At 67.9% G+C, this 55901-nt stretch carries 53 protein-coding genes and 2 tRNA genes (1 of these 55 running past the window's edge); 12 read left to right on the top strand and 43 right to left on the bottom strand.

Annotation, left to right across the window (positions count from 1 at the left end; genetic code table 11):
- Nucleotides 1–1233, top strand: a 1233-nt coding sequence (locus tag ACTIFJ_RS02310; protein ID WP_439532469.1) for an SLC13 family permease, incomplete at its 5' end; no start/stop codon positions are given.
- 3 nt (nucleotides 1234–1236) lie between these two features.
- Here the strand turns inward: ACTIFJ_RS02310 and ACTIFJ_RS02315 are convergent.
- Both ACTIFJ_RS02315 and ACTIFJ_RS02320 read right to left on the bottom strand, forming a co-directional pair.
- Nucleotides 1237–1701, bottom strand: a complete 465-nt coding sequence (locus ACTIFJ_RS02315) for a hypothetical protein (RefSeq protein ID WP_439532470.1) — start codon at nucleotides 1699–1701, stop codon at nucleotides 1237–1239.
- 80 nt (nucleotides 1702–1781) lie between these two features.
- The gene (locus tag ACTIFJ_RS02320; RefSeq protein WP_439532471.1) at nucleotides 1782–2270 is read right to left on the bottom strand and encodes a DUF427 domain-containing protein; all 489 of its coding nucleotides are present in this window, start codon (nucleotides 2268–2270) and stop codon (nucleotides 1782–1784) included.
- Between the two features lie 202 nt (nucleotides 2271–2472).
- Here ACTIFJ_RS02320 and ACTIFJ_RS02325 point away from each other — a divergent pair, with 202 nt between their 5' ends.
- Nucleotides 2473–3174 carry a prepilin peptidase gene (locus tag ACTIFJ_RS02325; RefSeq protein WP_439532472.1) on the top strand — a complete coding sequence of 234 codons (702 nt, stop codon included), beginning with the start codon at nucleotides 2473–2475 and terminating at the stop codon, nucleotides 3172–3174.
- 30 nt (nucleotides 3175–3204) lie between these two features.
- Complete coding sequence (locus ACTIFJ_RS02330; protein ID WP_439532473.1) at nucleotides 3205–3810, top strand: prolyl hydroxylase family protein; 606 nt, start codon at nucleotides 3205–3207, stop codon at nucleotides 3808–3810.
- Between the two features lie 172 nt (nucleotides 3811–3982).
- On the opposite strand, the gene ACTIFJ_RS02335 is transcribed toward ACTIFJ_RS02330, so the two are convergent.
- The 16 genes from ACTIFJ_RS02335 to ACTIFJ_RS02410 all read right to left on the bottom strand — a co-directional run bounded on the left by ACTIFJ_RS02335 (nucleotide 3983) and on the right by ACTIFJ_RS02410 (nucleotide 20184).
- Nucleotides 3983–6703: a TonB-dependent receptor domain-containing protein gene (locus tag ACTIFJ_RS02335; RefSeq protein WP_439532474.1), complete on the bottom strand. Its 2721-nt coding sequence runs from the start codon at nucleotides 6701–6703 to the stop codon at nucleotides 3983–3985.
- A 130-nt stretch (nucleotides 6704–6833) separates the two neighbouring features.
- Entirely contained in the window at nucleotides 6834–8387 is a 1554-nt protein-coding gene (locus tag ACTIFJ_RS02340; protein WP_439532475.1) for a hypothetical protein, read from the bottom strand.
- A gap of 183 nt (nucleotides 8388–8570) precedes the next feature.
- Complete coding sequence (locus ACTIFJ_RS02345) at nucleotides 8571–9296, bottom strand: hypothetical protein (protein WP_439532476.1); 726 nt, start codon at nucleotides 9294–9296, stop codon at nucleotides 8571–8573.
- The gene (locus tag ACTIFJ_RS02350; RefSeq protein WP_439532477.1) at nucleotides 9289–9687 is read right to left on the bottom strand and encodes a hypothetical protein; all 399 of its coding nucleotides are present in this window, start codon (nucleotides 9685–9687) and stop codon (nucleotides 9289–9291) included. Before ACTIFJ_RS02350 ends, ACTIFJ_RS02345 begins: the two co-directional genes overlap by 8 nt.
- Complete coding sequence (gene gspN / locus ACTIFJ_RS02355) at nucleotides 9684–10211, bottom strand: type II secretion system protein N (protein WP_439532478.1); 528 nt, start codon at nucleotides 10209–10211, stop codon at nucleotides 9684–9686. The genes ACTIFJ_RS02350 and gspN overlap by 4 nt, the downstream gene beginning before the upstream one ends.
- Nucleotides 10208–10690 (bottom strand): type II secretion system protein GspM, encoded by a 483-nt coding sequence (gene gspM, locus ACTIFJ_RS02360; protein ID WP_439532479.1) that lies wholly within the window; start codon nucleotides 10688–10690, stop codon nucleotides 10208–10210. The genes gspN and gspM overlap by 4 nt, the downstream gene beginning before the upstream one ends.
- Nucleotides 10687–11751, bottom strand: a complete 1065-nt coding sequence (gene gspL / locus ACTIFJ_RS02365) for a type II secretion system protein GspL (protein WP_439532480.1) — start codon at nucleotides 11749–11751, stop codon at nucleotides 10687–10689. The genes gspM and gspL overlap by 4 nt, the downstream gene beginning before the upstream one ends.
- Nucleotides 11751–12737 carry a type II secretion system minor pseudopilin GspK gene (gspK, locus tag ACTIFJ_RS02370; RefSeq protein ID WP_439532481.1) on the bottom strand — a complete coding sequence of 329 codons (987 nt, stop codon included), beginning with the start codon at nucleotides 12735–12737 and terminating at the stop codon, nucleotides 11751–11753. The genes gspL and gspK overlap by 1 nt, the downstream gene beginning before the upstream one ends.
- Complete coding sequence (gspJ, locus tag ACTIFJ_RS02375; protein ID WP_439532482.1) at nucleotides 12734–13333, bottom strand: type II secretion system minor pseudopilin GspJ; 600 nt, start codon at nucleotides 13331–13333, stop codon at nucleotides 12734–12736. The genes gspK and gspJ overlap by 4 nt, the downstream gene beginning before the upstream one ends.
- Nucleotides 13330–13698, bottom strand: a complete 369-nt coding sequence (gspI, locus tag ACTIFJ_RS02380) for a type II secretion system minor pseudopilin GspI (protein ID WP_439532483.1) — start codon at nucleotides 13696–13698, stop codon at nucleotides 13330–13332. The genes gspJ and gspI overlap by 4 nt, the downstream gene beginning before the upstream one ends.
- The gene (locus tag ACTIFJ_RS02385) at nucleotides 13688–14227 is read right to left on the bottom strand and encodes a GspH/FimT family pseudopilin (RefSeq protein ID WP_439532484.1); all 540 of its coding nucleotides are present in this window, start codon (nucleotides 14225–14227) and stop codon (nucleotides 13688–13690) included. Before ACTIFJ_RS02385 ends, gspI begins: the two co-directional genes overlap by 11 nt.
- Nucleotides 14124–14567 carry a type II secretion system major pseudopilin GspG gene (gspG, locus tag ACTIFJ_RS02390; protein ID WP_439532485.1) on the bottom strand — a complete coding sequence of 148 codons (444 nt, stop codon included), beginning with the start codon at nucleotides 14565–14567 and terminating at the stop codon, nucleotides 14124–14126. Before gspG ends, ACTIFJ_RS02385 begins: the two co-directional genes overlap by 104 nt.
- Nucleotides 14564–15778: a type II secretion system inner membrane protein GspF gene (gspF, locus tag ACTIFJ_RS02395; RefSeq protein WP_439532486.1), complete on the bottom strand. Its 1215-nt coding sequence runs from the start codon at nucleotides 15776–15778 to the stop codon at nucleotides 14564–14566. The genes gspG and gspF overlap by 4 nt, the downstream gene beginning before the upstream one ends.
- Nucleotides 15771–17249 carry a GspE/PulE family protein gene (locus ACTIFJ_RS02400; protein ID WP_439532487.1) on the bottom strand — a complete coding sequence of 493 codons (1479 nt, stop codon included), beginning with the start codon at nucleotides 17247–17249 and terminating at the stop codon, nucleotides 15771–15773. The genes gspF and ACTIFJ_RS02400 overlap by 8 nt, the downstream gene beginning before the upstream one ends.
- Nucleotides 17246–19366, bottom strand: a complete 2121-nt coding sequence (gene gspD / locus ACTIFJ_RS02405; RefSeq protein WP_439532488.1) for a type II secretion system secretin GspD — start codon at nucleotides 19364–19366, stop codon at nucleotides 17246–17248. Before gspD ends, ACTIFJ_RS02400 begins: the two co-directional genes overlap by 4 nt.
- A complete protein-coding gene (locus ACTIFJ_RS02410) occupies nucleotides 19363–20184 on the bottom strand; it encodes a type II secretion system protein N (protein WP_439532489.1) in 822 nt (273 codons plus the stop codon). The genes gspD and ACTIFJ_RS02410 overlap by 4 nt, the downstream gene beginning before the upstream one ends.
- 486 nt (nucleotides 20185–20670) lie before the next feature.
- On the opposite strand from ACTIFJ_RS02410, the gene ACTIFJ_RS02415 reads away from it, so the two are divergent.
- The gene (locus ACTIFJ_RS02415; protein WP_439532490.1) at nucleotides 20671–22128 is read left to right on the top strand and encodes a DEAD/DEAH box helicase; all 1458 of its coding nucleotides are present in this window, start codon (nucleotides 20671–20673) and stop codon (nucleotides 22126–22128) included.
- A 9-nt stretch (nucleotides 22129–22137) separates the two neighbouring features.
- Here ACTIFJ_RS02415 and ACTIFJ_RS02420 read toward each other — a convergent pair whose 3' ends face one another.
- The 10 genes from ACTIFJ_RS02420 to cmk form a co-directional block, all read right to left on the bottom strand.
- Nucleotides 22138–22593, bottom strand: coding sequence for a peptidylprolyl isomerase (locus tag ACTIFJ_RS02420; RefSeq protein ID WP_439532491.1), 456 nt, complete (start codon nucleotides 22591–22593; stop codon nucleotides 22138–22140).
- Nucleotides 22590–23042: an acyl-CoA thioesterase gene (locus ACTIFJ_RS02425; RefSeq protein WP_439532492.1), complete on the bottom strand. Its 453-nt coding sequence runs from the start codon at nucleotides 23040–23042 to the stop codon at nucleotides 22590–22592. Before ACTIFJ_RS02425 ends, ACTIFJ_RS02420 begins: the two co-directional genes overlap by 4 nt.
- Nucleotides 23039–23572, bottom strand: coding sequence for a Smr/MutS family protein (locus ACTIFJ_RS02430; protein WP_439532493.1), 534 nt, complete (start codon nucleotides 23570–23572; stop codon nucleotides 23039–23041). The genes ACTIFJ_RS02425 and ACTIFJ_RS02430 overlap by 4 nt, the downstream gene beginning before the upstream one ends.
- A gap of 24 nt (nucleotides 23573–23596) precedes the next feature.
- Complete coding sequence (gene mltA, locus ACTIFJ_RS02435) at nucleotides 23597–24760, bottom strand: murein transglycosylase A (protein WP_439532494.1); 1164 nt, start codon at nucleotides 24758–24760, stop codon at nucleotides 23597–23599.
- Between the two features lie 11 nt (nucleotides 24761–24771).
- On the bottom strand, nucleotides 24772–25404 hold the full coding sequence (locus tag ACTIFJ_RS02440; protein WP_439532495.1) for a Tim44/TimA family putative adaptor protein: 633 nt from the start codon (nucleotides 25402–25404) through the stop codon (nucleotides 24772–24774).
- Nucleotides 25405–25551: 147 nt separating this feature from the next.
- The gene (locus ACTIFJ_RS02445) at nucleotides 25552–25950 is read right to left on the bottom strand and encodes a hypothetical protein (protein ID WP_439532496.1); all 399 of its coding nucleotides are present in this window, start codon (nucleotides 25948–25950) and stop codon (nucleotides 25552–25554) included.
- A gap of 16 nt (nucleotides 25951–25966) precedes the next feature.
- Nucleotides 25967–26054, bottom strand: a tRNA-Leu gene (locus tag ACTIFJ_RS02450).
- A 61-nt stretch (nucleotides 26055–26115) separates the two neighbouring features.
- The gene (gene ihfB, locus ACTIFJ_RS02455) at nucleotides 26116–26403 is read right to left on the bottom strand and encodes an integration host factor subunit beta (RefSeq protein WP_439532497.1); all 288 of its coding nucleotides are present in this window, start codon (nucleotides 26401–26403) and stop codon (nucleotides 26116–26118) included.
- A 231-nt stretch (nucleotides 26404–26634) separates the two neighbouring features.
- Entirely contained in the window at nucleotides 26635–28356 is a 1722-nt protein-coding gene (rpsA, locus tag ACTIFJ_RS02460; RefSeq protein ID WP_439532498.1) for a 30S ribosomal protein S1, read from the bottom strand.
- A 167-nt stretch (nucleotides 28357–28523) separates the two neighbouring features.
- Complete coding sequence (gene cmk / locus ACTIFJ_RS02465; RefSeq protein WP_439532522.1) at nucleotides 28524–29168, bottom strand: (d)CMP kinase; 645 nt, start codon at nucleotides 29166–29168, stop codon at nucleotides 28524–28526.
- A gap of 105 nt (nucleotides 29169–29273) precedes the next feature.
- Here cmk and wecB point away from each other — a divergent pair, with 105 nt between their 5' ends.
- Both wecB and ACTIFJ_RS02475 read left to right on the top strand, forming a co-directional pair.
- Complete coding sequence (gene wecB, locus ACTIFJ_RS02470; RefSeq protein WP_439532499.1) at nucleotides 29274–30419, top strand: non-hydrolyzing UDP-N-acetylglucosamine 2-epimerase; 1146 nt, start codon at nucleotides 29274–29276, stop codon at nucleotides 30417–30419.
- Nucleotides 30420–30515: 96 nt separating this feature from the next.
- Nucleotides 30516–31112: a DedA family protein gene (locus ACTIFJ_RS02475; RefSeq protein WP_439532500.1), complete on the top strand. Its 597-nt coding sequence runs from the start codon at nucleotides 30516–30518 to the stop codon at nucleotides 31110–31112.
- 2 nt (nucleotides 31113–31114) lie between these two features.
- On the opposite strand, the gene aroA is transcribed toward ACTIFJ_RS02475, so the two are convergent.
- Nucleotides 31115–32449, bottom strand: coding sequence for a 3-phosphoshikimate 1-carboxyvinyltransferase (aroA, locus tag ACTIFJ_RS02480; protein ID WP_439532501.1), 1335 nt, complete (start codon nucleotides 32447–32449; stop codon nucleotides 31115–31117).
- A gap of 92 nt (nucleotides 32450–32541) precedes the next feature.
- On the opposite strand from aroA, the gene ACTIFJ_RS02485 reads away from it, so the two are divergent.
- From ACTIFJ_RS02485 to ACTIFJ_RS02495, 3 genes are all read left to right on the top strand, one after another.
- Nucleotides 32542–32856, top strand: a complete 315-nt coding sequence (locus tag ACTIFJ_RS02485) for an FYDLN acid domain-containing protein (protein ID WP_439532502.1) — start codon at nucleotides 32542–32544, stop codon at nucleotides 32854–32856.
- A 91-nt stretch (nucleotides 32857–32947) separates the two neighbouring features.
- Nucleotides 32948–33023, top strand: a tRNA-Ala gene (locus tag ACTIFJ_RS02490).
- Between the two features lie 88 nt (nucleotides 33024–33111).
- Nucleotides 33112–34278: a CapA family protein gene (locus ACTIFJ_RS02495; RefSeq protein WP_439532503.1), complete on the top strand. Its 1167-nt coding sequence runs from the start codon at nucleotides 33112–33114 to the stop codon at nucleotides 34276–34278.
- 63 nt (nucleotides 34279–34341) lie between these two features.
- Here ACTIFJ_RS02495 and ACTIFJ_RS02500 read toward each other — a convergent pair whose 3' ends face one another.
- The 10 genes from ACTIFJ_RS02500 to ACTIFJ_RS02545 all read right to left on the bottom strand — a co-directional run bounded on the left by ACTIFJ_RS02500 (nucleotide 34342) and on the right by ACTIFJ_RS02545 (nucleotide 47603).
- On the bottom strand, nucleotides 34342–35244 hold the full coding sequence (locus ACTIFJ_RS02500) for a LysR substrate-binding domain-containing protein (RefSeq protein WP_439532504.1): 903 nt from the start codon (nucleotides 35242–35244) through the stop codon (nucleotides 34342–34344).
- A complete protein-coding gene (locus ACTIFJ_RS02505) occupies nucleotides 35241–37058 on the bottom strand; it encodes a CocE/NonD family hydrolase (protein WP_439532505.1) in 1818 nt (605 codons plus the stop codon). The genes ACTIFJ_RS02500 and ACTIFJ_RS02505 overlap by 4 nt, the downstream gene beginning before the upstream one ends.
- The gene (locus tag ACTIFJ_RS02510; RefSeq protein WP_439532506.1) at nucleotides 37055–38620 is read right to left on the bottom strand and encodes an AbgT family transporter; all 1566 of its coding nucleotides are present in this window, start codon (nucleotides 38618–38620) and stop codon (nucleotides 37055–37057) included. The genes ACTIFJ_RS02505 and ACTIFJ_RS02510 overlap by 4 nt, the downstream gene beginning before the upstream one ends.
- Nucleotides 38621–38627: 7 nt before the next feature.
- Nucleotides 38628–41456: a TonB-dependent receptor gene (locus ACTIFJ_RS02515; RefSeq protein ID WP_439532507.1), complete on the bottom strand. Its 2829-nt coding sequence runs from the start codon at nucleotides 41454–41456 to the stop codon at nucleotides 38628–38630.
- A gap of 137 nt (nucleotides 41457–41593) precedes the next feature.
- A complete protein-coding gene (locus ACTIFJ_RS02520) occupies nucleotides 41594–42310 on the bottom strand; it encodes an FkbM family methyltransferase (protein WP_439532508.1) in 717 nt (238 codons plus the stop codon).
- 18 nt (nucleotides 42311–42328) lie between these two features.
- Nucleotides 42329–43477, bottom strand: coding sequence for a glycosyltransferase (locus ACTIFJ_RS02525; RefSeq protein ID WP_439532509.1), 1149 nt, complete (start codon nucleotides 43475–43477; stop codon nucleotides 42329–42331).
- Complete coding sequence (locus tag ACTIFJ_RS02530) at nucleotides 43474–44895, bottom strand: O-antigen ligase family protein (RefSeq protein WP_439532510.1); 1422 nt, start codon at nucleotides 44893–44895, stop codon at nucleotides 43474–43476. The genes ACTIFJ_RS02525 and ACTIFJ_RS02530 overlap by 4 nt, the downstream gene beginning before the upstream one ends.
- Before the next feature lie 6 nt (nucleotides 44896–44901).
- Nucleotides 44902–45732, bottom strand: coding sequence for a glycosyltransferase (locus ACTIFJ_RS02535; protein WP_439532511.1), 831 nt, complete (start codon nucleotides 45730–45732; stop codon nucleotides 44902–44904).
- Entirely contained in the window at nucleotides 45729–46688 is a 960-nt protein-coding gene (locus ACTIFJ_RS02540) for a hypothetical protein (protein WP_439532512.1), read from the bottom strand. Before ACTIFJ_RS02540 ends, ACTIFJ_RS02535 begins: the two co-directional genes overlap by 4 nt.
- A gap of 27 nt (nucleotides 46689–46715) precedes the next feature.
- A complete protein-coding gene (locus ACTIFJ_RS02545) occupies nucleotides 46716–47603 on the bottom strand; it encodes a hypothetical protein (RefSeq protein ID WP_439532513.1) in 888 nt (295 codons plus the stop codon).
- 175 nt (nucleotides 47604–47778) lie between these two features.
- Here ACTIFJ_RS02545 and ACTIFJ_RS02550 point away from each other — a divergent pair, with 175 nt between their 5' ends.
- From ACTIFJ_RS02550 to guaA, 3 genes are read left to right on the top strand one after another with little or no spacing between them, the layout of a single operon-like run.
- On the top strand, nucleotides 47779–49377 hold the full coding sequence (locus ACTIFJ_RS02550; protein ID WP_439532514.1) for an O-antigen ligase family protein: 1599 nt from the start codon (nucleotides 47779–47781) through the stop codon (nucleotides 49375–49377).
- A gap of 4 nt (nucleotides 49378–49381) precedes the next feature.
- Entirely contained in the window at nucleotides 49382–49840 is a 459-nt protein-coding gene (locus tag ACTIFJ_RS02555; protein WP_439532515.1) for an acyl-CoA thioesterase, read from the top strand.
- A gap of 9 nt (nucleotides 49841–49849) precedes the next feature.
- Nucleotides 49850–51418, top strand: coding sequence for a glutamine-hydrolyzing GMP synthase (gene guaA / locus ACTIFJ_RS02560; RefSeq protein WP_439532516.1), 1569 nt, complete (start codon nucleotides 49850–49852; stop codon nucleotides 51416–51418).
- 70 nt (nucleotides 51419–51488) lie between these two features.
- Here guaA and ACTIFJ_RS02565 read toward each other — a convergent pair whose 3' ends face one another.
- The 4 genes from ACTIFJ_RS02565 to ACTIFJ_RS02580 all read right to left on the bottom strand — a co-directional run.
- Nucleotides 51489–51956 carry a hypothetical protein gene (locus ACTIFJ_RS02565; RefSeq protein WP_439532517.1) on the bottom strand — a complete coding sequence of 156 codons (468 nt, stop codon included), beginning with the start codon at nucleotides 51954–51956 and terminating at the stop codon, nucleotides 51489–51491.
- Between the two features lie 103 nt (nucleotides 51957–52059).
- Nucleotides 52060–53745 (bottom strand): CYTH and CHAD domain-containing protein, encoded by a 1686-nt coding sequence (locus ACTIFJ_RS02570; protein ID WP_439532523.1) that lies wholly within the window; start codon nucleotides 53743–53745, stop codon nucleotides 52060–52062.
- Complete coding sequence (locus ACTIFJ_RS02575) at nucleotides 53669–54781, bottom strand: endonuclease/exonuclease/phosphatase family protein (protein WP_439532518.1); 1113 nt, start codon at nucleotides 54779–54781, stop codon at nucleotides 53669–53671. Before ACTIFJ_RS02575 ends, ACTIFJ_RS02570 begins: the two co-directional genes overlap by 77 nt.
- Nucleotides 54782–55165: 384 nt before the next feature.
- A protein-coding gene (locus tag ACTIFJ_RS02580) for an alpha/beta fold hydrolase (RefSeq protein ID WP_439532524.1) crosses the window boundary here: on the bottom strand, nucleotides 55166–55901 show its 3' portion. 101 nt of this gene lie beyond the right edge of the window; 736 of the gene's 837 nt are visible here — the last part of the coding sequence; its start codon lies off the right edge, out of view — the gene reads right to left on this strand; it ends in the stop codon at nucleotides 55166–55168.

The raw sequence follows: 55901 nt of genomic DNA on the forward strand, positions 1-55901 counted from the left end.
CTGGCCACCGCGCTGGCCGGCACGCTTGCCCTGATCGTGCTCGGGCCGAAGCTGCTGCCCAGCCGTGCGGCGGCGGGGCCTGAGGACGACCGCGAGCGGGTGTGCCTGTCAGAGCTGCTGGTGCTCCCGAAATCGGACATGATCGGCCGCCGGATCGGTGACGTCGGCGCGCTGAAATCTGACCGCGCCAAATTGCTCGGGTTGATCCGCGAGCGCGAGACGCTGCGCAGCGGGCTTGCCGACATGATGCTGCGCGCCGGCGACCGGCTGATCATAGCCGCGTCGCCGCATGAACTGGCCGCCTATGCGGCCGGGACCAACTTCGAGGTCGGCATGCGCGGGCTGGCGGGCGGGGTGAAGCTGTCGACCAAGGCAAAGCCGGCCGATGTGACGCTGTATGAAGCCGTGGTCGGGCCGACGCACCCCAATATCGGCCGCAGCCTGTTCGAGATCCCGATGCTGTCGCGGCACAATATCCGCATCCTCGGGCTGTCGCGGGGCCGCCATGTTGCCGGGCCGGACCTGCGCTCGGCGCGGCTACGGGCGTCGGATACGCTGCTGATCGCCGCCGCGCCGGCCGAGGCGGACGCGCTGCAGGACAATGTCCATCTCACCGGCATGACCCAGGCCGACGCCACGCCCTTCCGGCGCTCGCGCGCGCCGATCGCCATGCTGGCGCTGCTCGGCACGGTGATCGGCGCCGCGATGGGGATCATGCCGATCGAGGGGCTGGCGATCATCGCGGTGGCGCTGGTGCTGGTGACGCGGACGATCGACCCGGGGGAGGCCTGGCAGTCGATCGATGGCAGCCTGCTGGTGCTGATCTATGCGATGCTGGCGATCGGGGCCGGGTTCCAGCAGGCTGGCAGCGTCGACCTGATTGTCAAGGTGGTGTCCCCCGTGCTCACCCACGCGCCGCTGCTGGTGCTGATCTTCGCGGTCTATGGGCTGACATCGGTGCTGACCGAGGTGGTCACCAATAATGCCGTCGCCGTGTTGCTGACGCCGATCGTCATCGGCCTGGCGCAGCAGCTCGGCATCGACCCGCGGCCGCTGATCGTGGCGGTGATGTTCGGGGCGTCGGCGAGCTTCGCCACGCCGATCGGCTATCAGACCAACACATTGGTCTATGGTGCCGCCGACTATCGCTTTGCCGATTTCATCCGGATCGGCGTGCCGATGAACGTCATCGTCGGCATCGCCGCGTCGCTGGCGATCTGGCTGCTGTTCTGATCGTCAACCCGGCAAGCTGTAGGTCAGGCTGACGGTGACACCGTCCTCGCCCTTGGAGATGGTGGTGAGCAGGCGCCTGGTTTCGTCCTTGTCGGCGCCGCCGAAGGTCAGGCTGTCCTGCGCGGCCATCTCGGTGGAGATGGCGATGCCGGCTTTTTCGGCCGATTGGCGGTGGAAGGCGACGACATCGGCCAGCGGCGCGTCGACCGAATAGCTGAACAGGCCGCCTTTGTTGCCGCCATCGGCGGTCTTCATGTTCATCACCGGCGTGCCGCCCTCGTACATCTCGACAAAGTCCGGCAGGTCGGCGGTGCTGACCATGCCGGTGGCGGCGCCGGCCACCGCCGAGGCGACGGCGCCGGCCCGCTCGGTATCGCTGCTGCTGGCATCGACGGCCTTTTCCTCGCTGCTGCCGCAGGCGGCGAGCCCGAGAAGCGCTGAAATCATCAGCATTTGCAGTCTGGCCATCGTTGGTCGGTCCTCCCTTTCAGGCGAAACTGCCTCAGCGCGCTGATACGCGCAAGCCGGGTCTTTGGTTTCAGGAAACGCTACCAGAACTGGCTGCCGGGGATGCCCTTGAACGGGCCGGCGACATGGCTGGTGATCCAGCCGCCATAGAAACCACCGGGCTGCGGCACCACCTGTTCGCCATCGACCGTGCAGCTATCGAAGGGCGCGGCATAAAAGGCGACATGGCCGACGAGACCGGCAAATTCCGGCGTCGGCCGGTCATAGCACCAGGCCATGGCGGGCAGCCGCGCCTTGCTGACCAGCACATCGAAATAGCGCGCCTGGCCCTTCCATTCGCACAGGCTGCGCCGGGCCAGCGGCCGCAGCGCGCCAGCAGCGATATCGGACACCGGGAAGTAATAGCTCGGCGGGTGGCTGGTCTCTAGCGTCTCCAGCCCGCGCGTGGTGTCGGCGAGGACGACGCCGGCATGAACGATGCGCAGGTGACGGGTGCTCGGCCGCATGATCGCCGGGCGGGGATAGTCCCAGACGCTCTCCTGGCCGGGCGCGACGGCATCGGGAATCATCGCCGGCCATTGATGATTGCGCCTTGCTGACGCAAGGACGCGGGGAGAGGGATCAGGCAATGGGTCATGGCATCATCACAGCGGGGAGGACGGGGGTCCTATTCTTGCACAGCCTCGCAGCGATGTCAGCGGCGACGCACGCGGCCTTGTGCTGAGCGCTCCCTTGCTGAATTGGGTGCCATGGCTTGGCGCCGGGGCCGGAATGATCCTCGGCAGCTTCATTGCGGCGCTGACCTGGCGCTGGCCGCGCGGCGAGTCGATTGCCCATGGCCGGTCGCGTTGCGACAGCTGCGACGCGACGCTCGGCGCGGCCGAACTGGTTCCCGTGCTCAGCTTCGTGCTCGGCAAGGGCCGTTGCCGGCATTGCGATGCCCCGATCCCGCGCCGCCACCTCGCCATCGAGCTGGCGGCGGCGGCGATGGTGTTTCTCGCCCTGCTGGTCGCGCCCGGGCTGGCGGGGGTGGCGCTGGCCGGCTTCGGGCTGGCGCTGCTGACCTTGGCCATCCTCGATGTCGAACATTTCTGGTTGCCGGACAGGCTGACATTGCCGCTGATCGCCGCTGGCCTCGGATTGGGGGCGTGGATGCCGCCGTCGCTGGCCGAGCGACTGATCGGCACGGTCGCCGGCTTTGCCTGCCTCGCGCTGATCGCCATAGCCTATCGTCTGGTGCGGGGCCGCGAGGGGCTGGGCGGCGGTGACGCGAAGCTGCTGGCGGCGATCGGCGCCTGGCTGGGCTGGGTGCCGCTGCCGTTCGTGCTGCTCGGCGCCAGCCTGCTCGGGCTGGTGCTGGCGCTGCTGGCGCGATTGCGCGGCCGCTCGGTGGTGGCGGATACGGCGTTGCCCCTGGGAGCGTTGCTGGCCGCGGCGGCGTGGCCGCTGGCGCTCCTGCAATTTGCCAGTTGAGCGGCCCGGTGACCGGGGTTAGCGTGGGCCATGACAAGATTTGAGGGCGCCCAGCGACTGCCGAACCGGCAGATCGAGCTATATCAGAAGCGCGATTTCCTCGATGCCGCCGAATGCGCGCGGCTGGTGGCGGAGATCGACCGTCGCCGCCGCCCGTCGACGATCTCCGACCCGAATGGCGATGACCGTTTCCGCACCTCCGAGACCTGCGACCTCGACGGCGAGGACCCCTGGGTGGCGGCGCTGACCGCTCGCATCGCCGATTATCTCGGGCTCGATATCAGCCACTGCGAGCCGCTGCAGGGCCAGCGCTACGGCGAGGGCCAGGAGTTCAAGGCCCATTCCGACACGTTCGATCCGGGCGGGCTCGGCTATCTCGAGCATTGCACGATCAGCGGCCAGCGGACCTGGACGGGCATGATCTACCTGAACGAGCCACAGGCCGGCGGCGGCACGCGCTTCAAGAAGCTCGACAAGACCTTCCAGCCCGAGACCGGCAAGCTGCTGGCCTGGAACAATCTGCTGCCCAATGGCTGGCCCAATGCGATGACGCTGCACCAAGGCATGCCGGTCCGCGCCGGCACCAAGTACATCATCACAGCCTGGTTTCGCGAACGGCCGTGGGCCTGGGCCTAGGCGATCGGAGAAAAATGCCTCCGGCGGCTGGGCCGCAGGCCCCAAACCCCGAATTATCGGGTTGATCCATTTGGACCTATCGCCGTCACCTGCGGAGGCCAGATTATCGGGGTCTGGGGCCTGAGGCCCCAGCCGCCGGAGGCCCACTTCCGATAAAGGGGGTACCTACCTTCTAGAAGTTAAGCGAGGCCCCCAGCTGGAAGGTCCGGCCGAGCGCATAGGTGTTATAGTCGATGCGGGTTGACCCCAGGGCCTGGAATTCCTGGTAGCGGGTGTTGGTCAGGTTACGCGCCTCGAACTTCAGGTCGAAGTTGAGGCCGGCGACGACGATCCCCTCGCGCCAAACGAAATCGAGCCGGACGCCCGGCCGCTCGATCAGGTCAGGCAGCAGCGAGGCACCGCGCTGCGAGACGCGGTCCGAAGCGAAGTTGAACAGGATCGTCTGTTCCGAGAGCCGATCCTGGTTCTGCAGGCTGATCTGGAAGTTGACGAGGTGATCGGACTGGCCGGTCAACCGCGCGCCGTCGCGGAACAGGTTGCTGGCTTCGGTTTCCTGGAACGTCGGATCGATGGTGCGGTCGCCTGGCCGCACCTTCAGCTTCGACTTGCTGTAGGTGTAGTTGACACCCAGCATCACCCGCCGCGCCTGGAAGAAGTCCGCATCGGACACGCGGTCGAGGCTGAAGATCTTCTGCGCATCGAGCTCGGCGCCATAGAGGCTGGCGCGCGGTGCGTTGCCGAAGGTCGTGGTGATCGTCGCCGACGAGATGAAGGCGATGATCTCGATGGGTTTGTTGATGTTCTTCCAGAAGCCGCCGATGGTAATCCGCTCGTCGCGGCCGAAATACCATTCGTAGCGGCCTTCGAGATTGGTCAGCTGGCTGTCGACGAGCAGCGGGTTACCGAAGCTACCGCGGTCATTTTCGGTATCGAAGTAGAACTGGTTGGCCAGCTCGCGGAACTGCGGCCGCGCCACGGTCTTGGACGCGGACAGGCGCACCTGCATGTCCTCGGCGAAATTCCATGTCAACGTGGCCGCCGGCAGCCAGTATTCACGATCGATCTGCGTTTCGGGAATGGCGACATTGCCCGAGCTGTAGAGATCGACCGGGATGACCCGCTGCTCGCCCTTTTCGTAACGCACGCCGGCAACGAGCTGGACGCCGTCGGCCGGCTCGAGCTCGACCTGGCCATAGGCGCCGTGCACCTTCAGCGACGCTTCATAGCGCGCCGCGCCAGGCAGCGTGTTGGTCTGGGTCAGGAAGATGCCATAGGTCTGGACGTTGAAGTCCGACAGCAGGAAGTCCGGCCGCTGCTGGATGACACCGATCGGCAGGGCATCGCTGGGCTGGAACCGATACTGGAAGAAGTCGGATTCACGCTGGTTGTCATTATAAGCGTAGCCGGCAACGATCCGTACCGGGAACGGCAGCGTCTCGAACTTGTAGCCGAGGTCGACGGCGGCGCCGTAGACATTTTCGTTGAGGCGGCTGAAGGCGATGGTGGCGCTCTGCCCCGGGCCCTGCAGGGCGTTGACGAAATCGTTGATCCCGTCCTGCTCGGTGAAGGCGTAGCGGAACTCGCGCTCATAGGGCGACAGGCGCTTGGAGTTGGCATAGGTGCCACGCACATCGAGACTGACATTGCCGAAGCGGAACTCGGCGACACCCTGGGTATCGATCAGCTGACGCTCGAAGAAGGCGGTGGCGGTGCGATTGAGCAGGGCGCCGTCGAAGTCGGCGGGATTGACGCCGATCTGCTGCCGGGCTTCCTTGATGGTGTCCTTCACGTAAAGATTGGTGATGCGGATCTTGTGGTTGTCGAATTCGGCGCCGAGGCCAAGCAGCCCGTTGACCTTGATGTGATGCTCGGTCGACAGGAAATCGAAATCCTGGTTGATCAGCATGCCCGGCTCGCCACCGACATTGCCGATACCGAGCGAATTCTGCTGCTTGCCGGCCTTGGTCTGCCACTCATTCTCCCAGCCCGCCGTGGCGGTGATGCCGAAGCTGACGGCGCCGATATCGAAGCGGGTGCCGGCGCTGGCGCTGAGGCCCATGTCGGCCGGGATGTTGTTGTTGCGCTGGATCACCGAGGTGCTGGCATTGCTGAAGCTGCGCGCCACATCCTGCAGCTCGCCGAGCGTGAAATTGCCGAGGCTGAGCGCCTGGCCCGTGGCCTGTGCCGCCTTGAGCGGACCGGGAACCGAACGGGTGCCATCATCAAAGCCGAGCACGTCACGCTTGCCACCCTGATAGGTATAGCCGAGCTCGCCGGTCGTGACCGAATTGCCGCCGATCTTCCCGCCAAAGGTCAGGAACGGCTCGTCGGGGATCGACTTGGTGGTGAGGTTGATGACGCCGCCGCCGAACTCGCCAGGGTAATTGGCCGAATAGCTTTTCTGCACGAGCGACGAGGCGAGGACGCTGGTCGGGAAGATATCGAGCGGCACGACGCGCCGCAGCGGATCGGGAGACGGGATGGGCAGCCCGTTGAGCAGCGCCAGCGAATAGCGTTCGCCGAGCCCGCGCACATAAACATATTTGCCGCCGACGACCGACAGGCCGGTCACGCGCTTGAGGGCGCCGGCGATATCGCCTTCGCCCGAGCGTTCGATCTCGGCCTGGGAAAGCACCGACACGACTTCGCGGGTGGTGCGCAGCGTATTGGGGATCCGGGTGCCGATGACGACGATCTCGCCCATCCCGCCGCCGCCGGGAACCGAAATGTCGACGTCCTCTTCACCCTCGTCCGCGACAGGATCAGCGGGCTGGGCAGGCGCGGCCGGCGGCGCCGACTGTGCGTGCGCCGACGCGCTCGCCAGCATCGTGGAGGCGAGCAAAAGCCCGGTCAGCAGGCTGATCGGGCGAAGTGTGTTGATGTCAGTGCGCATCTGCTGTCCCCCGGGGCTTGCATCCTGTTCCCGCTCTGGCTCGCCGACTTGCGGCGAGGGTCACCGGCACCCCGGACCGGCGACCCTGGCGGTTGCCGGAACGCTGAAAGCCAGCGTTCCGGCGTCATCATCAGTTGCCGTTGTCGGCCGGGATCGCTTCGCAGGCGATCTGGCCGACGAGGCCGCAGGTCCAGCCGTCGAACCACCGGTCCGTGGCGTTCTGGAAGGCGCCAACATAGTTGGCGAAGGTCAGCGGCCCACCAAGGAAGGTGGGGTCGGTGGCCACGGCCGCGGTTTCGGTGGCACCCGGCAGGATCGTGTCGGTCAGGGTCGGCACATAGTTGAGCACATTGTTGTTGCCGGTGATCAGCGGCGTGATCAGCGAGGCCGGCACATCGGCTTCGTCACGAGCGGCCGTAGCGCAGCCGAACAGCACCGAGCGGAAGACCGGCGGGCCATTGTCGCGCAGCGCCAGGTCGGAGCTGGTGCCGGAGGCTGCCGCCACCGTCTGGTCGCCGTCGATATCAAGGCAGACCGAGGCGGTCGCCGAGATCAGGCCATTGACGAAGGCATAGTCAGTGCCACCGCGCAGCAGGATCGGATCGGGCGAACGCCGACCGACGAACGTGAAGTTGACAAAGCGCGGGAAGGAGCGGGGCGTCAGCAGCTCGAAGCCGGCCGTTTCGGCTTCGATGACGCGGTCACCGCCGGCCGAACGCTGCACGACCACGACGAACTGCAGGAAGCCGCGGTAGCCGAAATCGGTATCGAGCGAATCATCGTCGGCGCCGGTGACGACCAGATAGCGATGGTTGATGCGGCCACCAAACCACTCGATGCCGTCATCCGAGCTGTTGTGGACCTGGATGTTCTCGGCGAATGTGCCCGAACCGACGCCGCCGAAGGTGATGCCGTTCAGCTCGTTGCCCGGCGCCACTTCAAAGCCCGGATAGCGAACCTGCAGGTACCGCAGGCGACCGCTGCTGTCGATGGCGCGAGCGCCGCCGTAGAAGGTGTTGCTCAGGCCCTCGATGCGATTCTGGCAATCGACGGTGCCCGGCGTGGCCGTTCCGATGCACTGATGGATCGGGGCACGGCCGAGGATGACGAGACCGCCCCAAAGGCTGATCGAGTTGGCGTTGGTGGTGCTCGATGTACCGGCGGCATTGGCTTCAAAGTTCGCGCGCGCGGACATGATGATCGGGTTGTTCGCCGTGCCTTCGGCGAAGATCTGCGAACCGCGGTTGATCACCAGCGAGTCGGCGCCGGAGTTGCCGAAGATCTTGACGCCCGGGTCGATGGTCAGCGTGCCAGACGCGGCGCCGGCGACCGGAGCGTCGGGATTGGCACCCAGATCCTGACCGATGTTCACCTGGCCGCTCAACGAATAGATGACGCCGCGCAGATTCTGCAGGCGGAGCGAGCCGGTGTAGGTGCCGGAGAGCTGGCAGATCAGACGCCCGGCAATGGTGCCGGCCGGGGTCAGCGTGCCCGGGCAATTGGTGGCCGGGGTGCCGGGAGCCGGCGTGGGGGTCGGGGTCGGGGTAGGCGTGGGGGTCGGCGTCGGCGTCGGGGCGGGCACCACGATCACGCCTTCGCCGGGCGAGGCGATGTCGCTGGCACCATCACATGCGGCCAGCGCAACGGCCGAGCCCAGAAGCAGGAGTGTCCGGTAGTGAATCATGTCGTTATCCCCTGGAAATCGCCGCTTTGCGTCCGGCATCTGGGCCAGAATTGCCCCGGTTGAACCTCGTGCGAGCAATGAACGGCGCAGAAGCGCGCAATCGGCTCCGGAACCCCTGTTCGCGTGTCGAGTCCCTAGCGATGATTCATGACGGGGAGTTTGCCGATTGATGACAGTTTGAAGTCAGCGCTTAAGGTCGATCTGCGCCGACCGGGGCTGCCCTTCGCGCTCGAAATCGAGCGATATGCTGTAGGCGCCGGCCACTTCCCCGGGCAGGTCCATGATTTTTTCCTCGCTGAACAGCGGCTGGTCGTTGACCGACAGCAGGACATCGCCCGGCTGAAGACCGGCCAGCCGCAGCAGCGGCACCCGGCTGGCATCGCGCACCAGCCAGCCGGTGATTTTGCCCTGGTCCCGCCGGGCTGTCAGCGCCAGGCGATATTCGGACACGGTCGCCACCAGCGATTGCGGCGTTGCCTGGCGCTGCGCGCCAGATGCGGCCCCATCGTCATCGCCTTGGCCCGGCACCAGCAGCAGTTGGCGCTCGGCATCGCCCGAGACCAGCCGCACCGACCCGGCCGACAGCGCCTCCAGCCGCACGCCTGGCACCACCATCGCCCCGCGTCGGACCAGCCGCTGGCGGCCATCGGCGCTCTCGATGATCGCCGAGCCGCCGTCGCCGCGCAGCAGCACGCCGCGCAGGACGAGGCCGGACATGTCGGCAGAGGGTGCAGGCGGCGGCTCGACGGGCCCGGGCGGCAGAGGGGCTGGCGGCGGCATAGTCAGCACAACGGCCGGCGCATCGGGCGCCGCAGGCCCGCGCCACCACCAGATCATCGCCGCCGCCAGCGCCAGCCCGCCGCCAGCCGCGAGCGCCCATTCGCGCGGCGTCGTCTGCCGGTCAGCCACAGCCGATCAGCCCGGCCACCGGCATCACCAGGTCGGTGCCGTCCGCCAGCCGTACGGTCAGCACGCCGCTGCGTACCGCCGCCGTGCGTCCGCCGGGACCGACATCGATCACGATATCGTGGCTGGCCTGGACGGCGCCGCCGGCGAAGCCGGCCGTCGGGGTGAAGCCCATGACCGGCTCGCCGGCTGTCGTGCCTGATTGCACCGGTAAACGCGTTTCGGTGCCGTCGATTTTCAGGCGCATGGTGGGGGCCTCGGCGCCGGACCGGGCGACCATCGCCACCCGCTGGCGCGTCGCCTGCTCCCACAGCACCAGCGCGCAGTCGCCGCGCCCCAGCCGCTGCGGCGGCAGTTCCTGAAGCCCGGCTGCCAGCAACAGCAGCGCCATCATGGCGCCGTCACCTGCAGTGCGCCGTCGCTGTTCAGCCGCAGCGTGGCGACGACGACGCCGTCCGCCCGCGCCATCGCGGCGCGCGCCGCCGGGCCGTCGCAGCCGAGCGCGCCGGCCAGCGGCTCGCCGGCGACCGTGGCCAGCAACCGTCCCGAGGCTTCGCGGCAGCCCTCATCCTCGAAGCGGAGCGACACGGCTTCAAGCCGGACAGGGCCCAGTCCCGGCGCGATGACGCTGCCCGACAGATCCTGGACCCAGCCCGGCCCGGCGGTGCCGCGCAACTGCGGGCCGTCCAGTGTAACGCGCGGTGCCCCGGCGAACACGGACAGCGACGCGACCGCCACGGCGAGGTCGCCCAGCCCGAGGCCGCGCCACTGCGCCGCCGCCACCCGGCCGTCCCAGACGCGCCCCGATACCGAGGCGGCGGCCAGCCCGTCTCCCAGCACCAGCCGCAGCGGCAGCAGCCAGACAGACAGAATGATCAGCGCCAGTACAAACAGCAGCGCCCGCGGCCGGATGCTCATCGCCCGCCCTCCGACACCGTCAGCCGGGCGCTGACCGTGGTATCGTCGTTGCGGCTGATCGACAGGGTCTGCACGATCATGCCGCCGGCCTCCAGCGTTGCCGCCAGCCCGAGCAGCACCGGCGCCCGGGCCGCCGCGATCCGAAGTGTCACCTGGCCATTGCCATCCTGCTCGAGGCTCTCGCTGGCCAGCCCGGCGGCGGCCACGGCCTGCCGGACCCGCTCGGTCAACGCCGCTTCGCCGCCGCCCTGGCCGGCCCGGGCCTCGGCAGCGCGAATGGCTGCACCGGCGGCCGTGACGTCGGCCTGGGCGCGGCTGGCGGTTTCCAACCGCAGCAACGCTGCCTCCCGCGCCGCGCCGAGCGGGCGCAGCACGGCCAGCCACAGCAGCACCGGCAACGCTACCGCCAGCATCGCCAGCACCAGCCGCCGCTCGCGCCGGCTGAGCCGCTGCCACCAGATCGTCAGCCCTGCCGTCATCGTGCCTGCACCCTGAGCTCGGCCTGCGCCACGCCGCCGACCTGTCTCGGCAGCCCGAGCGCGGCCTCGAGGCCGGCGTCGCGCAGCGTCGCGACAATTGCTGCCGCTTCCCCGGGCGAAGCGCCTTCCAGAATCACCACCAGCCCGGTGCCGGGCGCATGTTCGAGGCTGGCGATCGACACACCGGGGCGCGGTTCGATTGCCGCCAGCAGCGGCGCGGCCAATGCAGCAAGGCCACCGCTGCCGCCGAGCGCCCGGAGCCGCGCCGTCACCTGGGCGCGCGGATCGTTGACCAGGGTGCCCGGCGGCAGCAGCTCTGTCGCCTGCGCCGCGAGCGCCGCCTCGGCGGTATCGGCCGCGCGGGCCGCGCGCCACCAGCCTGCGCCCTCCGCCAGCACCAGCGCGAGCACCGCCGCCGCCGCCGGCAAGGCCAGCCGCCGCCATTGGCCCGGCACCGGCCGCCATGGCTGGACCAGGGCGAAACGCCCGTGGCGTAGATTAGGCGCCTGCACCAGCCGGGTGGAGAGGCCGGCGGCAAAGGCCGCAGGCTCGACGGGCGGCGGCAGCACATCGAGCATCATCGCTGCCAGCGCCGGCTCGGCGGCAAAGGCCGTTTCGCCCTGCCGCACGAGCCACAGCCCGTCGCGCTCCGCCGCACTGCCATCGGGCAGCAGCAACGGCGCCGGCACCAGCCGCGACGGCGTCAGCCCGGCCGCTTCCAGCCGCGCCAGCCACGCCGCCACATCATCGGCATCGGCGATCGCCAGCCATCGGCCGCCATTGACCTGGGCCGCACCGAGCGCGACGTGCAGCGTCTCGGCCGGCGCCGCGCTAAGCTCCCCGGCCATCGCCCGGGCGGCGGCGGCGGCTTGCGCCGGGGCCAGTGCCGGCAGCATCACCCGGTGCAGGCTGACATGGGCCGGCGGCGCCACGGCGACCACCGCCTCGCCGGGCGACGGGGCGAGGCCCGCCAGCCCCTGCCCTTCGGACACGATGGCGCCCGACCCATCGATCCGGCGCCAGCGATCCGGCTCCTGTGTTTCGAGGAACAACAGCAGCATCAGCGCTCACCCGTCCATTGCCGCAGCGCCACCCGGGCCGGCGTGCGGCGGCTGTCGACAAGCAGGCTCGCCTGCATCGGCCGGCCGCCGCTGTCGATCGCCAGCGCCAGCGCGAACCATTCGGTGCGGACGCCCAGCTGCTGCTGGACATCGGACGGTAGCGGCGTATCGCGGAGCAGCGGCGCATCAACGAACTCACCAACCGCGCCCCAGCCGGCGCGCGGTCGCTCGCCGAGGATCTGCCGGGCCAGCCGCAGCCGCATCGGCGGCGGCCCCATGGTCTCGGGCATCAGCATCGCCAGCAGCGGCGCCTGCGCCGGGACGAGCGTGTTGACGTTGAGCGGCGACAGCGTCGCCAGCGGCAGTGCGCAGAGCCAGGGCTGCAGCCGCGCATAAAGGCCGGCATCGACCCCGGCGACGGCGCGCAGCTCGCTCGGCTCGGCCATCAGCGTGCCGCCGGTCCGGTAGCCGAGACCCGCATAGCGGGCATCCTCGGCGCCGAGCGCGGCGGGGGTCTGGTCGCTGTCAATCCAGTCGGCCGCCGCCGACGCCACCTGCCGCGCCTGCGGCTCGGTGACGTCGATCATCCGCATCAACGCAAAGAACTGCGCCACGCCGACCGGCCGCGTCACCAGCGCCTCGGGCCCGGCCCGGACGACGAGGCTGTTGAGATTGAAGCAGTTGGCGCCATCCCTCGGCGTCACGCTGGCGCTGCCGCCGGGCAGCGGCAGCACCACCGGCTGGCCCTGCCAGGCCGAGCCCTGCCGGCGGCCTTCGCCGCGCACCAGCGTATCGAGCCGGCTGACCGCCAGGATCTCGGCCAGCTGGACCATCGCCGCGCCGCGCTCCCGCACCAGCGCATTGCTGGCCAGCTGCGTCGCCATCCGGCTGCGTTCGAGCATGGTCGCGGCGATGGCAGCCATCACGCCGACGAGCATCAGCACTGCAAGCAGCGCCGCGCCGCGTTCATGCGCCGGCACCTTCATGGCAGCTCGCCGGGCGGCAGCAGGAACAGCTGGCGCAGCTCGCCGCTGGTGGCGGTATCGAGAACGATCTCGACCGCCTCCGGCAGCGCGCCGGGCAAGGCCGCCTGTCCGGGTGCCGGCCAGCTCGCCGCCCAGCCGCCATTGGCGAAGAAGCGCAGCCGCGCCGCGCGCACCCCGTCCATCATCAGCGCCGGTGGACCTACCATTGCCCCGTCGACCATCGGCGCTGCCCGCCGCTCCAGCCGGCCGCCGCTCAGCCGCCATTCGACGCGCTGCAGGCTGGCGCGCGGCGCACCATCGTCGTTCGTCCAGCCGCGCCGGACCAGCCGCAGCAGCAACCCGCTGCCGGCTTCGCTGGCAAAGGCCGGCCAGGGCGCGCCATTGCCGTCCCGCCAGCGGCGCGGCGCCGCCTGGCCGAGATCGGCGCCGAGCAGCGCCCGGGTCCGCACCAGCGCCGACTGGCCGGCGATCCGCTCGCCGCTGGCGGCGCGGCTGTTGATCCCCATCGCCAGCAGCGCGACCCCGGCCCCGGCGATCAGCCCGAACAGCGCCAGCGCGACCAGCAGCTCGGCCAGGGTGAAGCCGCGCTCGTTCATGAGGCCCGGCGCACCAGCGTCGCCTCGGCGAGCCGCGACCCGTCGGTGCCGGAGACCCGCAGCTCGATCCTCTGCAAGCCCGGGTCGGGCGTGCGCATCACCTCGCGCTGCCAAAGCCAGCGCCGGCCGGCGTTGACCGCCTCGCCGTCGCTGCGCCCGAAGGCCGGGGCCGGGCGCATCAGCTGTGTCTCGACGGCGAGATTCTGCACGACGATCGCCGCCAGCAACTTGTCATCGAGCCGCGCCACCGTCGACAGGCTGGCCCCCTGCAGCCGTAATAGCGCCAGCGCCGCCAGGCTGAATACGGCCAGCGCCACCAGCACTTCCAGCAGCGTGAAGCCGCGCTCGGCCGCCTCAGCGCGCATCGATGCGCACCTCGCCAGCCGGGCCGACGCTGACCCGCGCGCCGGCCCCGGCCGTACCGAGCTGGACCTGCCCCGGCGTCACCAGCCCGGTCGCATCGAAGCGCATCCGGCCGCCGCCCTCGATCTCGGCGGCCACGGCCATGCCGTCCGGCCAGCGGGCGCCGCCGCCCAGCGTCTGCCAACCCGCGCCGTCCGGCGCCCGCTGCTCGAAACGATAGCCGCCGTCCTCGATCACCAGCGCGGTATCGTCGCCGCTGGCGATCGCCAAGTCGCGCGTCATCACCACGCGCGCCGCCAGCGCCTCGGCGGCCGCGCGCGCCGGCGGCGTCCCGCCGAAGCCGGTGAGGATCACCGCGGCCGAGGCCATGCCGATGATGGCGATCACGATCATCAGCTCGATGAGCGTGAAGCCATTGGCGGGGGGCCTATTTCCAGTTGCCGATGTCTGCATTGTCGTCTTCGCCGCCCGGCACGCCATCAGCGCCGAACGAAAACACGTCCATGTCGCCGCGCGTGCCCGGGAATGCATATTGATAGGGCCGGCCCCAGGGGTCATCGGGCAGCCGCTTCAGATAGCCGCCGCGCCGATAGCGGCTCGGGTCCGACAGACTGGCCGGCGGCTGCACCAGCGCCGCGAGCCCATCCTGCGTCTGAGGGTAGCTGAAATTGTCGAGCCGGTACATTTCCAGCCCCTGCTCGATCAGCGAGATATCGGCCCGCGCCTTCTCGACCATCGCCCGGTCGCGGGACGGCAGCACATTGACGACGACGACGGTCGCCAGCAGCCCGATGATGACGATCACCACCATCAGTTCGAGCAGCGTGAAGCCCTGTTCGCCCGGGCGTCTGGTCACGGTCATTCTCCTCATGCGGCAGCAAGCGTATCGAGTTGCAGCAGCGGCAGCAGGATGGCCAGCACGATCGCCGCCACCATGCCACCCATCAGCAGGATGACGCCAGGCTCGAGCAGCGCCAGCGCCGTGGACGTGAAGCTGTCGAACTCGCGCTCCAGATAATCGGCGCCGCGTGCCAGCATCAGGTCGAGCCGGCCGCTGCCCTCGCCGCCGGCGGCCATGGCGACGAGCAGCGGCGGAAAGGCGCCGGTCCGCCGCATCGCCACCGACAGGCTGGCGCCCTCGCGGATGGCGACGACCATCTCCGTCGTCGCGGCACGCATCACCCGGTTGCCGATGGTCGGTGCCGTCAGCGCCAGGCCCTCGATCAGCGGCAGCCCGCTGGCCACCATCGTCGACAGCGTGCGCGCCAGCCGCGCCGCTTCGAGGCTGCGCAGCAGCCGGCCGATCACCGGCAGGCGCAGCAGCCAGCCGTCGAAGCGCAGCCGCAGCACCGGATCGGCCATGGCGCGGGCGAAAGCGAGGCCGCCGCCGACGAGCAGCAGCAGGATCAGCCACCAGCCGGCGGCGAGCACATCCGAGATGAAGATGACGATCCGCGTCAGCAGCGGCAGCGTCTGGCCGATATCCTCGAACTGCTCGACGACCTGCGGCACCACGAAGATCATCAGCGATGCCAGCACCAGCACCGCCACCACCAGGAGCGCCGCCGGATAGGCCAGCGCCGAAATCAGTTTGCCGCGCACCTGAGCCTGCCGTTCCAGCAGCGCCGCTACCCGCTCGAGCGCCTCGGGCAGGCTGCCGGAGGCCTCGCCCGCCGCGACCATGGCGCGATACAATGCCGAGAAGCTACGCGGCTCCAGTGCCATCGCATCCGCCAGCCGCCGCCCCTCGGCGACGCCGGCATGGACGCGGGACAGGATGGCGCGGGGTGCCTCGGCCTCGGTCTGACGGGCGATGGTGCGGAGCGCTTCCTCCAGCGGGACGACGCTGGCCAGCGTTGCCAGCTGGCGGGTCATCAGCATCAGCGTCGCCGGCTTCAGGCGCTTGCCGCTGGCGGTGGCCTCCCGCGGCGCGGCGCTGCCGGCCTCGATCGGCTCGACCTTCAGCGCGAACAGCCTGCGGGCCATCAGCGCGGCGCGCGCCGCCTCGCCGCTGTCGGCGGCGATCCGCCCGCGCTGCTCGCGACCCTCGGGATCGAGCGCGGCGTAGCGGTACTCAGCCATCGGCCGGGCCTTCGCCGGCGCGCATTACTCGCGCTGCTTCCTCGGCAGTGGTGATGCCGTCCCGCACCATCGTCCGCGCCGCAGCGGCGAGATCGGGGTTCTTGCGGAAGGCGATGGCGGCAATCGCCGCCTCGTCGCCGCCGTCCATGATCAGCCGGCGCACCCTGTCGCCGACGCGCACCGCCTCGAACACGCCGATCCGCCCGCGCCAGCCGCTGCCGGCGCAGGCATCGCAGCCCCGCGGCCGCCGCGCCCGCGTGCCCTCCGGCAGCCCGACCATCGCCGCGCGCGCCGCATCGAGCGGATGCCATTCGGCGCAGTCGTCGCACAGCCGCCGCACCAGCCGCTGCGCCACCACGGCGCGCAGCACCGAGGCGATCAGGAACGGCTCGACGCCGAAATCACGCAGCCGGGTGATGGCGCCGGCGGCATCGTTGGTATGGACCGAGGACAGTACCAGATGGCCTGTCAGCGCCGCCTGGACGGCGATCTCGGCGGTCTCGCTGTCGCGGATTTCGCCGACCATCACCACATCCGGGTCCTGGCGCAGGATGGCGCGCAGCCCGGCGGCGAAGCTGAGGCCGACGCGGGCATTGACCTGAGTCTGGCCGACGCCGTCGACCGCATATTCGACCGGGTCCTCGACGGTCAGGATGTTGCGGCTGCCGTCGTTGAGCAGCCGCAGCCCGGCATAAAGCGACGTCGTCTTGCCCGATCCGGTCGGCCCGGTGACCAGCACCATGCCGTTCGGCTCGGCCAGCGCGGCGCGGAGATCGGCCTCGATCGCCGGCGGCATGCCGAGCGCCTCCAGCCCGATCCCGGCATTGTCCTTATCGAGCAACCGCAGCACCACCCGCTCGCCGGCGCGCGACGGCAGGGTGGAGACGCGGACATCGAGCGACTTACCGGCCAGCGCCAGCCCGATCCGGCCGTCCTGCGGCAGGCGACGTTCGGCGATATCGAGCCGCGCCATCACCTTGACGCGGCTGACCACCGTCGCCGCCACGCTGGCCGGCAGCCGGTGCCGCTCGCGGAGCTGGCCGTCGACGCGCATCCGCACCACCAGCGCCGTCTCATAGGGCTCGATATGGATGTCCGATACGCCCTCGCGCGCCGCTTCGGCGATAAGGCCGTTGATCAAGCGGATCACCGGCGCCTCGTCGGCCGAATCGAGCAGGTCCTCGGCGGTGGGGATGCCATCGACCAGCGATCCAAGCCCGTCGGCCTCGCCCATCGCCGCCGCCGCCGCGACGCCATCCCCGGCATAATGATCGGCGAGCATCCGGTCGAACCGCGCGGCCGCGACGCGCTCGACATGCAGCGGCCGGCCGGCGATCCGACGGACCTCGGCCAGCGCGGCGACCGGCGGCTCGCCTTCACGCAGCGCGACGCCCAGCCCGCCCGCGACCGCCCCTGTCACCACGACGCCGTAGCGGCGGGCGAAGCCATAGGGGAGGCGCAGGTCGGTCATGGGGAGGGAACGGGCCCGGGAACAGGGGGAACGGGCGGGGGCAGCGTGCCGCTGGTCGGCGGCGCGGCGCGAAGATAGTCGCGAACCAGCGCATCGAGGGCGGAATCGCCGCCCTTTTCGCCGCGCGCCGCACTCGCCGCCGCTTCGGCGGCGTTCATGTATTCGTAACGCTCGCCGGCGATCCGCGCCGCATCGGCGGTGGTCTTGACGATGGTCGGGCGGATGAAGACCATCAGATTGGTCTTGGTCGAATTGTTCGAGCGCGAGCGGAAGAAATTGCCGAGCAGCGGGATGTCGCCGAGGAACGGGATCTTCTCCAGCGTGCGCCGCTCATTCTCGTCGATCAGCCCGCCCAGCGCGATGATCTCGCCGTCATCGACAGAGACGGTGGTGCTGATCTCGCGTTTGTTGAGGATCAGTTCGCTCGAGGTGTTGCTGACCGGCCCGGCGATCGAGCTGACCTCCTGGCGCAGCACCATGGTGATGGTGCCGCCGGCATTGATCTGTGGCCGCACATCGAGCTGCACGCCGACATTCTGGCGCTGGATGGTGCGGAAGGCATTGTCGAAATTGTTGGAAAGCGCTTCGCCGGTGGTGATCGGGATATCCTGGCCGACGAGGATCCGCGCCTGCTGGTTGTCGAGCGTCATGATCGACGGCGTCGACAGCACGTTCGACGCGGTGTCGGCTTTTACCGCGTTGAGCACGACGCCGAAGATCGAATTGGAGGTGAGGTTGCCGCCGAAGCCGAAGGTGCCACCATTGGCGCCAAGAATAGAGGCCAGCGCGGATTCGCGCAGCGCCTGTGTGGTGGGGTTGTCGCTGCCCAGCTCGCGCTCGGCCACCACCGCGCCGGTAATGCTCAGCAGATTCGGCGCGGCATTGCTGTAGTTGGTGGCGGCGAACGGGATGTTCGAGCCGCCGGTGCCCGACAGCAGGAACTGCACGCCAAGGCGCTGCGCCGCAAGATCGGAAATCTCTACGATGATCGCCTCGACCAGCACCTGCTCGCGGCGCACGTCAAGCTGGCGGATGACCTCGCCGAGCTGGCGCTGCACTTCGGCAGGCGCGGCGATGACGATGGCGTTGGCGCCCTCGAACCGGGAGATTACCGCGCGCCCGGCGCCGATGGTGGCGCCGGGCACCGGGCCGGTGGCCGCAGCCCCGGAAATCGCCGGCGGGATCGGCGACTGGTTCTGGTTGGTGCCTGACGCGGTGTTGCTGCCAGTGCCACTGCTGCTGCCGGCCATGTTGCTTGCCGGCAGCGGTGCGCTGGTGGCCGCCGTCGTCACTGCCTGGCCGACGAGCTGCTGAAGCACTGGCAGCAGCATCTGGGCATCGGCGTGCTTGAGGAACACCACGCGGACGTCACTGCCATTGGCGGCATCGCCATCGAGCTGGCTGACCGTGCGCGCCATCTCGGCGACCATCGACGGTTCGCCGCGCAAGGCCACGCTGTTCGAGCTGTCGATCGGCACGATGCCGACCGCGGCGGCGGCATCGGCGCCGCGCGCCGCCTGGGTCAGGTCGCGCAGCGCCGCAGCAATCTCGCGGGCACCGGCATGCTTCAGGGGCACAACCTGCGTCATCAGCCGCGCCCGGTCGATGGCGCGCAGCATGCCGCGGACGCGGCGGACATTGTCGGCATAGTCGGCGATAATCACGCTGTTGCCGGCGCGGTTGGCGGTCAGCTGCCCCTCGCGGCTGACAAGCGGGCGCAGCGATTCGACGGCCGATGCCGCATCGATCGATTCGAGCCGGATTGCCTCGGTGACGAAGCTGTCGGCGCCGCCGCGCAGCGCCGGCTGCGAAGCGGCGTTCTCGGCCGGGGCCACCCGATAGGCACCGCCCGAGGCCGGGCTGACGACCAGCCCATTGGCGCGCAATGTCGACAGGAACAGCTCGAAATAGGCTTCGCGGCCCAGAGGCCGTTCGCTGACGACGCTGACCTTGCCCTGGACGCGTGGGTCGATGATGAAGGTCCGGCCGGTGGCGCGGGCGACATCCTGGATATAGGCGCGGACATCGGCATCGCGCAGGTTGACCGTCTGCTGCGCCAGCACCGGCCCGGCCAGCGCCATTACCAGCATCGCCACCGGAATCAGCCGCCGCCTCATGCCGCCACCCCGCCCGGCCCGAGCCGCAGCCGCACCGGCTGCCCGCCGCGCTCGATCTCCAGCATCACGCCACCGGCATCGAGCCGCCGGATCACCGCTGCCGGGTCGCCGAGTGCCGCTACCTCCTGCCCGTCAACGCGCAGCAACACGTCTCCACTGCGCAGCCCAGCGGCAGCAAAGGCCGCGCCCGATCCGCGCGGGGTCAACACCCAGCCAGTGATCATCGTGCCGCTCAGGCGCGGCACCGCCGACAGGTCAGCCTGCAAACGCGCCACGACAGCGGGAGCAGGCGATGGCACCGGCATGGCGCCCGCGTCGCGCGCCTCGTCCGACACCGGCGCCGACTGATCGAGGAACAGCTGCTCGCGCTTGCCGCCATTGTCGAGCGTCACCGAATCAAACCCCACATCGACCAGCCGGACGCCGGGCAGTATCTCGTCGCCGACCCCAAAACTCTCCTGGCGGTCTTCGGAAAGCGCCAGGATGGCGCTGCCGCGGCCGCTGGCCTGGTCGACACGGGTGCCCATCAGCACCAGCTCGAGGTCGGACAGCGCCATCTCGCCGCCGGCCATGGCACGACGGCGAAAGAACGGGTCGAACCGCGCCAGCACGGTGCGGTCAATAGCGCCGGCCGCCGGTACCGTCTGCCAGGCGCCTACCGGCCCCGGCGCCACCACCAGCGCGAACGCTAGCCGCACGATGCCGAGCGCCGCCAAGCAGACCAGCGCCGCTTCGACCAGCACGAGCGCCACCGCCGGCCAGCGCTGCGCGTCGCGCCAGGCACGGAACTGGTCAGTCCGGGTGAAGCTGCCGATCATTGTCGGCCTCGCCGTATCACGCTGTGCCTATCCCCGTTCCTGCGAATTTCGCTACCCGCCTGCTGTACGCGATCGGGGCTCCTTGCCCTAGACACGCCAGATGACAGTTCGATGACAGAATCCTGCCACAGCATGACGACATCCCTGCCGCCACGCAACGCGCGGCGCCAATCCGGCATTGCCGATGCTTGACTTTCGAGGCTTATGCTGCGAATGTGAATTCGGCTTCACCTATGGCGGGGGCCAGATTTCCGCCAGAACACCAGCACCGGGTGCGTGATCGAGTCAGCGTCGTGGGATTATCCCGCTGCCACGCATGGCTCCAGACCCGGACGATCGAAGGCCCCGGAATCTCCGGCGGCGCGAGACCCGAAGCCAGCCCAAGGGCCACCCTCATCACGCGGGTAGTTCATCCCGCGAGGTCCGTGCCGATGTTCGGTGCGGCCCGTTCTGGCGCTTTGCTGCGCCATTTGTTGAGGTTACCCCATGACAGTTCCCACCACCCTTCCTATTACCGAATTCGCCCAATTCGGTTTCGCTGCCCCGATCGCCACGGCGCTCGCCACCAAGGGCTATACGCTCCCCACCCCGATCCAGGCACAGGCGATTCCGCCGGTGATGGCCGGCCATGATCTGCTCGGAATCGCCCAGACCGGCACCGGCAAGACTGCAGCCTTCGCGCTGCCGATCCTTCACAAGCTGGCCGAACAGCCGCGCGCCCGCTTCAAGCTCGCCACCCGTGTGCTGGTGCTGGCCCCGACCCGTGAGCTGGTCAGCCAGATCGCCGCTTCCTTCCAGGCCTATGGCCGCGATATGCGACTCAGCGTCTGCACGGTGTTCGGCGGCGTGCCGATCCCGCGCCAGGAGCGCATGCTCAACCCGGGCGTCGACATCGTTGTCGCCACGCCGGGCCGTCTGATCGACCTGATCAACCGTGGCAGCCTCGATCTCGCCCGCGTCGAGACGCTGGTGCTCGACGAGGCCGACCAGATGCTCGATCTCGGCTTCATCCATGACCTGAAGCGCATCGTCGGCCTGCTGCCGCATGCCCGCCAGACGCTGTTCTTCTCGGCCACCATGCCCAAGGCGATCGAGGAGCTGGCCAGCCGCTACCTCAAGAACCCGGTGCAGGTCGCGGTCAAGCCGTCCTCGACCACTGCAGAGCGCGTCGACCAGGCGGTGATCCATGTCAGCGCATCCGAAAAGCCGGCGCTGCTCCAGCTCGTGCTCGGCGCCGACAGTGTCGACCGCGCGCTTGTGTTCTCGCGCACCAAGCATGGGGCCGACCGCATCGTCCGCCAGCTCGGCCTCGCCGGGATGCGCGCTGAAGCCATCCATGGCAACAAGAGTCAACCGCAGCGCGAGCGAGCGCTTGCCGCCTTCCGCGCCGGCGCGATCCGCATCCTGGTCGCTACCGACATCGCCGCGCGCGGGCTCGATATCCCGGGCGTCAGCCATGTTATCAACTATGAGCTGCCAAATGTGCCCGAGCAATATGTCCACCGCATCGGCCGCACCGCGCGCGCCGGCCGCGATGGCCAGGCGATCGCCTTCTGCGCCGATGACGAGCGGAGCCTGTTGCGCGATATCGAGCGGACGACCCGCCAGAAAATCCCGACCCTGGCGCTGCCGGCCAATTTCCGCACCGCCGTCGACGAGGCCAAGCAGCGCGACCGCAATGCGCCGCCGGCGCCGCGCGAGGAAGTGCGTGACCAGCGCCGCGACCAGCCGCGGCGTCCGCATGGTAGCGGCAATGCCAATTACAATCAGGGCGGCGTCGCCCGCGGCTATGCCGGTGCGAACGCCAGTCCGGGCACCGCGCGGGTTCGCCCGCAGGGTGCGCCCGGCGGTCGTCCCCAGCAGGGTCGTCCGGCCGGCGCCAATGGCGGTCCAGGCGCAGCGCGGCCCCAGGGCGACCGGCGGCAGTTCCGCGGTCGCCCCTAAGGCCTGATGTCAGCTGGCCCGGGCGGACAGGATCTTGCCCGGGCTACGCGGCGGCTCGCCCTTGGGCAGCGCGTCGATCAGCTCCATCCCTGACGTCACCTCGCCCCAGACCGTATATTGACGGTCGAGGAAGCTGGCGTCCTTGAAGCAGATGAAGAACTGCGAATTGGCGCTGTGCGGGGCGCTGGTGCGCGCCATCGAGCAGGTGCCGCGGACATGCGGCTGGTCGTTGAACTCGGCCTTGAGGTCCGGCTTGTCGCTGCCGCCGGTGCCATTGCCCTTGGGGCAGCCGGTCTGCGCCATGAAACCATCGATAACGCGGTGGAACGGTACGCCGTTGTAAAAGCCGGCATTGGCCAGCTCGGACAGCCGCGCGACATGGCCCGGCGCCAGGTCCGGGCGTAGCTTGATGGTGACGTCACCGCCTTCGAGCGTCAGCACCAGCTGGGTAAATTCTTCACTCACTTGTTGTCTCCTATGTTGTCGGCGTCGTCCATGACCGCCTTGAGCCGCGCGCGCAAGGCCGTGGGCACCGGCACCGGGCCGCCATCCTGCCGCGTCACCAGCACTGCCTCGCACAGCGCCACGCATGCGCCCTCCTGAAACATGGCTGAGCCGATCCGATAGCTCGACTCGCCAAGACTGACGACCGTCTGCGCCACCTGCACGACCTGCGGGTAGCTGACCTCGGCCAGATAATCGATGCGGATATGCGCCAGCAGGAAGCGCACCGGCATGGTTTCGCCCACCGTCGCGCCGAGGAAATGGTTGAAACGGATGCGCGTCTCCTCGAACAGCCGGGCGATGGCGATATTGTTGAGGTGCGCCTGCAGATCCATGTCGGCGAAGCGCGTCTGCAGCTCGACATGCCAGCGATAGGCATCCAGGCGGCGGGGCAGGCCGATCCGGCTCATGTGCGCTTCAGCACCAGATAGAAGGCGCCGCTGCCGCCATGGCGAAGGCTCGCCGGCCGCAGCGCCGCGACATGGCGGCGGATCGACGCCTGCTCAAGCCAGTGCGACAGCTCGCCTCTGATCCGCCCCGGCCGGTCGGCGCGGCCCTTGCCGGTAATTACCAGCAGCAGCCGTGCGCCCTGATGGGAGGCATCCTCGACCGCCATCGCCAGCGCCTGATGGGCATGGGCAAGGCTGTGGTCGTGTAGGTCGATCACCCGGTCCGGCCGCACGGCGCCGCGGGACAGGCGACGGTCCCAGCCGCCGTCCAGCGTGGCCGCCAGCACCGGCGGTGAGGGTCGTGAAGGGGGCCACGCCGGCGGCTGCGGCTGGCGGGTCTGGATCGGAGCCGCGCCCAAGGCGGGCGGCAGCACCGGAGCCGGGATTGCTGGCAGCGCCGCCGGCGGACGGGGCCGGCCGGCGAGCGGCCGCACCGAGGCAGCGACCCGGGCCCAGAGCGCACGCTCCTGGGCGCTCAGGCCCCGGCTCATGCGACGCGCCTCATTTGGCCAGCCTCACAGCCGGGCAGTGGCGCGGCGGGGCAGCAGCAGCACGACACGGGCCTTCGACGCCAGCGCCCCGGCCTTCGCCCCGGCGACTGTACCCGATCCTTGGAAGATATCGAGCCGGCCCGGGCCCTTGATCGCCCCGCCGGTGTCCATGGCGACATGCAGATGCGGCGCGGCACCGTCGAGCTGGGCCACCAGCGGCGTGCCATAGGGAATGAACGCCGGATCGATGGCGACCGAAATCTGCGGCCGCACCGGGATGTTGAGCGCCCCGCGCGGGCCGTCGTCATCGGCAAGGCCGAGCAGTTCGCGGAAGAAGACGACACTGGGGTTGGCCTGCCGCACCTGCTCGGCGCGGTCCGGGTTGGCGCGCAGCCAGGCCATGATGCTCGCCATGCTCACCCCGTCCTTCGGCAGTTCGCCCATATCGACGAGTACCCGGCCAATAGCGACATAATCGCGGCCGTTCTGGCTGTCATAGCCGATTCGCATGATCTCGCCGTTTGGCAGGCGCAGGCGGCCCGAGCCCTGGATCTCGAGGAAGAACGCGTCATTGGGGTCAGCGGCCCAGGCCAGTTCGAGATCCTTGCCGGCGAGAACGCCTTCATCGATCGGCGCGCGGCCATAATAGGGCACCACGCGACGGCCATCGAGGCGGCCGCGCAGCGTCCGCCCCTGCCATTCCGGCCGGAAGGTCCCGAGATCGACCTCCACAAGGTCGGGCGGCCGGCGATACAGCGGCACGCCATAGCCGGGGGAACGGACGCGCGACGCCGCGATCTCGGGTTCAAAATAGCCGGTGGCGAAGCCGGCGCCATCGTCGCCCAGCACCACACCCTCAAAACCCTCGGCAAAGAAGCGGACGGCGTCAGTCGCGGTCTCGGCGTCGCGGCAGACGGCCTGCCAATCGGACGGCAGGGTCAGCCCGCTCCTGTCCTGCCGCCAGGTTATGCGCGGGCAGGAGGCCCGAAACGCCCGCAACGCCGCCTCGGCATCAGCGGCGGGAATGGCGATATCGATCTTGCGACGCGGCAGGTCGATCGCCCGTGCCGGCGCCGCAGCGGCGGAGGGGGGGGGCGCACCGGGCGCCGCCGGCGCTGGCGGCTGCTGGGCAGCGCAGCCGGCCAATACCAGCATCGAAAACAGGGCCAACGCCGGACGCATCATCATGGTCGGCGCGATCAGGCCTCGGCGTCTGTAGCGATCAACAGCCAGGCGGGGTCCGGCGAAGTGATGTGCCGGCTGAATGTCCAGATATCGGCTGTCTCAGCAGGGGTTTCCTCGCCCTGCGAGGCAATGCGGGAGACGAATCGCACCGTGATCTCGGCCATCTGCCCGGCCATCTCGACGCCGGTAATGGTCACCGCATCGATGCCGACAATGCGGTTCGACAGGCGCGCACCCTCGCGTGCCTCTATGGCGGCGGCAAAATTGTCCTGCACCTCGTCAGACACCAGCCCATCCATGGCGCTGGTGCTGCCGGTCCAAAAGGCTTCGAGAATCATCTGATAAGCGCTGGTGGCGGCGGCGACGAAGCGCTGGGGCTCGAAATTCGGGTCGACCTCGGCCAGCGCGGTCAACGCCGGCATCAGCGCGTGGTTGGTGCCCTCAGGCAGTTTGATCGGTGCGCGCGGGGTAGCTTCGAGCGGCCGAAGCGGCGCGGCATTGACCTCGGCGGCACCGGGACGGAACTTGTCGGTGACGACAGGCTCATGGCCGGTCCGCTTGCCAAGCACACTGACGAGGCGCAGGCCAATAAATGCGGCCAGCATCGCCAGCAACACAATCTCGACCCAGTTACTCCCTTCAGACATGCCGATCCTTCTCTTCAAAACCCTGCATAGCAGCAGGGCCCAACCAAGGCCACCTCCATGCCATTGATGCGACAATGGCCACTTTGACGACGATGGTACCTAGACATCAATATCGGTTGTTAATGTCGGGCTGACAAGTGGCGCCGATCAGGCCGGCGGCGGTACCAGCCCCCAGGCCTGTAGCAGCGCCGCCTGCGCCACCATTACCACCAGCCAATAGCCGAGATCCCGCACCATGTGCCCGCCCGGCGTGCCGCGATAAAGCTGGCTGACGAGCAGCGTCGGCAGCACGAAGCCAGCCCAGATCACCACGCCCGATCCAATCGCCATCACCCATGGACCCGCCTGGTCCTTCGGCGCGAGGATCAGCGCCCCGGCGAGAATCGAGGCCAGCCAGAACTCCGCCAGGCTGGTGGCGATGACTAGCGCCGGTCGGCCGAGCGCCAGCGGCGGTGCGCCGGGCAACCGGTGCCACAATACCGCAATGACCAGCCCGAGCGCCGTGGCGGCGAGAATGGGGCCGAGATTGAGCCAGATATAGACCATCGAACACTCGAGCTGCTGGTGCGGACGGCGGGACTCGAACCCGCACTTCCCTGAGGAAAGCAGATTTTAAGTCTGCTGCGTATGACCAGTTTCGCCACGTCCGCGCGCCAGATGGGTGTAACGGCAATCGCGCGGCAGGCAAAGCGCCCCCGGCACGGCCAGCGATTATTCCTCGTCGGCGTTCAGCCGCTCGCGCAATTCCTTGCCGGGCTTGAAATAGGGCACGCGCTTGGCATCGACCTTCACCGAGGCGCCGGTACGCGGGTTGCGCCCGGTCCGCGCCTCGCGGGCGCGGGTGGAAAAGGCGCCGAAGCCGCGCAGCTCGACCCGGCGGCCAGAGGCCAGTGCTGCGGTGATCTCGTCGAAAATGGTCGAGACGATCGCCTCGACATCGCGAAGCGTCAGATGGGGATTTTCTTCGGCGATCTTCGCCACGAGTTCCGACCTGATCACTGATCAACCCCGATCCTATTTTGCCCCCGTTTCGGGAAGACGGTTCCGCGACCCATCGTGCCTGCATGTGCCGCAAATGGCAAACGAATCCACGCGCCCCCGCCCCCTGCCGCGAAATATGCTATTCCGCTTTCTCCGATGGTCAAGCGTAATTGGAACCATGTCAGACCCAACGCAAAACGGCGGCGGGTCAGAGACCCGCCGCCGCCTGGCTTGATTGGTGAAAAACGGTCAGTTCTTGTCGGCGTCCTCGCGAGCCTTGTTGAAGGCAGCGCCCAGGATGTTGCCCAGCGTCGCACCCGAATCCGAGGTGCCGTACTGCGCAACGGCTTCCTTTTCTTCGGAAATCTGCAGCGCCTTGATGCTGAGCATCGGCTTGCGGCCCTTCTCGAAGCCGGTGACGATCGCGTCAACCTTCTGGCCGGGCTGGAAACGCTCGGCGCGCTGCTCGTCGCGATCGCGGCTCAGGTCGCCACGCTTAATAAAGGCCGTGGCACCCTCTTCGCCGACCTGGACCTCGAGGCCGCCATCGCGCGCCACGACCACCGTGACGGTGATGATGTCACCCTTCTTCAGGTCGGTGCCAACGCCAGTGACTTCGGTGCGCGGTGCGCCAGCCGACTCAAGCTGCTTGATGCCGAGGCTGATGCGCTCCTTCTCGATATCGACCTCAAGGACCACGGCCTTGACGCGCTCACCCTTGTGATGACGGCCAAGCGCCGCTTCGCCGGTGATACCCCAGGCGATGTCGGACATGTGCACCATGCCATCGACTTCGCCGTCGAGCCCGATGAACAGGCCGAATTCGGTGGCGTTCTTGACTTCGCCCTCGACCTGGGTGCCGACCGGATGGGTCTCGGCGAACACTTCCCAAGGATTGCGCTGGGCCTGCTTGAGGCCGAGCGAAATCCGGCGCTTTTCCTCGTCGACCTCGAGCACGACGACTTCGACTTCCTGCGAGGTCGAGACGATCTTGCCCGGATGGACGTTCTTCTTGACCCACGACATTTCGGAAACATGGACCAGACCTTCGATGCCGGCTTCCAGCTCGACGAAGGCGCCATATTCGGTGATGTTGGTGACGCGGCCCTTGTGGCGCGTGTCGACGGCATAGGTGGCAGCCGCCGTGGTCCACGGATCGGCCTCGAGCTGCTTCATGCCGAGGCTGATGCGCTGGGTCTCGCGGTTGATGCGGACGATCTGGACGCGCAGCACGTCGCCGATGTTGAGCACTTCGGACGGGTGGTTGACGCGCTTGTAGCTCATGTCGGTGACATGCAGCAGGCCATCGATACCGCCGAGATCGACGAACGCACCGTAATCGGTGATGTTCTTGACCGTGCCATCGACGATCTGGCCTTCGGCGAGCGACAGGATCAGGCCCGAACGCTGTTCGGCGCGCGATTCTTCGAGGATCGAGCGGCGCGACACGACGATGTTGCCGCGCTTGCGGTCCATCTTCAGGATCTGGAACGGCTGCGGCAGATTCATCAGTGGGGTGACGTCGCGCACGGGGCGGATATCGACCTGGCTGCCCGGCAGGAAGGCGACGGCGCCGTTCAGGTCGACGGTGAAGCCGCCCTTGACGCGGCCGAAGATGATACCCTCGACCCGCTCGCCGGCGGCGAACTGCGATTCCAGCGCATCCCAGCTGGCCTCGCGGCGGGCGCGGTCACGGCTGAGCATCGCTTCGCCATTGGCGTTCTCGACACGGTCGACATAAACCTCGACCTCGTCGCCGATGTTGACTTCGGCCTTGCCGTCAGGGCCGGCGAATTCGCGCAGCGGCACCCGGCCTTCGGACTTCAGGCCGACGTCGATGACGACGAGATCATTCTCGAGTCCGGTGACGATGCCGCGAACGACGCGGCCTTCAAAACTCTGGTTCTTGCCGAGCGAGGACTCGAGCATTGCTGCGAAATCGTCGCGCGTCGGCTGGGCGGCACTTGCCATAAAGTCAGATCAACCTTGTCTCATCGAAGCCGGCACAGGCAGGGCCTGCGAAGCCTCGTGCCGGACACCGCGCCCGGCACTTCCACGTCGTCGCGGCGGCACCATGCCGTCCGCTCCCAATGATGACCGGCAAAGAAAAGGAGCACTTGCAGCGGATGCCGGGTGCTTCAGGCGCTGTGCTGGCCACGGCGGGCAAGCGCTTCCTCAACGAGGCGAATCGCTTGGCCGACGGCCGCGTCTATACCCAGATCGCTGGTATCGAGCAAGGCGGCGTCTGGGGCGCGCAGCAGCGGCGCCGCCGCGCGCTGGCTGTCGCGCGCATCCCGCGCCTCGATGTCGGCCAATACCTCGGCGAGGCTGCGGGAATCGCCGTTGCCGGCCAGCTCGCGGTGCCGCCGCCCGGCCCTGACCTCCGGCCGCGCCGTGACGAACAGCTTGGCCGCGGCGCCCGGGCAGATGATCGTGCCGATATCCCGCCCGTCGAGGACCGCGCCGCCGGGCTGTCCGGCAAAACGCTGCTGCCGCGCCAGCAGCGCCGCACGCACACCGGGGTGCGCCGAGACGATGCTGGCATAGCGGGCGTTCTCGCTCGACATCAGGTCGGGCGCATCGAGCAGCGCCGGATCGAGATGCTCGGCCGCTTGGGTCGCCGCCGCCGTATCCTCGGGAGGCTGGCCGGCCAGGCGCATCATCAGCCCGGTGGCGCGGTACAGCTTGCCGGTATCGAGATGCGGCAGCCCGTAATGGCGCGCCAGCGCCCGGGCGATGGTGCCCTTGCCGCTGGCGGCAGGCCCATCAACGGCAATGACCAAGTCGGTTTCGGGAGGCGGAATCGTCACAGCGCGGCGATAGCCTGCGCACGGCGAAGAGGAAAGGCCAGGCTTGCGGGGCCCAAGGGCGTGGCCTAGCGTGGCCCGATGGCGACGGGGGCGTGGCATCAGGGGCGACCGCAAGGCTATCTGTTCGTGGGCGGGACGCGCCCCGAGGCGGTCAAGCTCGCCCCGCTGATCCTGGCGATGAAGGCCCGGCAGGCGGCGACAACACTGATCACGACCGGCCAGCATCCGCTGCTGTTCGACGAAACGCTGGCCGCGTTCGGCCTCGCCGCCGACGCCCGGCTCGAAATGCCGATGCCTTGCGACCCCGGCCCGGCCGCGATGCTCGGCCGGCTGGTGCCGGTGCTGGCCGAGCATATCGCGGCGGCACGGCCTGCGGCTGTAGTGGTGCAGGGCGATACCACCAGCGCGCTCGCTGGCGCGCTCGCCGCCCATTATGCCGGTGTGCCGCTCGTCCATGTCGAGGCCGGGCTGCGCACCCGCCAGCGTGACCCCTTCCCCGAGGAAATGCACCGCCGGCTGATCGGCCAGCTCGCCGACCTGCACTTCGCCCCCACCCGCGCCGCCGCCGCCGCCCTGGCGGCCGAGGGCGTGCCGGCAGCGCAGGTGGTGATCACCGGTAACAGCGGTATCGATTCGCTGCTGTGGATGGCCGACCGCCTGCGCTGCGAACCGGGCCTGGAAGCCACCATGCAGGCGCGATTCACCGCGCTGGACCGGAACCGGCCGCTGCTGCTGGTGACGATGCACCGTCGCGAGAACCATGGCGCGGCGCTCGACGCCGTGCTGGCAGCGCTGCTGGCGCTGGCCCCGCAGGTCGACATCGCCCTGCCCGTCCATCCGCATCCGGCCGTCGCCGGGCCGATCCAGGCCGCGCTGGCCGACCGCCCCGGCATCCACCTGCTGCCGCCGCTCGACTATCCGGCCTTTGTCTGGCTGATGACCCGGGCAACGCTCGCGCTAACCGATTCGGGCGGCGTGCAGGAGGAGGCCCCGGCGCTCGGCCTGCCGGTGCTGGTCACCCGCGCCGCCACCGAACGACCCGAGGGCCTCGCCAGCGGCAATGCCCGCATGGTGGGGACAGACACCGCCGCGATCGTTGCAGCCATCCGACGACTAGTTGCCGGTGACGACCTGGCGGCAATGGCCAAGCCGGCGCTCCCTTATGGCAAAGGCGACGCCGGCCAGCGCATGGCCGAGGCGATGATGGCGCGGTTCGACCCCTGAATCCCGGGATGGGTTGCAGGCCTGTGCCGGCTGGCCCAGAAACACGCCATGAAGATGCCCTTTGGCCTTGTGCCGGTCCGGCCGGGCGCCTGACCCATGTTCGACCGGCTGATCGCGCTGCTGGACCAGACCGGCTATGTCGGCATCGCCGCGCTGATGTTCCTTGAAAATCTGTTCCCGCCGATCCCGTCCGAGCTGATCATGCCGTCTGCCGGCTTCAGTGCCGGCCAGGGCAAGCTCAGCCTTGTCGGGGTGATCCTGTCAGGAACCATGGGTTCGGTCGCCGGGGCGCTGTTCTGGTATTTTGTCGGCAAGTGGATCGGCGCCTACCGGCTGAAGCGCTGGGCCGCGTGCCATGGCCGCTGGCTGACGCTGAAGCCCCGCGATGTCGACCGCGTCGACCATTGGTTCGATACCCATGCCGGCAAGGCGGTGTTCTTCGGCCGGCTGATCCCGGCCATCCGCACGCTGATCTCGGTGCCGGCCGGCATCTTCGGGATGCCGCTGCCATGGTTCCTGCTGTACTCGACGCTGGGCAGCCTGGCCTGGACGGCGTTCCTCGCCGGCGCCGGCTATCTGCTCCAGGGCCAGCATGAACAGGTCAGCGCCTGGCTGAACCCGGTCACCAATGTCGTCATCGGCCTGATCGTCGTGACCTATCTCGTCCGCGTCTTCACCTGGCGCGCCCACTGACCCTATCGGGTCTCGGCCCCGAGGCCCTGCATGAGCGCAAGAAAGCTGGGGAAGCTGGTAGCAATCGGAGTGCGGTCGTCGATAATGATCGGCGCGCGGGCATTTAGGCCGGCCACGGCAAAGCTCATGGCAATGCGATGATCGAGATGGGTGGCAATGGTGGCGCCGCCCGGCAGCGGGTCGCCGCCGGTGCCATAAATGGTCAGGCCATCGGCGGATTCCTCGACCGCGACGCCGACGGCGGCGAGGCCCTGCGCCATCACCGCCAGCCGGTCCGATTCCTTGACGCGGAGTTCCTCCAGCCCGGTGGCGCGCGTCGTGCCGCGCGCACAGGCGGCGGCGATGAACAGGATCGGGAATTCGTCGATCATCGACGGCGCCAGTGCCGGCGGGACGTCGATGCCCGTGAGCACGCTGTGACGGACACGCAGATCGGCGACCGGCTCGCCGCCGACGGTGCGGCGGTTGTCGAGGCCGATGTCGGCGCCCATGGCGCGCAGCACCTCGATCAGCCCCGCGCGCGTCGGGTTGATGCCGATATTGGCAATGGTGATATCCGACCCCGGCACGATCAGCGCCGCCACCATCGGAAAGGCGGCCGAGGACGGGTCGCCCGGCACGGTGATCACCTGAGGGCGCAGCTCGGCCTCGCCGGCCAGCGTGATCCGCCGGCCCTGCGGCGTCTCCTCGACCGTCAGCGACGCGCCGAACCCCGCCAGCATCCGCTCGGAATGATCGCGCGTCGGCACCGGCTCGATGATCACGGTATGGCCCGGCGTGTTGAGCCCGGCGAGCAGCAGCGCCGACTTCACCTGCGCGCTGGCCACCGGCAGCGTGTAGTCGAGCGGCACCGCCGGGCAGAGCCCGGTCATCGTCAGCGGCAGCCGGCCACCGGGCGCTGCGCTGAAGCTCGCCCCCATCAGCGACAGCGGATCGATGACCCGGCCCATCGGCCGTCTCGACAGCGAGGCGTCGCCGATGAAGGTCGCGGTGATCGGATGGCTGGCGACCAGCCCCATCAGCAGCCGCGTGCTGGTGCCGCTGTTTCCCATGTCGAGCGCCGTCTGCGGCTGCAGCAGGCCACCGACGCCGACGCCGTGCACGCGCCATTCGCCCGGCCCCAACCGCTCGATCGTCGCCCCCATTGCCCGCATGGCGGCGGCCGTGGCCAGCACGTCCTCGCCCTCGAGCAGTCCGGAAATGGCGGTCTCGCCGACCGCCAGCGCGCCGAGCATCAGCGCCCGGTGGCTGATCGACTTGTCGCCCGGCACCGAGATCGTACCGCCCAGCGGCCCATTGCTGGCTAGGCTGAAAGGATGCGGCGCGGAGCTGGTCATGGCGCTGCGCTTTGACAGGCTGGCGTGGCTGTGGCAATGCGCCCGCCTTTCCTGTCATCAGTCTCTGATGCCGGTGATGTGCGGAGAATCATGTGGTCAAGGCTGAATGGGGCACCAAGCGTGCCTGCCCGAAGTGCAATACCCGCTTCTACGACCTCGGCGTCGAGGAGCCGGTGACCTGCATCAACTGCAGCCATGCCTGGGTGCCGGAACCGGTGCTGAAATCCAAGCAGACCACCCCGTTCGAAGCGGCCAAGCCGGTTGCCGAAGTCAGTGCCGATGGCGTCGCCGCCGTTGACGATGATCTGGACATCGATGCCGAGGACGATGCCGAAGCGCCCGATGTCGATCTCGGCGACGACGACGACCTCGGCGTGGTCGCCGGCGAAAAAGAGGAAGAAAGCTGAGACTTTCTGCTGCGAACACTTGCCACGGCGCCGCGATTGTTTTAGGCGGCGCTTCCTAGCTTCCCAAACCCGGTGGGAAGATCAAAACGATGGGGCCTTAGCTCAGCTGGGAGAGCGCTACGATGGCATTGTAGAGGTCAGCGGTTCGATCCCGCTAGGCTCCACCATTTTCACGATACTACCCATTCCCCGCATGGGACGATACGCGGGCTGCATGGTCTTGCCCCGCTTCCGACGCCGCCTTAGCGTCCGTCGATGACGCTAGTTCCGCCCACCACATTGACCCGGCGCACGCTGCTCGGCGCCGGCGGCACCATGCTGCTGGCCGGCTGCGCCTCGCGCCCCGCCGCCAACGGCCCCGCCACCGGCCCGGCGACGCTGCGAATCAACCTGATCGGCCAGGCCCTGATGCGCGAGAACATCTGCGCCCAGGACTGGCCGGCGAAGGACGAGATCAGCGCCCGGCTGCTCAGCGCCGACCTGACCATCTCGGACCTCGAAGTGGTGATCCGCGGCCCCCGCTCCGGCACCCCGACGCGCGGCGCCGAAACCCTGCACACCGCCAGCCCGGACGTCATCGACTGCCTGCGGTCGCTCGGAGTCGGCATGGTCAATAGCGCCAGCAACCACGCCTTCGATCTTAATACCGGCGGCATCCTCGATACCATGCAGGCGCTCGGGGACCGGGGCATGCCGTTCGCCGGGACCGGCATGACGCTGGCCGACGCCAGCCGTGCAAAGCCCATCGATACGCCGGGCGGCCCGGTGGCGCTGGTCGCCGCCGCCGCCGGCTTCATCCGCGAGGGCGGCGCCGCCACCCCGACCCGCCCCGGCGTCGCCGAACTGCGGCGCGGGCCGGACGGACTCGATCCCGAGGACGTGACCCGCATGCTCGCCGCCATCGCCGCCACCGCAAACCCAGGCACGCTGGTCATCGCCTATCTGCACGATCATCTCTGGGAGGCGGACAATGCCGTCACCCCGGCATGGAAACGCCGCTTCGCCCGCCAGTGCATCGAGGCCGGGGCCGGCGCCTTCTTCTCGCACGGCGCGCCGCTGCTCCAAGGCATCGAGATGCACCGGGGCCGGCCGATCTTTCACGATCTCGGCAGCTTCACCTTCCAGACCAAGAAGGTCGACGACGCCTACGACCACCTGGCCTGGCAGAGCCTGATCGCCGAATGCCGGTTCGAAGCCGGCGCCTTCGTCTCGGCGCGGCTGGTACCGGTCCAACTCGACGCCCAAGGTGCCGCCGGCCCAAATGATCTCGCTACCCGCGGCCGCCCCCGGCTGGCCCACGGCGCCGAGGCCACGGCCATCCTCGACCGTATCACCGCGCTGTCCGCCCGCCTCGGCCAAACGCTGGTGCGAGACGGGGAGGCGGCGCTGCTGGAACCGTCGCGCCAGGCGGTATCGACATAAGAACTGGCCTCCGGCGGTGACAGGAAGTGCCTCCGGCGGCCCACGGCTGGATGTCGATACCGCCTAGGCGGCGACGGCAGCAAAATAGGCACGGCAGTCGGCGAGGAACTCCTGTGCCAGCCGACTGGGTTCGATCTCGGCGGTGGTGACGAAGGCATAATCCTGCATCAGCTTTGGCGCGAACGGCCGCGCGATCAGCCCCTCGCGCAGGTAGGAGCGCGCCAGCAGGCCGTTGACGATGGTCAGCCCGATGCCACGGGCTGCCAGCGCGCAGGCCGAGCCGATGGTATGGGTCTCGACGCGAACATTGGGCTTGATCCCGGCGTCGGAAAAACTCGCCTCGATCTGGGTGCGCGAGGTGCGGCCCTGACCGAGCAGGATCAGCGGTGCCCGGCCGACCAGCGCCGGGCTGAGCACCGGCTCCTGAGCCAGCGGGTGGCTGCTGGCCATCACGCACACTGCTTCACTTTGTACCAGCGGCTCGGCGACGAGGTCGGTCCGGTCAAGCGGCAGCTTGACGAAACCGCCATCAACCATGCGGTTGGCGATCATCAGCCGCGCCGTCTCGACGCTGCGCGAATCGATCGACAGCCGCACGCCGGGCAGCCGCTTGAGGAAGCGTGCGGCGATGTCCGGCACAACGCTCTCGCACAGGCTCGGCGGGCCGACGAGCCGCAGTTCGCCGACGCGGAACTCGGCGATATCGCGGACCAGCGAGAACACCCGCTCGATCGAGCCCAGCGACCGGCCGACCTCGCCGTGGAGCAGCATGCCATCGGCGGTGAGGATCAGCCGGCCCCGGTCACGGTGGAACAGCTGGAAGCCGATTTCCGCCTCGAGGTCGGCGAGCATCCGGCTCACCGAGGGCTGGCTAAGGCCGAGCTGCCGCGCCGCGCCGGTCACCGAGCCGGTCTCCACGATGGCATGGAAACCGCGCAGCGTGCGCAGGTTGCTGCGTTCCTTCACCAGGGGGCGTCACCGATCATCGGCAGCACGATATGCGATGGATGGTCGGGCGAGAAGTGCAGCCGGTTGTGGGCGCGGACCAGATCGGCCTCGTCCGTCGCCGGCGCCAGCCGGCCGCCGTTGATGTCGAAATGCGGGAAATTGCTGCTGGCGATCTCGATGCGGATGCGGTGGCCGGGCAGGAACAGGTTGCTGGTTGGAAACGCCCGGACATGCACCGCCGCCACCTCGCCCGCCGCCAGCGGATTCGGCACCGCGAAGCCGTCACGGAAGCGCAGTCGCAGCACGCCATGCGCCAGGTTCATCGCAAAGCCCTCCGGCCAGTCGGCGCTTGGTGGATACACATCGACGAGCTTGATCATGACGTCGGTATCCTCGGCCGAAGAGGCGACATGCAGCACCGCCTCGAACTGGCCGGTGACATCGACGGGCCGGGCCAGCGGCTCCGTCTCGAACACCAGCACATCGGCGCGGTCGGCCAGCGCACGGCCGGGGACATGATGGCCGAACCAGCCGGCGCGCTCGCGCTGGTCGAAGGCGCCGGCCTCCATCAGCGGCGCGCCCGAAGCGATGGCGCCGCCGATCGTCGGCACCGGATCGAGCGGATCATGTGTCCACTCTGCATGGCCCGGCTCGGCCGGGGGTGCCGCGGAGAGCGCCCGGTCCGGCCCCAGCCAGAGCCGCACCGGCCGCGCAGCCGGCGGCGGCCAGTTCGGTGCATGCTGCCAGCTGCCGCCATGCGCCAGCCGCCCCTCGGCCGTGCGGGTGCCCGGCCCGCCGCCCATCCGGAACCAGCTTACCGCATGCGGCAGCGGGTCCGGGGCGGTGCCCTTCAAATGATGGTCGAAGAACTGCCGGCGCAGCGCCACATAATCATCGGCAAGATTGCCATCGAGCGGCGCCGCCGGCCCGAAGTCGACGTCGCCGCTATGGCCGAGCGAGCGCTGGCCGTGCGTCCACGGCCCCAGCACCAGCCGCAGCCGGCCCGGCCGCGCCGGGGCCAGGCCGGCGAAATTCTCGATCGCCGTCAACGCATAGGGATCATACCAGCTGCTCATGTGCACCATCGGCACATCGGGGAACCGGTCATGATGGCCGATCGACCACAAGGCCGGCTGGCGCCAGAAATCGGTGAAGCATTGCTGCGCCCACAGCGCCAGCACATAGCCCTCATAGTCGGGCGCCGCCGCCAGCGGGCTGTGGCCGGCCTGCCACGGCACGGCGCCGACCCAGTCGCGGATGTCGAGGTCATCGAGCGCCTGCCGCCGCACGGGATCGGCCAGCGTCTCCGGCGACAGCCGCGCGTGCTTCAGCGCCCAGGTCAGCTGCTTCAGCTCGAAGGTGCCGCCCTGGCGAATGCCGCTATGAAAGGCGCTGGAGAAGCCACCCGAATCGAGGAACATCGCCGCCAGCCCGGGCGGCGCATCGGCCGCCAGCGCCGTCTGCACATGCGCGCCATAGGACAGGCCGAGCGTCGCCACCCTGCCATCGCACCAGGACTGGGCGCGCAGCCAGGCGATAGTGTCGACCCCGTCCGGGCCTTCGTTCAGATATTTGGTGAAGCTGCCTTCAGAGGCATAGCGCCCCCGGCAATCCTGGAGCACATAGACATAGTCGGCCTCGGCAAAGCGCCGGGCGATCGCCGGCTTGGCCACCGGCTCAGGTTCAGCAAGGCTGCGGTCGCCGCGATTGGTCTTGCGCTTGCCATAGGGGATGCGCTCGAGCAGCACCGGCCATGGCCCCTGGCCAACCGGAAAATGCAGATCGGTGGCAAGCCGCACACCGTCGCGCATGGCGACCATCACCTCGTTCACGGCTGAACCACGACAGGAACGGCCATCCGCGACGGCGCCGCCGGGCCGACCGGCAGGCCGAGCGAGGCCCAGCTTGCGACCAGCAGCAGCCCGATGGCCCCGAAGCACAAAGAATAGGGCAGCATCAGCGCTATCACCGAGCCCACCCCGAACCCCGAGGCCCAGCGCTGGCACATCACCAGCACCAGCGGGAAGTTGGAGGCCACCGGGGTAACGATGTTGAAGATCGAATCGCCCATCCGATAGGCCGCCGTCGTCATGTCCGGCGTCACCCCGAGCATCATCATCAGCGGCACCACGATCGGCGCCATCGCCGCCCATTTCGCCGACGCCGAGCCGATGAACAGATCGAACACCGCTGACAGCAGCAGCAGCATCACCAGCAGCAGCCCCACCGGCACGTCGAGCCCGGCGAGCACCCCTGCGCCCTTCACCGCGATGATCGGGCCCATGTTCGACCAGCCGAACATCGCCACGAAATGCGCCGCGAAGAACACGATCACCAGATAGGGCGCGACCGTCCGCATCCCCTCGTTCATCATCCGCACCACGTCCCGGTGTGAGCCGATGGTGCCCGCCACCCGGCCATAGGCCCAGCCGCAGCCAAGAAACAGCAGCAGGAAGCCGGCAATCAGCGCCCGGTAGAAGGGCGTATAGCGTGCCGGCCCGGCGGCGCCCTCATCCACCAGCGGCGTGTAGTCCGGCCACAGCGCCAGCGCCGCCATGGCACCGACCAGCAGCAGCGCCACCAGCCCCGCCTGGCGCAGCCCCCGGCGCTGTTCGGGCGCCAGCGGCCCCGGCGTCTCGATCAGCGCCGCCGCCTCGCCCTCGGCATTCCAGCGCCCGAGCCGCGGCTCGACGATCCGGTCGGTGACGAACCAGGCGATCGGCGTGAACACCAGCCCGATGGCGGCGGTGAACCACCAGTTGCCAAGCGGATTGAGCACCCAGCCCGGATCGATCAGCCGCGCCGCCGGCGCCGTGATGCCGAGCATCAGCACATCGAACTGGCCAGGCACGAAATTGCCTGCAAAGGCCCCGGAAATGCCGGCATAAGCCACCGCGATCCCGGCCAGCGGATGCCGCCCGGCCTCGGCATACAGAAACGCCGCCAGCGGGATCAGCACCACATAGGCGGCATCCGAGGCATGGTGGGACAGCACGCCGATGACGAACACCGACGGCGTCAGCCAGCGCCGCGACACCGAGCGCATGGCATTCCCGATGAGCGCGCTAAACAGCCCTGAGCGCTCGGCCACCGCCGCCCCCAGCATCACTGTCAGCACCAGCCCGAGCGGCGGAAAGCCGGTCAGCGTCTGCGGCATCTCCACCAGCAACCGGCCGAGATTGGCCTCGGAGAGCAGGCTCTCAGCCAGCATCGGCGCGCCGGTCTGCGGGTTGAGCGCGCTCCACCCCAGCCCGGCCGCGATCGCCGAAGCCAGCACCAGCGCGCCGATCAGCGCCAGGAAGATGAACACCGGATCGGGCAGCGCATTGCCCAGCCGCTCCACCCGGTCGAGCCAGCGCCCGCTGCCCGGCGGCTGGAAAGGCGAGGCTGTCATCGCCCGGTCAGAAGGTCAGGCCGATCGTCGTGTAGAGATACCGCCCCCGGATATCATAGGTGTAGATATCGAAGTTGATCGGGTTGTTGGCGCGCGAGGCCGGCGGCTGCTGGTCGAGCACATTGTCGACGCCAACAGCGAAGCGCACGCCGGTGCCGGGCACGTTCACGCTGGCCTGGAGGTCATTGTAGATGATGGCCTTGATCCGTCCGCCGTTGAGCGTGTTGTTCGGCACATCGGCCGAGCTGCCGATATAACGCCCGCGCCAGCCGATGCCAAAGACGTCGTTGCTCCAGCGCAGTGAGCCCTGGCCCTTCCAGCGCGGGAAGGTCGAGCGCGGCTGGTCGGACAGCCCGGCCCGGTCATCGACGATGACATCGCCGTTAGGCTGCGGCGTGAAGGTGCGGAACCGCTGAAGATACGCCACGTCGATCATCGTATCGATATTGCCGCTGCCAAGCGGGAAGCCGACGCGCAGCGTGGCGTCGACGCCCTCCACCTCGATGCGAGACAGATTGACCACCGCCTGCCGCAGCTCGAGGATCTCGCCCGAGGGCGCGCGCCGCACAAGATCGCAGAAATTGCCGGTGGTTGCGCAGCCCGACAGGATCTGAGCCGCCGACTGGGCGGTGATGGCATCGCGGACGTTGATCCGGAACCAGTCGACGGTCAGCGAGGTGCGGGACATGTTCGGTGGCGTGATGGCGACGCCGAGGCTGTAGCTGTCCGAGGTCTCGGCAAACAGGTTGGGGTTGCCGGCGGTGACGCCTGCCAGCGCGCCCGAGCCAAACTGGTTCTGGTTGTAGCTGGTCGGCACGCCGGCGCAGCCCGGCAGGTTGCCGCCGCCGCCGTTGCAGGGATCGACCGCCTGGAAATTGGTCTGCCGCAGCCCCTGGTTGAGTTCGAGGATGGACGGTGCCCGGAAGCCCTGGGCCCAGGTGCCGCGCAGCATCACCCCGCGCACCGGCTGCCAGGCCGTGCTGACCTTGCCGGTCGCCCGCCCGCCGACGGTCGAGTAATGCGAATAGCGCATCGCCGCATCGACCTCGAGCCGATAGAAGCCGGGCACATCGGCAAGGATCGGCAAACTGACTTCGCCGTACACCTCGTGCAGGTCGTAGCGGCCCTGGGTCGGTTCGCGCGCCTGCGCCGTGGTCGGCAACTGCCCCATGCCGCCGACCAGCGGCAGCACGGTCGAGAAGGTGTTGGCAAAGCTGTCGGGATTGTCGACGGCCTTTTCGTTGCGATACTCATAGCCGGCGGCAAAGCCGACCTCGCCGCCCGGCAGGTTGAACAGCGTGCGGGAGACATTGGCCGAGATGTTCCACATCTCCGCGCGCTGCTCGTCGAAGCCATTGTAGCGGATATAGTCCGCCATCTGCGGCGTGATTTCCCCGAAGATGTTGAGCGGCGTGCACCCTGCCGACGCCGCGCACAGCGCCGGAGAATGCAATGCCCGGTAGACATTTTCGAGATTGATCTGGTTCTGCGCCGTGAAGGTCGCATCGTTGCGGTTCCACGAAGCGAACACATCGAAGTTCCAGCGTCCGGCGAGCTCGAAGCCGCCCTCGAAGCCGCCGGCGATGCGATAGGTCTTCACTTCCTGCTGGTTGTCGCGGTTGCCGACCTCGACCGCCACCCGCTGGGCGCGAAACGCATTCTGGGTGAAAGCCAATGCATTGGCCTGCGGTACGCCATTGGCGGTGCCGAACGGATTGAACGCCTGGTCGGCCGAGATCCGGAAGCCGTTCGAGCCGCGCACATCGAGCAGGAACGGCGAGAACAGCTGCGACGACGAGCGATAATTGTACAGCCCCTCGAGCTTGAACTCGACACTGTCGCCAATATCGGCGGTGACGCGCCCGAAGGCGCCGTAGCGCTCGGACGGGCCGATCGAATAGATGCCCTGCGCCTGGGTATTGTAGAAATCATCAGGCAGCCTGGCGACGCGGAAGCCATTGTCGGCGGCGCTGCCGAAACCGGTATTGCCGACGCCCGGCAGCCGGGTGATGGCATTGGCCGCATTCTGGCCGAAATTGGCCGGCGTGCCGAAATAGGCATTGTTGGCAAGGCCCGGCAGCAGGAACAGCCCGCGCGGGCTGGTCGGCGGCGCCGTCACCGGCGTCAGCGCCACTTCGGTCAGCGCCCGGTCGGCGGTGAAGACGGGCTTGGTGTTGCTGTATGTAAAGGACACCAGCACCGAAGCTCGGCTGCCGACCTTGCCCCAGTTGACATGGCCGGAGATATTCTCGTTGTCGCCGCGGTCGGTCATGCCGAAGCGGGCATTGGCCTCCAGCCCGTCGATCTTGCGCTTGGTCTTGATGTTGACCACGCCGGCGATGGCGTCGGCACCATAGATCGCCGAGGCACCGTCCTTCAGCACCTCGATATTGTCGACGATCCCCATCGGGATCGTATTTAGGTCGACGAAATCGCGGAAGCCCCGGCCGCCGACGGCATTGATCCAGCGCTTGCCATCGACCAGCACCAGCGTGCGGTTGCCGCTGCCCTCGGCGCTGCCGAGATAGCGCAAATTGACCGAGCTGACGCCGAAGGCCGTGCCCTGGGTGCCGTTGTTGTTGAGGCTGACGCCGACGCCCGGCAGGTTCTGGATCAGGTCGCCGACGGACGTCGGGGCGGTGAACAGGATATCGTCTTGCGTCAGCGTGGTGATCGGCCCCACCGACGCCGCGTCAGACCGGAGGATGCGCGACCCGGTGACGATGATGCCCTCGTCGTCGTTGGCGACCACCTCCTGCGCGATCGCTACGGCCGCACTGCTCGCCAGCAACGCCGCCATGCCCAGGCGGATCGTTCCAGATACACGGATACCCATTGCATTTCCCCTTGTTCATCAGCCCCGGCCGTGGACGGCCTCCCTGCCAGCTCTGTCGCCGACTTGGTCAAATCCTGGGGTCAGACGCCAAGGTCATGCAAGATCATGCCATGAAATTATCCTGCCATAGCCTGAAGCTATGGACCACGCGCGAAGATCGCTTCGATCTGCAGCAGCTGCCCGGACGCCGGATCGGCAAATCCCGGCCAAAGCGCCGACAGGGAAAGGCCGGCCGCGCCCATCTCGGCAAGCAGCACCTCGAACGACACCGCCCGTTCATACAGCGGTACCAGCGACACTTCGAGCTGCACCGAAGCTGCAGCGGCAATGGTCTCGGGCGCCCCGGCAATGACCTGACGCTCGAACCCCTGGGTGTCGATCTTAAGGTGCAGCGGTCCACTGTCGCGCCAGGCCGCCGCCGCCGTGTCGAGCCGCGCTACCGGCACCTCCTCGGTGCCGACATAGGCCGAGGCCGGCGCCGCATCCCGGTGCCGGTCGAGCATTGGCAGGAGGGACGAACTTGCACTGTTGCCGGCGATGTTGAGATGCGCCGTCCCCGGTGCGTCGCCGAGCGCGGTGCGCGGCGCCACGTCCCAGAGCGGGTCCGCCGCCGCAGTCGCCGTCAGCCCCGCATGGGCACTGGCCTGCGGCTCGAACGACACGATCCGCCCGCGGTAGCCGATCGCCCGAAGCAGCTCGCCATATTGTCCGGTATTAGCCCCAATATCGAGGACCGTGGCGATGCGCAGCCGGCCGAGTAGCGCCTTCATCTGCGCATCGGGAGAGAGGGTGGGGAGATAGCGATGCACATCCCAGCCCCGGCGCCGCAGCGCCCAACGCAGCCATTCCTTCATGATCCGGCGCCCTGAGATTCAAGCATCGACAAACTCCGGGCGTGGTCCGCCCTCCAGCAACCAGCGATAGAATTCAAGCGTCTGCCCGGCGATCAACGGCCAGCCGTGCCGCGCCGCCACCAGCGCAGCACCGCGCGCGCCCATCGCTTCACGCGCTGCCGGCGGCAGCAGCATCGCCTCGGCCATGGCCCCGGCAAGAGCCTCGGCGGTCGGCTCTGTCCACCATCCGGCGCCAATGGCCGGCAGGTCGGACCAAGGCGTCCCGGTCGTGGTGATCACAGGTCGCCCATGCGCCAGTGCCTCCGCCACAACGATCCCGAAATTCTCCGAACTGGAGGGCAGGATGAACAGGTCCGAGCCGGCATAAAGCACTGATTTGCGGACATCGGGCACCGATCCCCGCAATTCGATCCGCGAGGCCAGGCCGAGCCCGGCAATTTGCAATGCCAGCTCGGCGCGATGGCCACGTTCATCGGGCCCGGCAATAACCAGCCGCCAATGACCAAATTCCGGCCGGTCCATCAGCATCGACCAGGCATCGACCAGCGCCGGCAGGTTCTTCTTGGGATGAATGCGGGAGAGAAACAGCATCGTCCGCGGCGCGTCCGGCGCCGGGTTGTGCGGCGGCACCGCCGCCGGCATCTCGACCCCATTGGCAATCACCGCGATCGGCGTCCGCTTGACGAGCCGCCGGAGATTGGCCCGCTCCGGCTCGGCCGTGGCCAGCAGCCCCGCAGCCGTGTCAAGCAACCGCTGCTGGAACAGCGCCAGCGCCAGCCGCTTGCGGCCCGGGTTCCATGCGAGTGCCCAGGGTTCCAGCATGCCATGCGGGCTGATGACAAAGGGCCGCCGCACCCGCCGGGCGCTGGCCGCAGCCGCGCGGTTGGCCGACAGCCAGACGCCATTGTCATGCAGGATCGAGCGGCCAGGCACATCGAGCAACCGCGCCGTTACCCGCCGGCGATCGGCCGACCCCTTCACCTGCGTCAGCGGCGCCAGCGCCGGATCGGAGCGCAGCAGCGGCGCCCCGTCGGGCTCGGTGCGCGCCACAAGGTGGACGTCCGCCCCGGCCCGCGCCTGGGCCTCCGCCAGCAGCACAATAGTTCGCGATGGGCCGCCCTGCATTTCGGCAAGGCTGTCGACGCTCTGGACGATCCGCAGGCTCATGCCGGCACGGGCTGCTGGCCAGTGGCCGGCCGGCCCTGCTCACGCGGTAGCGTCGACCTGTCCGCACAACCCGCGAGCATGATCAGCGTCCCGACAAGGAACCACATCTCGTTCATCAGCTGGGTGGAAGCCATGACCATCACCAGCAGGACCAGGGACAAGGGCAACACCAACGCGAGAGACGACAAGGCGCGCACCCAGGCTGCGCGCAGCGTGCGGGACAGGATGAAGATCACAAACAGCAGCAGGCCGACCAGGCCCTGTTCGGAAATCAACCGCAGCACGAGGGTCTTGGCAGAGAAGACCTGGCCTTCGGCATAGGCTGCCTGTTCCGGCAACAGGTACGGCGTGGCATAGAGATGCGCATTGCCTATCCCCACACCGAACCACAGCCTGTCCGAATCGACCGCCAGCCACTTTGCAATGGCCATGTCAAAATCTTCTAGGGCCATCTCCAGATTGAAGCGATCAACCGTTCGCTCGCTGATCACATCGATGACCGGGAAGCCCGCGCCCTCGGCGAAGATAACCGCGATGATCAGGGGCAGCACCACGGCCACCGCTACCAGCGTGATGGAACGGGCCGACCGTTGCACCGGCACCCGGCAGACCCACATGGCGGGCACCAAGGCAAAAGTGCCCGAGGTGCTGTAGGTCAATATCATAGCGATCAGCAGCAATAACCAGACACCGAACAGCTGCCGTCCCCGCACGTCACGCGTGGCCAGCGCGATTCCCTGAATGACCACCATGCCCAGGCCGACCGCCGTGCCGACATTGCGTGGCTCGTCGGCGAACGAGTTCATCCGATAGATGAACAATCCGTCAAAATTGACAATACCCTGTCTGATCATCTGTTCGCCGCCGCCCAGCAGCGCATTGAAGAAACCGATCGGCATAGGGTTCGTGCCCGTGGCATACCAGATGATCAGCTGTGCAAATCCCCCCGCCGCCAGCACGATCGTCGAAGCCAACCAGACACGAAACAATAGCAGGGCATCGCCAGGCCTATTGAACAGCCATGGCACCAGGATCACTGGCGATAGGCTGAAAAGATACATCAACATCTGGACCACGGCGCGAACGCTGGGACTGCGCAAAATGCTGTTGTCGATCGCGACCTGGGGCACGCTGGCCATCTGGAACGCAGAATCGACGATTGCATAAAGCACCATGATCGCAAACGGCCAACCAACGTGCAGCGTGCGCGGCGGCTGGCCCGCATAGCGCAGGCGCAGAAGGGAGACGAGGCAGAGCGGCGCCATGACCAGCTGGTAGGCCGTAAGCCGCAAGCCGAGTTCCACATTTATCCCTGTCCAGCTCACTAGAAACAACCCGAGCAGCAATGCAGCGCGCGGATTCTGCAACGCAAGCCAGGTGGATGTCACCAGAGCTGCCATAATGAACAGAACCAGCATTGCCGGTCAGCCCGCTGCGGGATCGGGGCGCAGGCGGGCCGCGATGCCGCCGAGCGTCGCTACCGGATCGCGCAGCCGCCGTGCCAGCAGCCGCGCCGGTGCCTCGATCCGGTCCAGCCCACGCGGTCTCCGGCCGAGCGCCTTGCAGCGGATGCGAGCGAGATCCTCGGCCATGCGCTGCGCCAGTCGGCCCGAGCCAGTGATGGTGTCGCCGTAGAGCCGGAAGGCGCCGAGCCGGTCGGGGACGTTCAACGCCGTCGCACCGCCCAGCGCCATGTCAACCAGCAACTCGGCATCCCAGCTGGTCCGGTTGTCCGGGTTGAAGCCGCCGCCGGCCATGAACGCCGCCCGGCTGAAATAATGCGCCTGTTGCAGATAGGTCATCGCGCCATGGCCGAAATCGGCCAGGCTCATCTGCGATGACCCGGTTTCACGAACGCGCTCCCCGGCCCTGTCGATGATCCAGCCCCGGCCGAGCAATTGCCCGAGCCCGGGATGAGCGGCAAAATGGCCGGCAACTGCCGCCAGACTGCCGGGCAGCGCCAGGTCATCGGCATTGATATAGCCAAGGATATCGCCCGTCGCCGCCGCAAAACCCTTGTTCAGCCCGTCGGCCGGCCCCTTGTCCGGATCGAGCAGCAGCGCCGACAGCCGCGGCCGCCAACATTCGAGAATCTCCCGGCTGCCATCGGTGGAACCCGGATCGACAACGATATGTTCGAGACCGGGATAATGCTGGTCATGCAGCGAGGCCAGCGCCGCCTCCAGAAAAGGGGCCTGGTTGAAAGACAGCGTGACAACCGAAATCCGGAGCGCCGCCCCCGCCTGCCCCGTCATCGTTGAACAAAGGTCCGGTCGCGCGGCGGTCCGAGCAGCAGCGCGAGAATGCAGCCGCCGACCAGGCCCAGCACCAGGGCACCGATCAGTATAATGCCCTGGCGCGGGCTGACCGGATCGGCGGTGACGGTAGCCGCGCCGAATCGCTGAGTCGCAAACGGCGTCGGGTTCCTGGCCAGCATCAGCCGCTGCTCCTCGGCCGCCCGGGTTGCAAACATCGCCTGCCGATGGTCGAGCGCCGTCACCTGCTGCAGTCGCGCATCAAGATGGGCGATGTTGCCACCCGCCCGAGCCAGCGCCCGCGCCCGCGCCCGATCATCAGCGACCTGATGCAGCCGCTCGAGCAGTGCCTTCGCGAAGGCCGGATCACGGTGCACCACCGTCAGGGTCACGACCGGGCTCTGCGGGTCTTCGTTGATGCCGATATTGCTCGCCAGCCAGGTCTGCAGCCGCGCCGCGTCGGGGGCCTGCCAGGCCGGAACCGAGGCGCCTGCAAGGCCCAATATGGCCGCAGTGGCCCGATCAGCCAGGCTCGGATGCGGCATCCAGCCGGTGCCCGTCCATTCGTCCTCGAAGATGCGGTGCATCAACGGCCGGTCGCGCGCCAGTGCGGCGGCACTGCGCGAACTGTGCAGATCCTCGAGATATAGCCGGAACGGCGTCGCCTCGGTCTCGAGCCCGACCCCGGCGAGCGCTGCCAGCCCCGACAGCGACCCGAGCCGCGGCGCCCGGTTCTCCGATCCCGGCGCCGCCGCCACCCGCATTTCGGCCAGATAGACATAATCTGCCGTACGGAGATAGGCGATGGCCATGACCAGGCTGCCCGCCATCACCAACGCGATCAACGCCCATCTCGCCTTCAGCGCCTGCCAGAACATCGCCACCAGGTCGGGGGCGGCGGTTATCGCCACCTCGGCCTGAGCATCAACCGGCTTTGATGGAAAAGGGTAATGCATCGCGGTTTGCCCTCGCACAAACTCGGATCAGGGTCCATCTTGGCCGTGCATTTTGCGCGGTTCGCGCTCCGCTGCCGCTTCGCAAAGCGCCGCGATCAGGTCGCCGCCGGTGGTGTAGGCGCGCCAGCCTAGCAACGCCTTCAGCCGCGCCACATCGACCGGCGGCGGCGGCGGCGGCTCGGCCGGTCCCTCAGCCGGCAACCGCGCCAGCCATGCCTCGGGATCCAGCCGGAACCAGCGCCCGGCATGGTCCGCCATCTGATGCGCCGTCATCGCCTCGCCGCTGGCCACCTCGATGTCGGTGGCCATCGGCGACGCCGCCAGCCGCGCCACCGCATCGACATATTCGGGCGTCCATCCCCAGTCCTCGGCGGCGCTGTCGGCCAGCGCCAGCGGCACTGCCGCCCGCCCGTTGGCAGCGCGGAACGCTGCCAGGCTCAGCCGAGCCGGCAGCACGTCGGGCCGGCCCAGCCGCGAATCATGGGCATGAAGAATGGCATTGACGGCAAAGCGCCCGGTTTCGCGGCGAATCCGGCTGATCTCCCTTGCCAGCTGCATCGCCGGACGATGCGCCACCAGCAGCCCCTTGTCGACGACATGGACCAGCCGCGCCTCCGTCGGCGCCGCGCCCAACACGTCATCGACCAGCGCTGCTGTGCCGTCGCGGTCACTTGAAACAATGTACACACTAACGGCCCGTGCCGCCGCCGCCGCCGCATTCTCCGGCGCCACTTCGGCCACATCGTCCTGGCTGCCGAGCGCCGCCAGCAGCGATGGCCCGGCCGCGGCAGTCCCGCTCACCCGCTGGCCGCGTGCCTGCAGCAACCGCGCCAGATAGGCGCCGGCCGGCATGTCGAGCCCGAGGACAAAAGCCGCGGGCACGCTGCCGGCGGACGGGGAGGATAAGGTCACCATCTCCCTATTGCGTCGCGGGCCGGTCCCGCTGTCAAGCCGAATGGCCGGTCAACACGATGTTAGGGTTTGAAGCGGGCACGCCTTCGCCGTAATGAAGCCGGGCGAGTCGACCGGTCACGCGGACCTGCCGGCATCGGCACATGGAGCAGGGACGCCATTGAGCAGTGCAGTTGTCATGAGACCCTATGCGCCGCGCAAGCGCATGTGGGTTGGCTGGCGTGTGCTGCTGGCCATGCTGTTGCTGTTCGTGGCAGCCTTCTATGGGCTGATGACCGCCGTCCTGCCAGTGCAGCTGCTGGTCATCCCGCTGGTGCCGATCCTGCTGGTTCTCGGCCTCTGCCTCTGGCTGCTGCCCGATGTCGGCGGCCTCTACGACGAGCGGTTCGAAACCTATATGTGGTGGTTCATCGGTTTCAACATGGTCTGGCCCGGCTATGTTGCGCTCGATCTGCCGGGCCTGCCGTGGATTGCGCCGCTTCGGGTGGTGATGGCGCTGCTGGTGATGACCTTCCTGTTCAACATCGCCACCTCATCCCATGCCCGGCACGAAGTCTCCCGCAGCATGAATGCCGTGCCCGTCCTCAACCGACTGTTCTGGGCGTTCTGGCTATTGACGACGGTCACGCTCGTGGTGTCGCCCGATCTGCCGGCGTCGATGAACAAATATGCCAACAACCAGATTTTCTGGACGTTGATGTTCCCGCTTGCCGCGCTGGTCGGGCGGCGCGAGGGCATGATCAAGCGTGCCTGCACGATCCTCGTCGTCACGTCCATCTTCGTCGCCTGCGTCGGCATCAACGAATACCGCATCCAGAAAGTCATCTGGATCGATTATCTGCCCCAGATCCTGCGCGCCGACGAAGAGATCATCGACCAGCTTTCCCAGCTCAATGCGCGCGCCGGCACCACCGATTACCGGGTTCGCGGCCCCCAGTTCGCCAGCCTCTACTTCGCCGAATGCCTGTCCATGGTGTTCCCGCTGGTCGTTCACTACACCTACCGCGCCAAGGACATTTTCAACAAGCTGGCGCTGCTGCTCGGCACGGCGGCGATGATCACCACCATGTACCTGACCGGCGCGCGCTCCGGCGTGATCGGCATCCTGCTGACGCTCATGCTGTATCTTCTCTTCGCCGCCGTCCGCCGCCGCGCCGAGAACCCGGTCTCGCTCGGCGCCACGGCAATGTTGATGGCCTATCCGGCCACGGTCGGCATCGTCGCGCTGCTCGTCGTCTTCTGGCGCCGCGCCCATGTCATGGTGCTCGGCGGCGGCCAGCACCAGAATTCGTCGATCGCGCGCGACGGCCAGTGGGATCGCGGCTGGAGCATTCTCGCGCGCAATCCGTTCGGCCACGGCGTCGACCGCTCGGCCGAGGTGCTCGGCTTCCGCTCGCCCAATGGCAAGATCACCATCGATTCCTATTATCTGTCGGTGATGCTCGATTATGGCATCATCGCGCTGCCCATCTTCCTGATGATGTTCTCGCTGCCGCTCTGGTACGGCTTCATCTCGCTCAAGCGCGTCCGCACCCCCGAGATGGAGCTGATCGCGCCGCTGTCGATCGGCCTGTTCAACTTCCTCATCATCAAGTCGGTGCTCAGCTCGACAAGCAACTTCCCGCTGGCCTTCATCATGCTCGGCTTCATGGTCGCGCTGATCGCCCGGATGCAGTCCGATGACGCCGTGCTCGCTCGCGAAAAGACCGATACCAGAACCGATGCCGAAGCCGACCGTCAGATCGCCGTCGCCCGCGGCAGGACGGTCATGGGCTGAAGGCATGACCAGCCGCGCCGACTATCCGCAGTTCCGCCCGATCCAGACCCGCTGGATGGACAATGATGTCTACGGTCACGTCAACAACGTCGTCTACTACAGCTGGTTCGACACAGTGGTGAACGGCCATCTGATCGAAAGCGGCCTGCTCGATATCGCCGGCGGGCCGCTGATCGGCCTCGTCGTCGAAACCTCCTGCCGCTACCATCGGCCGATCGCCTTCCCCGATATCGTCGAGGCCGGACTGCGCATCGTTCGCATCGGCAATTCCAGCATCCGCTGGGAAGTCGGCCTGTTCACCGCTGGCGAAGCCGGGCCGGCGTCGGAAGGCCATTTCATCCATGTCTATGTCGATCGCCACAGCCGCCGCCCGGTCCGCGTTCCCGATCACTGGCGGCGCACCTTGGCGGGATTGCTGCCCGCGGCGGACACATCTCTGGACTCGTTCGCCGCCCCGCTCTAGCAGCCAGCGATGACCAGCAGCAGCGTGCCTTCGGGCGACACCGTCCTCATCCTCGATTTCGGCAGCCAGGTGACGCAGCTGATCGCCCGGCGCGTCCGCGAGATCGGCGTCTATTGCGAGATCGTGCCGTTCAGCCACGGCGCCGAGGCGCTGGCCCGTCTTTCGCCCAAGGCCGTCATCCTCTCCGGCTCGCCGGCCTCGGTCGGCGATGCCGGCTCGCCGCGCGTGCCCGACGAAGTCCTCGCCGCCGGCCTGCCGATGCTCGGCATCTGCTACGGCGAGCAGGTGCTCTGCGAGCAACTCGGCGGCAAGGTCGGCAATTCCGGCCACCGCGAGTTCGGCCGCGCCGAGCTGGAGGTCATCGAGGCCTGCCCGCTGTTCGACGGGCTCTGGACGCCCGGCGAGCGCCATACCGTCTGGATGAGTCATGGCGACCGGATCGAGGCGCTGCCCCCCGGCTTCCGCGCCATCGGCCGCTCGGAAGGCGCGCCCTATGCCGCCATCGCCGATGTCGCCCGCCGCATCTACGCCTTCCAGTTCCACCCCGAGGTCGTTCACACGCCGGATGGCGCGGCGCTGCTCAAGCGCTTCGTCTGCGATGTCGCCGGGCTGGTGCCGGGCTGGAGCATGGCCGGCTTCCGCACCGCCAAGATCGCCGAGATCCGCGCCCAGGTCGGCACCGAGCAGGTGCTCTGCGGCCTGTCGGGCGGCGTCGATTCCGCCGTCGCCGCCGTCCTCATCCACGAAGCGATCGGCGACCAGCTGACTTGCGTGTTCGTCGATCATGGCCTGCTGCGCGCCGGCGAGGCCGAGCAGGTGGTCAGCCTGTTCCGCGAGCATTACGGCATCCGCCTGATCCATGTCGACGCCGGGGACACCTTCCTCGCCGGCCTCGCCGGGGTCACCGATCCCGAGAAGAAGCGCAAGTTCATCGGCGGCGCCTTCATCGACGTGTTCGAGGCGGAGGCGAAGAAGATCGGCGGCGCCCGCTTCCTCGCCCAGGGCACGCTCTATCCGGACGTCATCGAAAGCGTTTCGTTCACTGGCGGCCCCTCCGTCACCATCAAGAGCCACCACAATGTCGGCGGCCTGCCAGCACGGATGAACATGGCGCTGGTCGAACCGCTGCGCGAGCTCTTCAAGGACGAGGTCCGCCGCCTCGGCGTCGAGCTCGGCCTGCCGCCGGCCTTTGTCGGCCGCCACCCCTTCCCCGGCCCCGGCCTGGCCATCCGCATCCCCGGCGAGGTCACCAAGGAGGCCTGCGACACGCTCCGCCAGGCCGATGCTATCTATCTGGACGAAATCCGCAAGGCCGGCCTTTATGACGAGATCTGGCAGGCCTTTGCCGTGCTGCTGCCGGTTCGCACGGTCGGCGTGATGGGCGACGGCCGCACCTATGACAAGGTCTGCGCGCTCCGCGCCGTGACCAGCGTCGACGGCATGACCGCGGATGTCTACCCGTTCGAAAGCGCCTTCCTTGGCCGCGTCGCTACGCGCATCGTCAACGAGGTCAAGGGCATCAACCGCGTCGTCTACGACTATACCTCCAAACCCCCCGGCACCATCGAGTGGGAATGATTTAGGCCGCCCCTGCCCGGTCCGCCCGAGGACAGGGGTTGCTGCCTGGCCCGAAAATGGCATTGAAGATCTAGCGTTTCTTCGCGCGTTTCAGCCGACGTGCATTTGATGTCGCGCGGGCATGGACCGGCTTCACGGCACCAGCGCCAAGCGCCACACTGCGTTCGATTGCCCGGGTGCCATGTGCAATATTCCGCGCCGTCATCGCTTTCAGTTCGGACGCCGTGGGCGGCCGCCCCTTCAGCGCCATCGTCCCCAGTTGGTGAGCCTGCGTCAGCAGGTCCGCCTGAATCGCCCACCATTGTGTTGCGATGGCCGTTCCGGCTTGGGAAAACGCCGCGATCTTCTCCGGGACCATGCGCGCCAGTTCGACATGGTCCGCCTCGAGCGGTGACGCCAGCGCGGTCCGGATCATCCCCGAGCGCGCATCGATGACGTCGTGCGACGCGCCCAGCGTCTCCGACACTCTTTGTCCTGTGCGAGACATCTCAAGCGTGGCGTCCATCATGCGGATCCACAAGGTGAAGGCGTTGAGCAAGAAAGGTCTCCCGAGCAGAAGCTGTACGGGACAGGAACGCCCGGCCACGCAAATGGTAGCCAAGGAAGCGAAAATCTTTCTGCCGGCGCCTGCCCTCGCCGGCTCAGCACCAGAACCGCTTCATGTCGATCAGATCCTCATGAGCGCCGGCGGCGGCATCCAGCAACGGCTTGCGCTTGCCGCCGGCCAGCAGCCGCCCGGCATCCGGATCATCGGCAAGGCCGAGTTTCTCCAGTACCTGGGGTGCGGTCGCGAGGTCGTTGAGCGCGCCAAGCTGATCCTGAAGCCCCTCTAGCGCGGCGGTGAACTTCTTGTACCGTCGCCGTTCGCGCTTGCGCTCGAACAGGCTGACGAAGAACTCCGATGCATAGCGCAGCTTCTTGGCATCCTTGCGCAGTTCGTGGCGCGCCTCGTCGTCCGCATCGGTCAGGTCGCGTCCACCCCGCTTTACCTTGCGGCGATATCGGTCAAGCGCGGTCGCGGCGAAGTCGCGCGCGGGCTGACGGGCATGCCCGATACCGCCGGGCGCCTCCGGCCGCTCGGCCATGGAGATCCATTCCATCAGATCGAGCATCAGTAACCGTACCCGTGACGATCCCAGCACGTCCCCCACCCGATCATAGGCTGCCTCGCGTGCTGCGAGGATGCGATCGCGCAGCGTACCGGGCTTGGCACGTTCAAGCAGCACGTCGAGGTTGCGGGCGTCACCCAACTCGCCGGCCAGCCAGCGCAGGTCCTCGCGCAGCGCCGTATTGGCGTCACCGCCGATCATCGGCTTGAAGATGGAGAAGGCGGAGCGCAGCCGACGCAGCGCCACGCGCGCCTGGTGCAGGGCGTCGGCGTCGCGGCCAATTGTCAGCAGCGCTTCGTTCAGCCGAAACTGTCGCAGGCAGTTGTTGACGATATGGCGGAACGCGTCGATCGCTGTCATCCCGCCGCCGAGCGTCACGGCCTCGGCCTTGACCATTGTCACAGCGGGCCCGGCGAGCCGATAGCCCCGCTCGGCCTTGCTCTGCACGCCGAGGCGCACGGGCGCAACGGCATCGAGGCGGCGGGCGAACGCAAACAGCGCCGCCGGTTCACCCCTTTTCAGTTCGAGCTCGATTTCGCAGATCGGGGCATGCCGCTCGTCGGCCACCGCCTTGCCGCGATCCAGCACCAACTCGATCACCGCGCCGCCCTCGCTGATGAGCCAGCTGCGGCGCTCGATCCGCACCTCGAAGGCGGCGCTCAGGTCATTGATTGCCTCGCCAAGCAGCGCCCGGATCGGCGTTGCATCATCGAGGACCGGTATATCGTTCCGGATCGGGCGTTCCCATTCAGGGCGGACGAACAGGCCGGCGGCGCCGGCACCCTCCGCCTTGACGGTTTGGGTGCGTTTCCGGCCCGACCGACGGATACGAAGCGAAAGCCCCGCCCTGGACAAGGCGTGATCGGGCGTATCGAAGTAAAGCGACCGTTGCTGGGCAATGTCCGGATCGGCCGGCAACAACAGGGACGCTTCGAGCGCATCCGCCGCTTGCGGCGTCAGTTCGAGCTTCAATTCGACTTCGTCCGCCATGCAGTCCTCTTGAAACGGGTTGCGCTTCACCGCGGCCGATGTCGCGTCATCAGCGCGAACCCATAAAGCACGATGATGAATCGCCGGCATCGATGCCAGTGATTTTGCGCGCATGATCCTGTTCAGGCACTTTTCCGCTGCCCGGGTTTCCTCAAATGTCGATCTCTGCCCAAACGGCCGCATGATCGGAGCCCGCATCTGCCGGGCGGCCGACCTCTGCATAGGCATCCCAGCGCTTCGGTCGCGATCCCGGCCACATGCCCTTGCGGAAAACACCGCCGGTCTGAACACGGTCGAACAACGCTGGTGACAACAGCAGATAATCGATCTTGTTTACGGCGTTGCACAAGCCGTACGTGCCTGGATAGCCACCATCGTCAAATGACGGATGATCGAAGATGTCCCTGAGATTGGTACCCTGAAGCAGCGGCGCCAGCGGCTCGCTGCCGGGCGTGTCGTTGAAATCGCCAATGATCGCGACATGCTCCGCGCCATTGTCCACCAGGCCCTTGTAGATTTCGGCGATACGCGCGGCCTGAGCCTTGCGCCTCGCGTCGGATGCGGCCTTGCCGCCATAGCCCTTGCTCTTGAGATGATTGACCAGCACCAGCAGCCGCGTGCCGCCGGGTGTGGTGACTTCGAACTGCGGGCAATCGCGCGAAAACACGGGCTGGCCGTTCGGGAGACGATCGTCGACATGGCTGCGCAGCGCCCCGATCGGATAGCCCTCGCGGCTCATCAGTCCGACATCGATGCCGCGCTCGTCGTTACCGTCGATCAGCATGACATGGCGATAGGGGTTGCCGCCCAGCGCGCGGACGATCTCGCCGTTGAACGCCGCAAGCACCGGGCGGCTTTCGGCCTCGACCACGCCCAGAACATCGGCATCGAGGTCGATCATCACGCGTGCGGTGTTCCGCATCGCGTGCTCGTTGATCGGCTCGTCGCGCAGTTCCAGCGAGCCCACCCAATCGGCGCGGCCGTCGGCGTCGATCACGATGCCGCCGGTCTTCGGCCGGCGCAGCAGGCCACCCCGGTTCCGGCGCAGGAGAACGAAGGGGCCTGTGTCTGACTTCTCCAGCCCAAGCTCGACCATCAGGTCCGCCATTTGCGACTTGTCGGCATCGCTGTAAGCAATCTGGCCAAGGAGCGCGTTCAGCGCCGCGAACTTCTCCAGAACCGGGCGGCCCTTCTCCCAGCTGTCGAGGTTCATCGCCTTGGCGCGGTCAAACAGATTTTCGACATTGTAGACAGCGAGCTTCATTGCACCCTCCCCCTATGGCCGAGATCTTGCCTGAACCAGGTTGCAACTTGAAGACCGATCATCGGCAGGCCACCCGTCAAATAATGAGCCGGCCTTTTGCGGGGTCGTCAGATTCTCCTTGTTGAAATTGGATGGGAGCGGGAGTCAGAGCCCTCGCGGCCTAGGTGGTATCGACATTCAGCCGAAGTGCGCCTTCCTAGGAATTATATGCCTTCAGCGAGAACGATATGCCTCCGGCGGCTGGGGCCGTAGGCCCCAGACCCCGATAATCAGGCCTCCGCAAGGCGACGACAGAAGGTCCTGCGGGATCGATCAGATGATTTGGGGTCTGGGGCCTGCGGCCCCAGCCGCCGGAGGCAAGTTTCTTAAGAATGTCGATACGGCCTAGCCCCGGATGAACGCCAGCAGGTCCGAATTGACGACATCGGCATTGACCGTCAGCATGCCGTGCGAAAAACCCGGATAGATCTTGAGCGTGCCATTGCCGAGCAGCTCGGCTTGCAGCACCGCGCCGCCGGCATAGGGCACGACCTGGTCGTCGTCGCCGTGCATCGCCAGCGTCGGCACGGTGATCGCCTTCAGGTCATCGGTCTGGTCGGTTTCCGAAAATGCCTTGATGCCGTGGTAATGCGCCAGCGCGCTGCCCATCATGCCCTGCCGCCACCAGTTGCGGACCACCCCTTCAGACGCTGTCTCGCCCGGCCGGTTGAACCCGTAGAAGGGGCCCGAGGCGATATCGAGGAAGAATTGCGCGCGGTTGGCCGCAAGCGCGGCCCGAAAGCCGTCGAACACCTCGATCGGCGTGCCGGCCGGGTTTTGCGCGCCCTTGAGCATGATAGGCGGCACGGCGCTAACCAGCACGGCCTTGGCGACGCGCCCCTGAGGCTGACCGAACTTCGCGACATAGCGGGCGACTTCGCCACCCCCGGTCGAGTGGCCGATATGGACCGTATCGTGCAGGTCGAGATACTCGACCACGGCCGACGCATCCGCCGCATAATGGTCCATGTCATGGCCGCTATCGATCTGCGACGAGCGCCCATGGCCGCGCCGGTCATGCGCGACGACCCGGTAGCCCTGATTCAGGAAGAACAGCATCTGCACGTCCCAGTCATCGGAG

This window comes from Polymorphobacter sp. (assembly GCF_051860865.1).
Lineage (GTDB): Bacteria > Pseudomonadota > Alphaproteobacteria > Sphingomonadales > Sphingomonadaceae > Sandarakinorhabdus.

Coding starts and splice junctions, on each gene's coding strand:
- ACTIFJ_RS02535 (WP_439532511.1), bottom strand. CDS start 45,732: ATGACGGGGCAGGCGGGGGCGGCGCTCCGGATTTCGGTTGTCACGCTG.
- wecB (WP_439532499.1), top strand. CDS start 29,274: ATGGCGACGGGGGCGTGGCATCAGGGGCGACCGCAAGGCTATCTGTTC.
- ACTIFJ_RS02495 (WP_439532503.1), top strand. CDS start 33,112: ATGACGCTAGTTCCGCCCACCACATTGACCCGGCGCACGCTGCTCGGC.
- rpsA (WP_439532498.1), bottom strand. CDS start 28,356: ATGGCAAGTGCCGCCCAGCCGACGCGCGACGATTTCGCAGCAATGCTC.
- ACTIFJ_RS02570 (WP_439532523.1), bottom strand. CDS start 53,745: ATGCCTATGCAGAGGTCGGCCGCCCGGCAGATGCGGGCTCCGATCATG.
- ACTIFJ_RS02510 (WP_439532506.1), bottom strand. CDS start 38,620: ATGACAGCCTCGCCTTTCCAGCCGCCGGGCAGCGGGCGCTGGCTCGAC.
- gspI (WP_439532483.1), bottom strand. CDS start 13,698: ATGCGCGCTGAGGCGGCCGAGCGCGGCTTCACGCTGCTGGAAGTGCTG.
- ACTIFJ_RS02415 (WP_439532490.1), top strand. CDS start 20,671: ATGACAGTTCCCACCACCCTTCCTATTACCGAATTCGCCCAATTCGGT.
- aroA (WP_439532501.1), bottom strand. CDS start 32,449: ATGACCAGCTCCGCGCCGCATCCTTTCAGCCTAGCCAGCAATGGGCCG.
- ACTIFJ_RS02330 (WP_439532473.1), top strand. CDS start 3,205: ATGACAAGATTTGAGGGCGCCCAGCGACTGCCGAACCGGCAGATCGAG.
- gspL (WP_439532480.1), bottom strand. CDS start 11,751: ATGCTGCTGTTGTTCCTCGAAACACAGGAGCCGGATCGCTGGCGCCGG.
- ACTIFJ_RS02515 (WP_439532507.1), bottom strand. CDS start 41,456: ATGGGTATCCGTGTATCTGGAACGATCCGCCTGGGCATGGCGGCGTTG.
- ACTIFJ_RS02430 (WP_439532493.1), bottom strand. CDS start 23,572: ATGAGCCGGGGCCTGAGCGCCCAGGAGCGTGCGCTCTGGGCCCGGGTC.
- ACTIFJ_RS02525 (WP_439532509.1), bottom strand. CDS start 43,477: ATGAGCCTGCGGATCGTCCAGAGCGTCGACAGCCTTGCCGAAATGCAG.
- ACTIFJ_RS02475 (WP_439532500.1), top strand. CDS start 30,516: ATGTTCGACCGGCTGATCGCGCTGCTGGACCAGACCGGCTATGTCGGC.
- ACTIFJ_RS02340 (WP_439532475.1), bottom strand. CDS start 8,387: ATGATTCACTACCGGACACTCCTGCTTCTGGGCTCGGCCGTTGCGCTG.
- ACTIFJ_RS02555 (WP_439532515.1), top strand. CDS start 49,382: ATGACCAGCCGCGCCGACTATCCGCAGTTCCGCCCGATCCAGACCCGC.
- gspD (WP_439532488.1), bottom strand. CDS start 19,366: ATGAGGCGGCGGCTGATTCCGGTGGCGATGCTGGTAATGGCGCTGGCC.
- gspG (WP_439532485.1), bottom strand. CDS start 14,567: ATGAGGAGAATGACCGTGACCAGACGCCCGGGCGAACAGGGCTTCACG.
- ACTIFJ_RS02350 (WP_439532477.1), bottom strand. CDS start 9,687: ATGATGGCGCTGCTGTTGCTGGCAGCCGGGCTTCAGGAACTGCCGCCG.
- gspJ (WP_439532482.1), bottom strand. CDS start 13,333: ATGAACGAGCGCGGCTTCACCCTGGCCGAGCTGCTGGTCGCGCTGGCG.
- ACTIFJ_RS02520 (WP_439532508.1), bottom strand. CDS start 42,310: ATGAAGGAATGGCTGCGTTGGGCGCTGCGGCGCCGGGGCTGGGATGTG.
- gspM (WP_439532479.1), bottom strand. CDS start 10,690: ATGACGGCAGGGCTGACGATCTGGTGGCAGCGGCTCAGCCGGCGCGAG.
- ACTIFJ_RS02320 (WP_439532471.1), bottom strand. CDS start 2,270: ATGATTCCCGATGCCGTCGCGCCCGGCCAGGAGAGCGTCTGGGACTAT.
- ACTIFJ_RS02410 (WP_439532489.1), bottom strand. CDS start 20,184: ATGATCGGCAGCTTCACCCGGACTGACCAGTTCCGTGCCTGGCGCGAC.
- guaA (WP_439532516.1), top strand. CDS start 49,850: ATGACCAGCAGCAGCGTGCCTTCGGGCGACACCGTCCTCATCCTCGAT.
- ACTIFJ_RS02335 (WP_439532474.1), bottom strand. CDS start 6,703: ATGCGCACTGACATCAACACACTTCGCCCGATCAGCCTGCTGACCGGG.
- ACTIFJ_RS02575 (WP_439532518.1), bottom strand. CDS start 54,781: ATGAAGCTCGCTGTCTACAATGTCGAAAATCTGTTTGACCGCGCCAAG.
- mltA (WP_439532494.1), bottom strand. CDS start 24,760: ATGATGATGCGTCCGGCGTTGGCCCTGTTTTCGATGCTGGTATTGGCC.
- ACTIFJ_RS02530 (WP_439532510.1), bottom strand. CDS start 44,895: ATGCTGGTTCTGTTCATTATGGCAGCTCTGGTGACATCCACCTGGCTT.
- ACTIFJ_RS02315 (WP_439532470.1), bottom strand. CDS start 1,701: ATGGCCAGACTGCAAATGCTGATGATTTCAGCGCTTCTCGGGCTCGCC.
- ACTIFJ_RS02400 (WP_439532487.1), bottom strand. CDS start 17,249: ATGACCGACCTGCGCCTCCCCTATGGCTTCGCCCGCCGCTACGGCGTC.
- ACTIFJ_RS02445 (WP_439532496.1), bottom strand. CDS start 25,950: ATGGTCTATATCTGGCTCAATCTCGGCCCCATTCTCGCCGCCACGGCG.
- ACTIFJ_RS02545 (WP_439532513.1), bottom strand. CDS start 47,603: ATGGTGACCTTATCCTCCCCGTCCGCCGGCAGCGTGCCCGCGGCTTTT.
- ACTIFJ_RS02550 (WP_439532514.1), top strand. CDS start 47,779: ATGAGACCCTATGCGCCGCGCAAGCGCATGTGGGTTGGCTGGCGTGTG.
- gspN (WP_439532478.1), bottom strand. CDS start 10,211: ATGAGCATCCGGCCGCGGGCGCTGCTGTTTGTACTGGCGCTGATCATT.
- gspF (WP_439532486.1), bottom strand. CDS start 15,778: ATGGCTGAGTACCGCTACGCCGCGCTCGATCCCGAGGGTCGCGAGCAG.
- ACTIFJ_RS02540 (WP_439532512.1), bottom strand. CDS start 46,688: ATGCATTACCCTTTTCCATCAAAGCCGGTTGATGCTCAGGCCGAGGTG.
- ACTIFJ_RS02325 (WP_439532472.1), top strand. CDS start 2,473: ATGATCCTCGGCAGCTTCATTGCGGCGCTGACCTGGCGCTGGCCGCGC.
- ACTIFJ_RS02385 (WP_439532484.1), bottom strand. CDS start 14,227: ATGCATTCCCGGGCACGCGCGGCGACATGGACGTGTTTTCGTTCGGCG.
- ACTIFJ_RS02425 (WP_439532492.1), bottom strand. CDS start 23,042: ATGAGCCGGATCGGCCTGCCCCGCCGCCTGGATGCCTATCGCTGGCAT.
- ACTIFJ_RS02440 (WP_439532495.1), bottom strand. CDS start 25,404: ATGTCTGAAGGGAGTAACTGGGTCGAGATTGTGTTGCTGGCGATGCTG.
- gspK (WP_439532481.1), bottom strand. CDS start 12,737: ATGAAGGTGCCGGCGCATGAACGCGGCGCGGCGCTGCTTGCAGTGCTG.